Source organism: Bradyrhizobium sp. GW821-FHT13H05 (assembly GCF_058804065.1).
The window spans coordinates 57,672-109,255 of the sequence record NZ_JBXAPO010000015.1 but is presented as its reverse complement, the minus strand read 5'-3'; the positions used below and the strand labels follow the sequence as shown (position 1 = coordinate 109,255).

The following is a 51,584-nucleotide window of genomic DNA, read 5'->3' as shown; positions in this document are numbered from 1 at the left end:
GTCCTGATCGTAGCAAGGGGAGGTTGTCATGACGGCAATGAGTTTGAACACCATGCAGCGCCCGGTACCGTCGCGCTCGATGGCGCTGGCCATTGTCGGCGGGCTCGCCTGCGCGCTGGCGATCGGCAAGGCACTGCCGGTGACGATGGACGCTGTTTCCGGAGCGCTGGCGCCGCTCTGCGCCACGGCCGCCGAGAGCTCACCGCTCGACAAGGTCGAGCCGATCGGCTCCTACGCGTTGCCAAACGTGCCGGGCAAGCGCGTCACCATCGTGCGCGTCTTCTATGGACCCGGCGGATTTTCGCGGCCGCATCGTCACGCGGGATCGGTGACGGCTTACATCACCAAGGGTGAGATCCGCTCCCAGCTCGGCGGCGGACCGGTCGAGACGTTTGGCGTCGGCCAATCCTTCTTCGAGCCGCCGGGCGCGACGCATCTGGTGTCGGCGAATGCCAGCGCCACGGAGCCGGCGGAGTTGATTGCGGTGTTCGTGGCGGACGAGGGCGCGCAGCTCACGACGTATCTGGATTGATCTGTAGCCCGGGTGAGCGAAGCGACACCCGGGAACAGTTGCAGGGAGAATTCCCGGATGTCGCTTCGCTCATCCGGGCTACGTTGTCACGCGCTCGTCAGCCTCCGTACGACGCCGGATCGGGATTGTCCGACGGATGCTCGAACGACTTCTTCATCGACACCGGCATCGGCACGTGGAAGTTCAGGCCGCGTGGCGGCACCGGCTCCATGAACCATTTGTTGTAGATCTTCTCGATCTCCGGGCTCTTGTAGAGCCTTTCCGTCGCGCGATCGACCACGGTCTTGAACGCCGTGTCGTCCTTGCGCAGCATGATGCCGTAGGGCTCGGGATCGGAAAAGGCGCCGGAGCTGATGGCGTACAACGACGGCTCTTTCGAGGAGGCGATCATCGCCGCCAGCTGGATGTCGTCCATGACGAACGCCACGGCGCGATCGGTCTCGACCATCAGGAACGCTTCGGGGACGTCTTTGGCATTCATGACGGTGATGCCGAGCGAGCGGGCGGCATTGGCCTTGTTGAGCTGGGTGATGTTGGTCGTGCCGGCGACCGAGACGACGGCCTTGCCCTTGAGGTCATCGACCTGGTCGAGCTTCGAGGCTTTCTTCGATACGAAGCGGCTCGCCGTGAGGAAATGCGTGTTGGTGAACCACACCTGCTTCTGGCGGTCGGCGTTGTTGGTGGTCGAGCCGCATTCAAGATCGATGGTGCCGTTCGCCATCAGCGGAATGCGATTGGACGAGGTCACCAGGTTTTCGTTGACCGCGAGCTTGTCCAGCTTGAGCTCGGTCTTGATCTCCTCGACGATCTTCATGCAGATGTCGATGGCGTAGCCGACGGTCTTCTGCTTCTCGTCGATGTAGCTGAAGGGCACGGCACTGTCGCGCACCCCGAGCGTGATCGCACCGGTCTCCTTGATCTTCTTCAGCGTGCCGGTCAGCTCCTGCGCATGAACCGGCATGGCGAACGCGACGGCCAGAACAGCCGCCGTGGTGAGACTACGCATGTACTTCCCTTCCTTCAGTTAGCCTGTCGGAAGCAAAGCAATTCTGGGGCCAGAGAAGACCGGGTGGTGCGGGGAAGTCCGGGTGCCGAGCCGCCCGTCACGTGAGTGTCATCGGGGCACGGCTGCGCGAGCTGCCTCAATTCTCCTCGCTGCTCGATCCCTCGCGCTGGTCCGGCTTGATCACGTCCTCGGGCAGCGCATGTGCTACTGGCTGCGGGCTGCCTGCGATCTCCGGGCCGATCTCGCGGCCGCGGGCGCGGATCAGGCGCTCATAGGCCGAGACCAGCGTGACGTAGGGGCTGACCCAGATCCAGCCGTCGCGGGTGAACACCTGGACGTCGAAATGCAGGTGCATCGAGGTGCCGGCGGGATGGTCGAGATAGTTCGAGACCAGGCCGATCTTCTCGCCTTCGGTCACGATGCGGCCGTTGAGCAGGCCGTCGGCGTTCATCGCCTGCGGGTTCATATGCATGTAGCGGAAGCGGATGTGCTCGGTGCGGCTGTTGACTTGAAGCGTCGCGGCCTGGTCCTTGGCGGCGCGGATCACGATGGCGTCACGCACCGCGACAATGGCGCGCTGTTTGGGATCGCAGGGCTCGCGGCCCTCGCCTGATGGAGGGCACTCGGCCGCGCGGATGTCCTCGCCCTGGTGGCCGTAACCGCCGGCGCATTGCCAGACTTCGAAGCTGCGGGACTCGCAGAAATTGTCGCGCCAGGGATAGGCGGTCGGGCCGTCGTTCTTGTCGCGCTTGCCGTAGGATTGCGAGCGCACGAAAGCGGGCACTTTCTCCAGCGGAAAGCGGATCTGCGCATAGGCCATCACATCGGGATGGCCGCTCTTGTTGCGGTAGCCGGTGTTCGGGATGATGTCGCCGCTCGGCCGGTAGGTGAAATCGGCCGAACGCCCTAAGGGACGATCGATGATGTCGGAGGCGACGTCCATCAGCGGCCGCATGCGCTGGCCGCCGGCAACGCGCAGCGCTTTCAGGAAGCGCTCGGCAACCGGATAGGCTTCCTTGCAGGCCAGCCGCCGCGGTTTTGCGACGCTGTCCAGGCACTGGACGGTGACGACATAGGCAACGCCGAAACGGGTGAAGGCGTAGCGGACATAGCCTTCCCTGATGAATTTGCGCAGGTCCGGATAGAGGCTCGCAAGCGGCTTGACCGGCTCGCCCTTGCCACCGGCGGGATCGGCGATGTCATAGAGCAGCGCTGAGCCCGTGATCTGCACCTCGACTGGCCTTGCGTAGACGCGGCTCGGCATGCCGTCACCGGCGCCGGGCTCGAACGAGAACGTCGCGCTGTAGCCTGCGGGGCCGGCATCGAACATGTCGGCGGGATCGAAATCGGCCTGGTAACGCGACAGCGACAGGCTCGGCGGCGCGCCATTGCGCTGGGCCTCGAGATAGGCACCGGCATCGAACGGCAGCAGCACGGGCACGGAGCTGCGGGCAATGCCGGTGAAGAATTGCGAGGAGACCGCGTTGAGGCGCACCAGCGCCGGCGTCGCGCGCGGATCGTAGCGCGGCACCGAGCGACGCGGCACGAAGATGAAGTCGCCCGAGATCTGGGGCCGGCTGTTGATCTCGGCGCGGAGCTGGTCGAGCGCTGCGCGCCAATCGACGCGCAGGGCCGTGAGCGAGGGGCTGCGGAATTCGTCCGCAGCGAGCGGAGTGGCAATGAAGAGCGACAGCGACGCCAGAAGAAGCGAGACGAAGCGGAAACTCTTCCCAACCACTGTCTCGCCCCCCGGCGGCACCTGTTCTCGATCTCTCGCTTAGTCCTTGGCGCGCTCGGAGTAGGAGCCGTCCTCGGTCATCACCACGATGCGGGTGCCGACGGCGATGTGCGGCGGCACGGTGGTGCGGACGCCGTTGGAAAGCACTGCGGGCTTGTACGACGACGAGGCGGTCTGGCCCTTGGTCACCGGCTCGGTCTCGACCACTTCCAGCGTCACGCGCTGCGGCAGCGCGAGCGACACCACGTTGACGTCGTGGGTCGACAGCTTGACGGTCATTTCCGGTTGAAGATAGGCGGCGGCGTCGCCGACGACGTCCTTGGAGACCTGGACCTGATCGTAGGTCTCGGGGTTCATGAAGTGGTAGCCGTCACCATCTTCGTACAGGAAGGTGAAGTTGCGCTCTTCGATCGTGGCCTTTTCGACCTGGTCGGTGGTCTTGTAGCGCTCGGAGATCTTTACCCCGTCCGAGATTCGGCGCATTTCGATCTGGCTGACAGGGGTGCCCTTGCCGGGATGGATGTTCTCGGCGCTGACGACGACATAGAGCTTGCCGTCTTGCTCGATCACGTTGCCTTTGCGAATAGAACTGGCGATGACTCTCAAAGCTGTATTTCCTGCTTGCTTGGCCCGGCTCCGGCCAGGACGTGGTCAAATTGATGGGGGACTTGGGGCCTCAAATCAGACTTCGGCGCCCGTTTCGGGCCGCAACATACTGAGTTGCGCCCCATAGTCAATTTCCCTGTTGTTACAGTGGCTTATTTTCCGCGCGTAATTCTACGGCAACGCTCATGGCGGCCGGTGCGTTCTCCTGCAATCCGGGCTGATGGCGATGCAAGCCCGCGGCCTCATTTCTACCGACATTCCAACCGATTGCGCCACATCCGAGGCAGCGCCGGCCAGCCCGTAAGGACGGGCTGTGCGGGTCATTTAGTCCGATGCCGACAGGCTGCTCCTGCCGTAGTACCGGGCCCGGCAGCCAATGCCGGCTTCGAGGTCGGACCCGAGCAGGAGGGAGGGGGTAAATTTGTGGTGCGCGACCACAGGCGATAACGATGTCGTCTCCCGCAACAAGCGGTCGCGTCCCATCGCCTCGAGGTGGAACGGATAGAACGAAGCGGCTTGGGTGCGTAGCAGGACACCCGTGGGGCTGAGAACGAGGCAAACGCCCACGACCACGGTGAGCGCCAATGCGGTGGAGCGGTTCTCGATCAGGTGGCGCGGCGCGTATGCCGAGGCCAAGCTGGAAACCGCCAGCGAGGTCCCGAACAGCAGGAATATCAGCGCCTCGTTTTGAGCCCTCTCAACCAACCGCATCCCGGTGGCGTATTCATGCGCAAAGAATTCAAAATAGCAGCACGCGAGGCATACGGCGATGATCACCAGAGCCAGTTGCGCGGATCTTTGCCGATCGGCAGGCGGGCGGATCAGCGTGCTGATCAGCGCTACGACAAGAAGGTACGCGATCACTGCTGGTTGGCTCAAAAAATGACCGAGACAGTCGATCGAGTAGAGCAGCCCCTTCCAGAGCGAGCGCCACAAATGGCCGGAATTCGGCAGGACGGACCGCCTGGTGCTGTTTCCGGGTGCCATCACGATGATGACAAAGCCTGCGAGAACCGAACTTGCTATTGCAACGTGCTTTTTGAACTGGACACTTTGCCCGTACACCCACCTCGCGATGCCGGAGGTCGCCAGAATGAGCAGGAGCCACACGCCGCTGAATTCGTTGCACATGGCGGCGACGAAGCCACCAGCAGCCAGCCAGGCCACCCGCGCTGCCGATAGCTCCTCAAGCCGGAACAACTCGGCGAGAAACAGGATCGCGATGGCGGCCGGAGGCACATAGCAGGCCGCGCCCGGAAGCCAGTAGAGCAATTCCCGTGGGCTCGGCGCGGCCGCGATGGTAGTTGCGACGAAAGTTACGATCAGAAGGAAACGCTGAGAGACATCCGTGCCGGGCAGGCCCCTGGAGAAGGCGGCTGCGACAGCTAACAGAAAGCCCGAATAGATCGCCGCCAGGACCAAACCGTAAGCGGTCAGAACGCTCATCGAGAGCCCGGATGCGATGATTGCGGGCATCTGTATCAGCGCCAGGGCCGTCAACCGTCCGCCCAAGCTGGAATAGAGATCGAGCAGGGCTGGGACGAAGCCGCTCTCGGTGGTTGCGGTCGCAACGCAAAAATCGTCGTGTTCTGGCGCGGCAAAGGCAATGAGACCGGCGCAGACGATCAGAAAGACGACGGCGGGGATACTGAGAACAATCCACGATGAGGTCTGGCGAGACATCGCCTGCGGTGCTGCAGCGGATAAGGTCATGGGGTCACATAGCCCGACGACCAAAGGTCGCGCAATGCACAGGAAGTATTCGGCCGAGATGCAAGTCTGCGCGTGGCGGCAGTCGATGTCGGCAAGGCGCAGGCACTCAAGATTCGGCGCGCGCTTGATCGCGGCTGGACCGATGGGGGCCCGCCTGTGGTAACGCTACGGGCCGATCCGCCGCCCAGGGTTGTGGGTGCTCATCTTCGTTCGTTTGGAAAAAACGAGATAACTCAATGAATTGGCCCCAAGTGAGGAAGGCGCTAATTTGGTTGCTGGACACCAGCCTTTTGCGGGCCTGCGGGGCGGTCGGTTGATGGCTGGGGACAAGCCGATTTCGCCGTTCTGGTCGCCCGACCGGCACCTCGACCGGCGGCCATTCCTCCAGGCAAGGGGGGCCATTGCCGGGGCCCTACGGTTTTTTTTCGCCGAACAGGGGTTTGTCGAGGTTGAAACCTCTATCCTCCAGGTCTCCCCGGGCAATGAGACCCATCTGCACGCCCCCCGGACCGAGATCATCCGGCCCGACGGGAGCCGTGCCAGCCGTTACCTGCGGACTTCGCCCGAATTCGCCTGCAAGAAGCTGCTGGCGGCGGGCGAAGAGCGGATTTTCGAGTTCGCCCGAGTGTTCCGCGACCGCGAGCACGGTGACCTGCATCTGCCCGAATTCACCATGCTGGAGTGGTATCGGGCCAGCGCGCCCTATGACGCCATCATGGCCGATACTGTCGTCGTGATCGCCCGCGCAGCCCAGGCGACCGGGATCGGTACCTTCTCCTTCCGCGGCCGGACCGCCGATCCCTTCGCCGAGCCGGAGCTTTTGACGGTTGCAGGCGCCTTCGAGCGGTTCGCCGGCATTGATCTGCTGTCGACAATCTCTGATAGCGAGGGTAACCGTGCCGCGCTCGCCCAGGCGGCCGGCGGCAAGGTCCGTGTGGCCGAGGACGACACCTGGTCGGACATCTTCAGCAAGGTTCTGGTCGAGCATGTCGAGCCGCATCTGGGGCAGGGGCGTTTGACCGTTCTGTTCGAATACCCATCTCCAGAGGCGGCGCTGGCGCGGGTGAAGGCCGACGATCCCAGGGTCGCCGAGCGGTTCGAGGTCTATGCCTGTGGCGTCGAGCTCGCCAATGGGTTTGGCGAACTGACCGACGCCGAGGAGCAGCGTAAGCGCTTCACGGAATCGATGGCGGAGAAGCAGCACCGGTACGGCGAGGCCTATCCGCTGGACGAGGATTTTCTGGCTGCGGTCGCGGCCATGCCGGATGCGAGCGGTGTCGCACTCGGCTTCGACCGGCTGGTGATGCTGGCGAGCGGTGCTTCACGGATTGATCAGGTGGTGTGGACACCGCCTGCAAATGAAACGTTAAGTGAGACATGACGAAGACCACTCTTGCACGCGCCTTGCGCGAACCGGCCGAACTCGTGGCCGAGGGCCTCGTGCCCGCTACTGCGCTGCCCGCGCTGGAGCGCGTTGCTGCGCGCTACGCGGTCGCGATCACGCCGGCGCTGGTCGACCTGATCGACAATTCCGATCCCGACGATCCCATCGCGCGACAATTCGTTCCGACGGCCGCAGAGCTGGAGATGCGGCCAGGCGAAAACGCCGATCCGATCGGCGATCACCCGCATTCGCCGGTTCCCGGAATCGTGCATCGCTATCCCGATCGCGTGCTGTTCAAGCTCGTTCATGTCTGCGCGGTCTATTGCCGCTTCTGCTTCCGCCGCGAGATGGTGGGGCCCGGCAAGGAGAACGCATTTTCCGAGGCCGCCTATCGCGCGGCGATTGACTACATCCGCGCGCACAGCGAGATCTGGGAGGTGATCCTGACCGGCGGTGATCCCCTGATGTTGTCGCCGCGTCGCATGAGCGAGATCATGGCCGATCTCGCCGGCATCGACCACGTCAAGATCATCCGCCTTCACACCCGCGTGCCCGTCGCCGATCCCGCGCGGATCAGCGACGAGATGGTCGCAGCGCTGAAGGTCGAGGGTGCGACCACCTGGGTCGCCGTGCATGCCAACCATGCGCGCGAGCTATCGGGGCCGGCACGCGCCGCCTGCGCACGGCTGGTCGATGCCGGAATACCTCTGGTAAGCCAGTCCGTGCTTTTGCGCGGCGTCAATGACAATTTCGCGGCTCTGTCGGATTTGATGCGAGCTTTCGTCGAATGCCGGATCAAGCCCTATTATCTGCATCAGGGCGATCTCGCGCCGGGCACGGCGCACCTGCGCACCACGCTGGCCGAGGGGCAGGAGTTGATGCGGCAGCTGCGCGGACGGGTGTCAGGGCTGTGTCAGCCTGACTACGTCATCGACATTCCCGGCGGAGCCGGCAAGTCGCCGGTGGGACCGAATTATATGTTGGCGGTGCAAAATACCGCACCGGATGCGCGTGAAGCGGAAGGCGAAACGCGCTATCGTATCGTGGACTATTGCGGCGACGTCCATCTCTATCCGCCCGAGACCTGAGGGTGGCTGAGGCGACGGCTTGAGGAACGGAGGAATGGAATGAAGAAGATGATTGTGGCTGTGTCGCTCGTGGTCTTGCTCGGCGGCGCGGCAGTCGCGCAAACCGCCACCAAAGGATCGACCACCACTTCGGGACAGTCGGCGGGCTCTTTGCCGCCTGCGCCCGTCGGTCATCGACAGCCGCGCGTCGGCGACGTGCCGAATGAGAAGAATTTGAGCGATCCGAACGATCCCCTGAGCAAGGAAAACCAGGCGCTCGACAAGAAGATCAAGAGCATCTGCCGCGGCTGCTAGTCGTAACGGCGGGCAGGGCGCGACAGCTCGCCCCGCCCGCGTTTGCTTCGGCCTTACGCCGAGCGCTCGTGCAGCCCCGCGCGCTTGGTATTGCGCCGGACCTCGACCGCGTCCGCAAGCTGCTCGAGCACAGTGGCCGTGGTCGCCCAGTCGATGCAGCCATCAGTGATGCTCTGGCCGTAGACGAGCGGCTTGCCCGGAACGACGTCCTGGCGGCCGGCGACGAGATTGCTCTCGATCATCACGCCCATGATGCGGTTCTCACCGCCGGAAATCTGACTGGCAATGTCGGCCATGACCAGCGGCTGGTTCTCCGGCTTCTTGCTCGAATTGGCGTGGCTCGCATCCACCATCACCAGCGGTGCGACACCTGACTTCGCCAGATCGTTGCAGGCGGCCGCGACACTCGCCGCATCATAGTTCGGCTTGCTGCCGCCGCGCAGGATGATGTGGCAGTCCTCATTGCCCGAGGTCGAGGCGATCGCCGAGCGGCCGAGTTTTGTGACGGCCATGAAATGATGCGGATGTGAGGCCGACTTCACCGCGTCCGCGGCAATGCGCACGTTGCCGTCGGTGCCGTTCTTGAAGCCGACAGGGCACGACAGCCCCGAGGCCAGCTCGCGATGGATCTGGCTCTCGGTCGTGCGTGCGCCGATCGCGGCCCAGGACACGAGGTCGGCGATGTATTGCGGGGTCGTCATGTCAAGGAATTCGGCACCGGCGGGAAGGCCGAGATTGTTCACCGCCGACAGCACGTTGCGCGCCAGCCGCAGGCCCTTGTTGATGTCGAAGCTGCCGTCGAGATCGGGATCGTTGATCAGGCCCTTCCAGCCGACGGTGGTGCGCGGCTTCTCGAAATAGACCCGCATCACGATCTCGAGCTGGTCGGCGAGGTCCTCGCGCAGCTTTGCGAGGCGCTCGGCGTAGTCGAGCGCAGCCTTCGGATCGTGCACCGAGCAGGGGCCGACCACGACCAGCAGGCGGTCGTCCTGGCCGCCCAGGATGGCATGGATGGCGTTGCGCGCAGCCATCACCACACGCGTTGCGGTGAGCGTGCGCGGGACTTCCCGCATCACCTCATCAGGCGTGCTCAGCTCTTTCAGTTCGCGGATGCGAAGATCGTCAGTCGTGCTCAGCACGGCGGGCTCCTATTTGTTTCAGAACCTGCCGGCCAATAAAAAAGCCGCCAGGTTTGGCGGCTGTTCGGACGTTTGCTTCAATATTTCAAATTGAGCGCGATCCTCCTGCCGCCAGCGAGCTGTCGTAGCTAAAGTACCAATAAAAGCTGGTGGCGACGGTGATCATGGGAGGCCATATAGCGCGCGATTGGCGGGTTGTCACCCCCCAATCGGCGTGAGGGGTCACGAGGCGCCTCAACTGTTGCTGTTGCGTGCGGCCAGCGCCATGCCGATCAGGGTGGCGCCGCCGAACAGCAGGTTGATGCCGACGAGCACGCCGATCGCCCATTCCGCCGAGCTCGGCAGTCCCGTGATCACCATGAACGAGATCGCGATGTCGACGAGGCCCGAGATCAGCAGCCACGACCAGCGGCCGCTGAGCTCGCGGCGGTGCTCGAGTGCGTACATGATGGTGGCGACGCCCTCGGCGAGAAAATAGGCGCCGAGCACGATCGTCAGCGTCAGCACGGCCTGCATTGGCCGCGCCAGCAGCAGCATGCCGGCAAGCACGGCCAGCGCAGCCGAGATCAGCGACCACCAGAAGCCCGGCGTGCTGCGCGCCCAGTAGGTCACGACGAGGCCACCGATGCCGCTGATCAGGAACATCCAGCCCAGGAAGATCGCGATGGCGAGACTTGCGAGCGGCGGCAGGATCAGCGCGGCGACGCCGAGCACGGCGAGCAGGATGCCTTCGAACAGGAAGGCCTTCCAATGCGCTTTCACGGTTTGGCTCATCGCGGATTGGAGCCGGGAGAGATCCTCAGGCGATGTCATCGGCAGGCTCCAGGTCAAAGGGTGCGTGCTCTATGTAGTGCGCGCACATCGCGCTTGCCATCCCGCGGCTCAGCCGCCGCCGTGCGCCGACGAAAAACCTTCCCCGCTGGTGCGAACGCGGTTGCGGCCGAGAATGTAGATCGCGATCGTGACGATCAGAAGCGCAAGGCCGAGCAGGATCGAGACGAAGCCGATCGGGATCAGGGCCAGCGTCAGATTGCGCTCGGGATTGATCAGCCAGTGATGGATCGAGGTCAGCACGAAGGCGAGGCCGAGAAAGCCGACGCCGCCACCGGCGAGCAGCAGCGCCCACATCCGCCGCAGCTGGCTGAGCCGCTCCCGCGCAATGTCGGTGCGGGGCGCATGGTGGCGCGCGACGCGGCGGACGAGGCGAATGGCGAAGGCGATCGAGCTGAAGCCGATCAGCAGGCTCGCGGCGCCCAACCACATCCGGAGCGTCGGATCGAGGTCCGGCATCCTTTGCAAGGTCAGCAGCGGGAAGTCGAAGGCCGAATGCAGCGCGAGTGGGCCTGCGAAGATCAGGAGGCGACTGGAGAGGCGGGCCCAGTCGCGGTTGTGGCGGTTCGCGCCCAGCGCGGTGCCGGCGCGGGCGATCGTGAGGTAGGCTCCGGCGATGATGCCGAGCGCACCGTGGAACGGCACGGTCAGCACGCTGCGCAAGGCGGCCAGCGAGCGCCACATCTCGGCATGCTGGACCAAGTAGGCGAGGTTCTCATAGGCGGCGAAGCCGAGGCCGACGGCGGCGCCATAGACCACGGTGTCCATCGGATTGGCAAAAGTCCGCCGTTTGGTCGAGGAGACCAGCACGATGGCGATCACCTTCACCGCTTCCTCCGGCAGTGCGACGCCGAAGATCGAATGCATGGCGAGAGCGGCCCAGGGATTGTCCGGGGCTGCAACCATCTTGGCGAAGGGGGCGCGGGCGAGGCCCAGCAGAGAAATGCTGGCGGCACCGAGCAGGAAGGCGGTCCAGACCTGGGCCGGCGGCCCGGGGCGCTCCTCGGCCGCGATGACGAGCCACAGCATCAGCAGCGCCGGAGCGATGGCCGCAGTTCCGATGACGGTGGGGAGCGCTTCGATCAGGTACATCAGCGTCGAAAATAGGTTCCCTGGCCCGGCTTATCTACTTTTACCGATGCGACCATGTGTCATGCGCTTGCTGTCGCCTCGCTTAACAGCCGCGACAGCTTCCGTTCATCTGCGCGGTGATCGAGGTGCAGAATACGAGTGCAATCAACTGCATGACGGGACGTGCTCGCTATCGATGGCAACGATCTCGCAGCCGATGTGAGGCCGCGATTGATTAGCCGGATCAAGGGAATGCGAAGGTTTCTTCGATTCACGATGCACGTGTCCCGGCGGCAAGTCCAGAGGCGGCATTCACCGCCGTCTGGGCCCTGCGGCCGGGGCCGTCCTAGTCACGCTTCGTTGTGCGCCGGCGGTGCGTTGAGACACGCCGGGCACGGGCCTGCTCCAGCTCCCAGAAGGCGCGGATCAGGCATGAGCCGAGACAGGCTGCAATCAGCATCAGCAGGAAGGCTTGGTCGACGGGGGCGAGATGGGTCATGGCGATGACTAAGCAACGCGCATGCCACGCGTTGCGCAGGGGCTCTGCGGTCTGCGCAATCGGTCCTTACGTGAAATGACCGTTGTGGCAGCTCGAATCGGGCGCGCCGGAGATAATGGGCCGGTGCGGCCGCGTCGCGGCTCAATGGGTTGTGAGCGGCGTGCGCGGCAGCTCCGGCGCAACGTCGAAAGCGCCGAGATGGTATTCCTCGCCGGTCGCCTGATCTGGCAGCAGCGGCTGCTGCGCGAGCAGGGTGAACGCGGCCTGCGGGTACTGCTTCCAGATCGCGAGATCACCGGCGGTAATGGTGAGCCAGCCGAACGTGTACATGTAGCGTCCGGGCTCGGTGACCCGGCCGACCCTGTCCCAAGTGATCTTATCAACCGTGATCTTATCGACCGTGATCTTGTTGACTGCCATTCGGTCCCCCGATCGCAAGTCCGCAAATGAGGTCCGGCACGAGGCACAGACCTTCAAAAGCTGATCCCGCAATGGGGCCGCGATAGGGCAGCGATGCGGAGGCGAGACGGCCGGAGGACGGCCGCCGCCTGTCGCCTTAGCGTGCCGTCGTGGCCGCCTGCGCTTCCGCTTCGGACGCCAGCTCCAGCTGACGGTGCGAGGCGTGGAAGACGTCGTGGACGAGGCCGATCTTCTCCAGACCCAGAATGATCAGGCCGTTGAGATCGATCTCCCACCAGGCGTGCGAGATATAGGCGTCCCGCGGGAAGCGGTGATGGTTGTTGTGCAGACCCTCGCCGAAGGTGAGGATCGTGGTCACGAACTCGTTGGTCGAGGCGTCGTCGACCTCGAAGCGGCGGTAGCCGTAGGCGTGGCAGATCGAGCCGGTGAACTGGCTGACGAAGATCAGCAGATAAGCGCGAAGCAGGCCGGAGAACAGCACGCAGCCGATCATGGTGTGCACGCCGCCGAAGGTATAGCCGATCACGCCGGGAATGAAGACGGCCGACATCCCGTACCAGACCCAGCGCGTGCGCACGAAGAACATCGCGATCGGGTCGGCGAGGATGTCCTTGGCGTAGTACTCATTCTCGGTGGTCGCCTGATCGAACACCCAGCTGCCTTGGGCGTGCAGGAAGCCTTTCAACGCGCTGACATAGCGATTGCCGAAGCCGTCGAATTGCGGGCTGTGGGGATCGCCGACGTCATCGGCATAGAGATGGTGGCGGCGGTGGTTGGCGACCCATTTCGCGATCGAGCCCTGCACTGCCATCTGGGCGATGGCGCAGAAGAACACGCGCATGATCGGGCCGGTGCGGAAGCTGCGATGGACGAACAGGCGGTGCATGCCGGCGCCGATGCCGAACGTCGTCAGCGCGAACATCCAGGCGAACGTAAACAGCTCGACCTTGCCGACGCCTTGCGTGATGGCCCAGATGATGCCGGCGACCGCGCCGACATAGAGGATGCCGAGGAGGAGATAGCTCTCGCGCAGTTTTGCGCGGACGAGCGGACCTTCGGTGACGACGCCGGGCGGAAGCTGCGGCTTGGTGGCGGTGGTGGTGTTTTGAGCGATCTCGGCCGGGGCGAACTCAGCGATGGACATTCCGGGACTTCCAATACTCGGGGCCCGCAATGCTTGCGGACATGCTGGATCACACCCTATCGCGCAGGGGGCGCTACCTCCAGTATTTAGTTAAAGAAGAGTTAAAATCGGCCCCGCCGAGTTCAGGCCGACTGCAGCAAGGGCGAGCGGACGATCAGGCGGACGAGGTCGTCCCGCTGCTGCTTTTCGGCGAATTTGACCGCAAAGCCGTTGTCGAATTTGCGGATGACGCGCCCGACACAGGCGCCGACCGCGAGCGCGGTTCCAACCGGCGGATCGTACTCGCTGGATATGGCGACGCCGGCGGTGGAGACGTCGATGATGAAGCAGGGATGGGTGCTGCCGTCGGCGAGCGTCAGGAAGGTGTGCGAGACCTGCGGGACGAAGCGCGCATCATTGCGCAACTCCCGGACGCTGGCGTCCTTCTGCTTTTTCTCCAGCCAGGTCAGCTTTTCCGACATCCAGGCCCGCCGCGCCCGCGTCATGTCGAGTTCCATCAGGAAGCCTGCCTTCAGCGTCGCGCTGATGGTGCACTGGAATTCGCCGAAGTCCTGGAAGTAGGAGGTCACGCGCTCGCCGATCTTGCCGACGACAGGCACGTCCACGATCATCCGGAACGGCGAGACGCGCTTGGTCCGGCAGGCGAAGGTGCGCAGCTTGCCCTCGCAGTCGTACCAGCGCGGCAGCGAGTAGCTGCCGCTCACGGTGACTTCCACTGCACGCTGCCTGAGGAACTCTGCGACGGACATTGAGCGCCAATCGTGTTTCGGACTGTTTCCGTAGATTCACGGTAGCGTTCAAATTCTAAGCAAATGATACCGTCGCTCATGAGCAGGGGTAAATTTCCGGTAAATGCGCGGGGCGATCGTGGGCCGGGGAGGGCGACATAAGGTCCCCGTTATGCGGCACACAGGTTCACAACTGCGTCATTGCGGACGGTGACGCCTCTCTAACCATTCCGGCATTTGTCGATGATGCCGCTCGCTGAACGGATGTCGTCGAGCGACCAGTTGCCGAGCAGCGTGATGATCGCTTCGCGGCGGTACAGATGCCGCTCGCGCCGGGAGGTCTGCCGGTAGTCGACGCCGTCCTGGCGCGCCAGCGCGCGCGACACGATCGCGATCTGTCGCAGCTTCTGCGGCTCCAGCAGGCTCATGTCTCACCGCGTGGCGGCTGTTGGGAATCGGCGGCCTTGAAACTAGTCGCGGTGGCTTACGGAGACCTGACGGCGCGGATCTGAACGGAGGCGTTCAGAGCGAGCCGAGCAGCACCAGCAGAGCCAGTAGCCCAATCGCAATGAGGAGCTTGATCGCCGTCGCGGTCAGGCTGTCCGGCCTGATCTGAAATCCGAACGCAGGCAATGCGCGCCGCAGCGCAAGCGCTGCGAAGGCTTCGACGGTCGCGAACACGACGGCGATGCCGGCAATGGCGGACCAGGATGTGTCCGTGGGCATCCACGACGCGAGCCAGCTCGGGAACGAGGTTGTCAACGACGCCAGCAGCGCAAACCATCCGAACAGGGACGCGAAGCCTTTAATGATGTCGGGTCCGATCGTGTTGGGCTCGAGCCGGATACCGATTGCTCGAAACGCGGATTCGATGCGCTCGCCGTCAGTGAAAAAGAGGAACGCGCCGAGATAGAGAGGAACGCGCGACTGGAAGAGCAGGGCGATGATGCCGAACAGGACCGTGTAGCCGAAGGCATCGCCGAGAACGTCCATGCCGCCCTTGGCTGGTCGCTCCGGCGCGGTGGTGGGCTGCGGCTGCGGAAGCGATCTGGCGCGGGCCATGTGCTCGAGCATTCTGGCGCGGCGCTCCGGCGCATAGGGCGTCGTCCGGTGCATCCAGGGCGGCGGCGCCGGCGAGGCGACGCCGGACGGACTGTCCGAAGGGGATTTTTGCTGCGCCATGGGCCTCTGCACCGGTTCCAACAGGACATTGGTCGGTGGCGAGGGGCAGGCAGGTTCATGTGGGGACGGCAGTTTTCGCCGCGCCATCCAATAGCCCGGATGGTGGCGCTCCCTAGCGGAATCGAACCGCTCTCTCCACCGTGAAAGGGTGGCGTCCTAACCGATAGACGAAGGGAGCAAACGCAAGGCCCCGCCGCTTTTCGCGGCACGGCCGCCGGCCGCCCGAGTCGTGCCCGGCGGCTTGCGGCGGGCGAACGTATAGTGGCCTTTAGGCCGGTCGGCAAGCCGTTCGGGAACAGGTTTTTGGGGCAGTGGATAGCCCCGACCCCGGGATCATTCCGGGGGCGATTTCAACGGTTTCTTAGGTTCCCCGGGATAGCGCTGGAGAGGGAGATTTTGAGCCAATGCCACAGCCCAAGAAGCGCGCAGCCCGCAAGCTGCTGTCGCAGCACGCCTGGATCACGCTCGACGGCGGGTTCGCGGCGCGGCATTGCCTGGTCCAGGACATCTCGGCCTCAGGCGCCAAGATCACGCTGGACGAGGACGCGAGCCAGCTCCCGGGCACCATCCGCATGGCGTTCTCACGCGATGCCCGCACCGGGCGGAGCTGCCAGGTGGTCTGGCGTCGCGGCAAATCGGCCGGCATCAAGTTCGTCTGACATCGCCTGACGCGCCCCGGATGGCGTGCGGTGCCTGTCCGGGCTAGAACGGTGGCATGCGTGCTCCGTTCCTCATCCTCATCTCGCTCTTGGCCACATCCGCGACCGCGGCCGAGAGCCTGCGCATTCCCCCTGCCGAGCCGCCGCAGTCGGGCAAGACGCTGCCTTTGAAGAGTACGGCCGGGGCCGCGAAGGCGGGCTCCTGCGCCGCCTATGGCCGCGGGTTCACCATGGTCGAGGCGACCGGCACCTGCGTGAAGATCGGCGGCTCGGTCAGCGTCGAGACCTCGGTCAGGCGCTGAGCCCCATGCCGCCGGATCTGATGCGGCCCGACATCATCGTCCCCTTCGTGATGTACTGCGCGCTGCTGTGGTGGGTCGGGCGCGGCCTGAGCTGGACGGCCAAGCTTGCGACCGCGGCGGTGACGCTGGTGCTGATCATCTGCGTGCTGCTGGTCGAGCGCGGCTGGCGCTAGGGCGCCAAAACAAAAAGTGAAAAACAACCCCATGCACAGTAGCCGTCAAGTGCGGCGGCCGCGCTGAACGCCCGCGCCACAACGGCGATTCATCGCGGCGTCATCGCAGCTTACGCAGCACCAGCGGCTCACGACATCGGCGGTGCGACAAACTGCGCAAATCCGTCCCGTTTGCCGAGCTCGGCGAGCCAGCGGGTGAGGTGCGGCTGGGCGGGGCGGGTGATGCCCTCGACGCCGAGCCAGCGCCGCGCATAGGACCCGATCGCGATGTCGGCGAGCGTGAACTGATCGCCCTCGATGAAGCGGCGCGAGCTCAGCAGGCGGTCGGCGATGGCCCAGACCTCGGCGGCGGCATCGGCATCCCGTTGCACCTGGATCATGTCGCGCTCGGCGGGCGCCGTGCGCACGATGCCCCAGAACACGGGACGATCGACCGGCTGCACCGCCGACAGCGTCCAGTCGAGCCAGCGGTCGACGCTCGTGCGCAGTTTTGGCGCCTCCGGATAGATCGGCGTGCCGCGTCCATGCGCGAGGCAGAGATAGCGCATGATCGAGTTCGACTCCCACAGCACGAAGTCGCCCTCGACCAGCGTAGGGATTCGGGCATTGGGGTTCATCGCGAGATAGTCGGCCTCGCGGGTCTTGCCGAACGCCATGCCGGCGTCGATGCGCTCGTAAGGAAGGCCAAGCTCGGTGAGGCACCACAGCACCTTCTGCACGTTGACCGAATTGGCGCGGCCCCAGATCGTCAGCTTGGCATCAGGCATGTCGCTTCTCCCCGCGGCGTTTTTGGTGTCGTAGCCCGGATGGAGCGAAGCGCAATCCGGGGTCTGCTCGCTTGGTGAGACCATCCCGGATTACGCTGCGCTCCATCGGGCTACGCGTCCTCTCGCGCGGGTGATAGCGGAATTTTGCGAGAGCAGCGATGTGCGATTGCGCCGAGCCTCTCATGCAAAAAGCTCCGCCCGAGGCGGAGCTTTCATTGCAGGTTAAACCGAACGTTCAGTGGCCGAAGAACAGCCACAGCAGAAGGATCACCGGTATCGGCACGCCCAGCATCCACAACAACAGTCCTCGTCCCATTGCGTCCTCCTCCAATTGCATTGTCGGGGAGTGAACGCGCGCGGCGAGGGCTTTGTTCCTGCGTAAATGGCCTACCAATGGCCGGTATTCGGCATCGACAGCCAGGGCTCCGCCGGCGCCTTCGGCTCGCCCTTCTGCAAGAGCTCGATCGAGTGCAGATCGGGCGAGCGGACGAAGGCCATGTTGCCGTCGCGCGGCGGACGGTTGATGGTGACGCCGGCCTTCATCAGCTGCGCGCAGGTGGCGTAGATGTCGTCGACCTCATAGGCGAGATGGCCGAAGAAGCGGTCCTCGCCATATTTCTCCTCGTCCCAATTGTAGGTGAGCTCGACCAGCGGCGCGCCGCGCGTCTGCGGCTGCTTCTTCAGCGCCTCGAGATCGTCGGCCGAGCACAGGAAGACCAGCGTAAAACGCCCCTTGTCGTTCTCGATCCGCCGCACCTCCTTCAGCCCCAGCGCATCCTGGTAAAACTTCAGCGCGACATCGAGATTGCGCACGCGCAGCATGGTGTGGAGGTATCGCATGGTTGTTGCTCCCTTGTAGGTTCGGAGGGTTTTTGGTTTCGGGCGGGGGCGATGAATAGCAGCAAAATGGGATAAAGGGCAGGGGGATGAGCACGGTCACCGTAGTTCGGGAGCATTTTTTGAACGAGTCGGTTTCAATTGGTGCTAGTAGGACGTCGGATATCCCGTCAGACATTTTGGTTAGAATTGGAAAATGTCGAGCCAGGTTTTTACAAACGTATTTCGTGAGGCGCTATGGGAGTCTCACCATAAAAAATGCTTCTACTGTGGCTGCGAATTGCTTTTGCAGGACATGGAAGTTGATCATGTCCTCCCAGAGCGTTTGGCGGACGACTACGAAGCTAGGCAAAAAGCCCTCAAGCAAATAGGGCTTCCTGGAAATTTCGAAATTCGCGGATATGAGAACCTCGCTCCGTCCTGTTCTCGATGCAATTCTAAGAAAGGCGATATGATACTTTTCGACGGCAGTTTAGCGATTCTTCTCGGAAAACTTCGCAACAAGGTTCCGGATGTCGAGGCTGCGATTGCTCGTCGCAAAACAGAACGAAATTTAGAAGATATGTTGAGGCTCATCGCGCGATCAATTGATAGCGGCAAATTCAGTAAAGAAGACCTACTAAAAAGCTTGGAACACAAGCTACAATTCCCCGACGGAATACAAGGGTCATCGGGTGGAGGCCCACCGCGCTCGCCCGAGGTTGCCAAATCTTACGTGCATTTTTCGAACCCTCACCTCAGCTTTACCAGTCATGCGCGGTCCAGCATGAAGAAACGCGGATTCACTGTTGGGGATTTTTACAACTTCCTGGTCGATATTCTGCGCAGTCCAGCGGCGAATTCAGTATCCGTCGACAACAAGCCGGGTGAGTATATGATCGACACTCCCGACGGCGCCCGAATTATTTATGCTCTTCGCGGGGATAAATTGATCGTCAAGACGATATTCTATGCTTGATATCGTTTTGATTTATGTTGCGCCAGCGTTGCCGTCTGTTTTGGCCAAACCGTTACGCATTTTGCCTTGCTTGGCCTTATAAGCAAAGCTGCTAGAAACACCTCAGAATTACGGTGACAGCGCACTCGAATCCGATGGCAGCAGGAGAGAGTTGAGTGCACTTGCACCGTAATTCCAAAGTTGAAGGGGGTGGAAAGGCTAAGGTGATTGTAGGAGGGTGTCCAGAGGCCTACATTTTCCGTTGCGATGAATCATCGCGTGGCAGTTGGCGCAGACCACAGCTAAATCCTTCAGGAATATCTCGCGGCCTTCGGGGGGAGCCTTCTGTAGAGGGATCTTGTGGTGCACCTCAGCGTAACCGTCCCCTAATGGGCCATATCTCTCCTTGAAATCGAAACCGCAATTCGGTACCTCGCAAAAAAGCCTGCCGTGCTTGGCAAGCGCTTCGGCGATTTTAGCTCGACGTAGTTGGCCCTCACGCCGTCGATGTAAAACATATTTTGCGCGCTGCGAGCCCTCGAAATAGGTGGTCTGGATATCGGGCGGATAGAACGCGGGAACGGACGGCCTTTTGCCTCTAATGATAAGCCACTCTCCAGTGACGGTATCGAACTCTCTTACTGTCCATGGTTCTTCGTCGAGCTTCCGGCCTTCGACCTTTGTGGCAACTCCGGGTACGCGCGTGGTTGTGCAGATGATCGCCCGGACGGGTAGCTGTTCCTCGTAGGCGATGCGAACGTGCTGCCGCATGTTCTCTCCGCGCTTTTGTGCGGGGCCGGCATATTTTCGTGGGATTAGATGGTGGTAAACATCGCGTCCCCTAAGCTCCAGGCGATCGTGCCAAAGGCAAAGGGCGATCTTTTCGCCGGGTTCGATGAATGACCAGTTGTAGCTTTTTGGATTGGACGAGGCATGCTTCCCCGCATAATTGGCCCAATCACCAACGTAAAAGCCAGCCTCATCAAGCAGGTCGATGATGAGCCTCTTGCTGGCCGGCATTAAGTCTTCAATCACGCCCATGATTCTCGATCCGAAAAAGATGAACTATACTACTGGTTGAAATGCCTAAGAAAGTTCTCCCTCTATTTCTCCAAGGCCTTAGCCGAGGAATTCCGCCTTGGCACCTGAGACTCTATGGTGCACACGGGAAAGCTGCTATTGGCAAGAGATTCAACTCGGAATCACTCAGGGCCAATGATTTTCCGACCTTTACAACACGTGCGGACTTGGAACAGCTGCTTGCCGACGGCGCGGCCGAAGGCACAACGTTGGAGTTCAAGGACTCTCGATCCCTTCAGCGCGACGAGGGTAAAATTACCGAGCTTTGCATCAATGTTTCTGCTTTGGCCAATTCCGCAGGCGGGCAGATCATCTACGGCATTAACGAGAACAAAAAGACAAACGGGCCGATTGAGGTGGACAATGGCGTTGCGGACCCGTCGATTAGGCGTGACTGGATAAGCCAGATATTGAACGCCCGCATAAAGCCTAGGCTGCCAGAATATTCTATTGAGTCTGTCCCGCTCAGTGGAATGCAACTGGGGTTCGTGATCTCAGTTCCTCAATCGTTGGTCGGACCGCATCAGGCGCCAGACCACAGATACTACCAAAGGCTCGGACTCGAAGTCCGGGCGATGGAAGATTATCAGATCAAGGACATTATGCGCCGGGCGACAACGCCTGATCTATTCGTGACTTTATCGTTCTTGGAGGGAAATCAAGAGACGCTGCGGTTTTCAGAAAGGGAGTCGAGACCATTCAACCTGATCGCCAATATCGAGAACAGGTCACCGCAGCCAGCATTCCACGTCGTGGTGGAAATCGGGATTGATACCGATTTCAAGATCGTCGGATTGGGAGGTTTCGCTCGGTTTAACTCCAAAGAGCAGGTTGAGAAAACGCCCCTCAATTGGCTCAGATGGGAGCTGGCCACTCCGCCAGGCCAACCTGTCTTCAAAGAGCATCCGCGATCCCTCAATAATCAAGCCATGATGTTGACATGAGCGCGGATGAAATCACCAACCAAGAAATACATGATTTGACCGTGCGAGTATTGGCGCCGGGCTGCTCCCGGCAAGAAAATTGGTCTATCCTTGCTAGAGGTCCAATTTTGACTCTGAAGCCTCCACACAGCCCTCTTAGCCTCAGGCGCGAAAGCTAGCTGAAGAACGCTGTTCAAAAGGAGTTACGGTGCAGTCCAGCACTGTCACCGTAATTGCGGTTTCAACTGGAGGATTGCCTATGAAGTTTGGTTTGTTCGCTCTCGCACTCCTGGCCTTTGTTGCTGAAGCTTCGGCCCAGGACAGCAAAATGCCGCGGTCCGGTGATGCGAGTAAGTGCACGATTGCGAAGTGCAAGGAGACGCAGAAGGGGCGGGGATACACGGAAGCCCAGGCTTCCAACTGGTGCCCGAAAAACCTGCACAAGGGGTGTATCTGAGAATAGGCGCGGCGAGGCTAAAATTACGGTGACAGCGTCACCGCAATCTGGATGATCTCCGTTCGCCAGACCGTTGAGGTGCCGCGGCGGATGGTTCTGATGGCCACGCCAACATCGCAAGGTCTATCATTCTGCGAAGCTCTCCGGATGTGGCGCCGGCCTGCGGCAAGTTCATCATGGCCTGCAACACGCCGAGGAAGTGCCATGACAGACCGGCGATGTCGGAATTGGAGTTACGGTGACAGTGCACTAAATTGACGTTGCGCGGTTTTCAGCGCATATTGCGGCATGGCTCGCCTCGCCCGTGTCGTCATTCCCGGTCATCCCCATCATGTCACCCAGCGCGGCAATGGCCGGGCGCGCACGTTCTTCGAGGACGGCGACTATGCGCTCTATCGTGACCTGCTCGCGGCGAATTGCAAGGCCGCAGGCGTCGAGGTGTGGGCCTGGTGCCTGATGCCGAACCACGTCCATCTTGTCCTGGTGCCATCCGATCCCGACGGTCTGCGCCGCGCGCTGGCGCGCGTGCATCGAAGCTATGCCGGAACCGTCCAGGCGCGACGCAAGCGCACCGGCCATTTCTGGCAGGGGCGGTTTGGCGCGGTCGCCATGGACGAACATCATCTTGCGGCGGCGCTGCGCTATGTGTCGCTCAACCCCGTGCGCGCGCGTCTGGTGAAGCGGGCGCAGGATTGGCGGTGGTCGAGCACGCGGGCGCATCTGCACGGCAGGGACGACGGCGTCACCGCGCTGGCGCCCGTCCGGGATCGCTTTCCAGACTTTGCCGATCTGCTGACGACCGAGCCGGAGGCGGATCTGTTCGACGCATTGCGTTCGGCGGAGAGCATCGGCCGGCCCCTCGGCGACGACCGCTTTCTCGCCCGCATCGAGCGCCAGACCAAGCGGGTTCTGAGACCGGGCAAGCGCGGGCCCAAGCCGTCCGCACCGGAAGAAGAATGAGCTTCGGCTGATGATTTAGTGCACTGTCACCGTAATCCGACATCGAGATTGCGCACGCGCAGCATGGTGTGGAGGTATCGCATGGTTGTTGCTCCCTTGAACGGGTGGGGTTTTGCTTTGGGCCGGGATGGCGGGGAGAGGAGATGGCAGGAAACGGGAAGGAGGGGCAGGGGGCGGGTACAGATGTGCGCGCGGCATCGAACCGTTGCTCGTGATTCAACTTAAGGTGTTTTATAAGAGACAGCACGTTACGCTGCTGATAGAATCCTCGCAGTACACTTTGAATTGGAGATATTTCAATGACTGACACCCGACCTTACACGGGTAAGGGCGACGATTTGCAGGCGGCAATTATGGCTGCACACGAGAAATACAAGCAAGCCGCGCATTTGGCCGATCCGACGAAGGATATGTTCACGACCAAGGTTATGGCCTTCGGGGTAGAAACGGGCGGCTTTGTGCAATCAACAACCTTCTTTGCCATCGTGCAGGAAGCACCGCACGTTTCGACCTAGTGTTTGTCTTATCGCAATACGGTATGGGCAGGAATGGCGCCTTGCCTAAAGCGACGTTGACCTTCCCAGCGAATACCACGTGGACAACGGCCGCTAGGTTTCGAAGCTACAGAGGCTCGGCGGCTTGCTCGGCCCGAGTTCAGGCGCGGCTCCCGCATCATTGCTGCGGTGACAGTGCACTCAATCGATGCTGTCCGCCGAGGGGCACCGAAGCCGCAACGGTGGAGTCGATTGTACTGCTCGGATTGCCGCTGTGACCACGCCACCAGGGAGGCACAGGCAGATGACGAAGACTGGGGCTTCCGTTGAAAATGAGCCTGCTTGGCTCGGCCGTTTGCGCCGATCGGCCTTTGCCGTGGTGTTCTTTACCGCCGGCGCATTTCTAGGTCAGCTCACCAATTTGGCAGAGGGATTGAGCAAGCTATATGACCGCTATTTAGGTGAGCCGGAGGCATTTTCCGTCGCCGACAGATCGGCCAAAGCGATTTTTTCCGACCAACTCGCCCAACGGGCTTGGCGTCGGTTGTTCTGGGCGAACAACTTTCGCCTGCGGGTCCAGAATGTAGCGCCTCTCGCCGATATTGATGCATCGTGGAAATCCTATATCGACGCCGATGCCGACTGGAACGCGAACGTGATGAGTGCAATCGTCGGTCTATCGCGTCACTACGACGCTAAGCGAAGCGCGCGGTTCGAAGGCCCCGTACAGGAGCGATTCTCGAAGCTGGACGATGAACTCGCGGCGCTTCGAAATTCCGAGGTCGTAAGAGCACTGCGCGACGGCCGTCAACCCAACGACCTGGAGCGAGCGACAGCGAAAGAACTCTCCGAGAGGGTCAAGGCGGCTTCTGAGAGTGTCAACCTCGAACTCTACGCGCTCGTTCGTTGCATTTTGCCGCCTCGGGAAAGCTCGTCCGACGAAAGGAAGAACTTGTGCCTCTAGTAAATTGGGGGATCACAGGGACAGTGCACTCAATTGACGCGCGTGCGGAATGCGGGCCGAGCTAGTAGCGCGTTGGTGATACACGCTCGAACGAATAGGTGACTGTTGGAAGACTTTGCCCTGAAGGGGTTGATAGTCGGCAACGGAATTACGGTGACAGTGCTGGACTGCACCCCTCAAGTGAGACACGGGAATTGCGGTGAACTCAACGCCAGTGGCAGCAGGAGTGAGTTGAGTGCACCGTTGTTGGGGTCCAGGAGGGCGTGGCAAAACCAGAAAAATGTGATAGATTCGAGCAATGCCAAAGCAAAAGCAACAGACTGGAAAAACCGTCAAGGGCGGCTTCGTCGTTGGCCGTGCCGGCTTTGCGAAGATCAGCGATGTTGAAGGCATTCGGCTGAAGCCGGCCATGAAAAAGCGGGCCAGCGAAGCCGCCGCCAAGGGCCTCTCAGCGGAAGAGTATCGCCGCTCGATTTTGCGCAGCTACCGTAAGCCCTAAGTGTAATCGCATGTACGATGCGATTGACGATCCCTACACCTACGAAAATTCCACGGTTCTTGTTAACAAGCTCGACCTGCGGGACCAGGACGACCTCGACGATTTCGAAGCCGAAATTTCCAGCGCTCGATCGGCCGAGCCAATCAATTTGCTGTACGGTCGCGGTAAATCGTTTTCTGTTCAGACCATGCCGGGTTCGTCACCGGCCAAACCATACTCGACGGGAGAAGCGACCCGGGGCATCTTCAAACGCAACGTTTGAGAGGATCCTCGATGACGCGACGTCATGTCCTCGCCCTGCTGGCCACGGCCCCGTTCGGGCTTGTCGCGGCGCAGGTTGTCGCCGACACCTATCCGAGCCGCGTGGTGACCATCGTAGTGCCCTATCCCGCGGGGGGATCCGTCGACGGCGTCGCGCGTCTTCTGGCGCAAAAGCTGAACGAGGCGTTCGGGCAGAGTTTTATCGTCGAGAACCGCGCCGGTGGCGCCGGCGGCATTGTCGGGGCGAACTATGTCGCCAAGGCTGCGCCTGACGGCTACACGCTGATGCTGACCGCGTCGATCCATGTGGTGACGCCGTTCCTGCACAAGGCCGTTCCCTACGACGTGGTCACCGACTTCACGCCTGTTACGCTGGTGGCGAGCGGTCCGCTGATCGTCAGCACCAATGCGCAGTCGCCCGCCAAGACGCTCAGGGAATTCTTCGACCTGGTGCGCAAGGATCCGAACAAATACACCTTCGCGACATCGAGCTTCGGCTCGGCCGGGCACATGGCGATCGAACTGCTCAAGCGCGATGCCGGCGTCGACACCCTGGTGGTGCCCTACAAGGGCGCAAGCCCCGCGCTGACGGACCTGATGAGCGGCCAGGTGCAGTTGATCGCCGATCCGATGCTGTCCTCGCTGCCGCTGGCGAAAGCCGGAAGCATCAAGGCGCTGGCCATCACCAGCACCAAGCGTGTCGACATCGCGCCGGAGATTCCGACCGTGGCCGAGTCAGGCATGGCAGGCTTCGATTTCAGCTCCTGGTACGGCCTGTGGGGTCCGAAGGGTTTGCCCGCTGACCTGGTCACGAGGATTCAATCCGAGGTCGCCAGGATCGTGCAGCGGCCCGAGGTGAGGGAACGCTTTGCGCTGCTCGGATTCGAGCCGCTCGGCTCCACGCCGGATTATTTCGTCGGCTACATCAGGGACGAGATGGCGAAGTATGAGAAGATCATCAAGGACGCCAACATCAAGGCGGAGTGACAAGGGAGCAACAGTAACAGCACTGTTACTGCAATGACCGTCTCTCACTTCAGCGGTGCAGTCCACCCATCAGCCGGCCGGTCGTCAAAGTGCCTGTTCGCAATGCAGTTTGCCACGATACTGGCGCGCCAAATCTAGGCTGGGCTGCGATATTCTACGCCTGTACAACGCTCGACTAAGGTGGGAGTCTAGTTAACTCGCGCCATACACACTGAAAGCCATCGGGCCTCAGAGCATATTGGTGTCCCACGGTCGATGCGACTGCCCTGCTGCATCAACATCGTGGTCAGTCGAACGAGTGGTGTCGGGAATGGTCGATCCGGAACTTTTGTCGCAGCTGATCGGCGATATCTACGACGCAGCACTCGACTCCAGCTTGTGGGTGGGAGTTCTCGAGCAGGCGACGCAATTCATCGGCGGCACTGCGGCTGGAATTTACTGGAAGGACATCACCGTTCAGGGGGAGCTTCACTACGTCTACAATGTCGAACCGTCCAGCGTGGACGCGTATTTCAACAAATATATCCGCTTCGATCCGAGTTTGACGGCTCAGTTCTTTTTCAAGGTCGAGGAGATTTACAACACGACGAACGTCTTGCCTTATCATGAGTTCGTCGAGACCACTTTCTACAAGGAGTGGGTCAAGCCGAACGGGTGGGCCGATCATCTGGCTGCCACGCTCGACAAGTCAGCAACGAGCTTCGCTCAGTTCGGAGTCTTCCGAAACGAGCGCCAAGGGCTTGCCGACGACAATATGCGGCAGCGCATGCGCCTGCTGGTTCCTCACGTGCGCCGCGCGGTGTTGATCGGCAATGTCATCGACCTTCAAAAGGAAAAGGCCGGAAGTCTGTCAGATGCGCTCAACGGGCTCGACGCCGGCGTTTTTCTGTTGGACGAGCGTTGTCATATTGCATTCGCCAACATCGCCGCGCAGGCGCTGCTCGATGATGCGACGATCTTGCGAACCGTCAACAATGCGTTGATCACCGTGGACCCGCATGCGGCGCAGCTATTGCGCAACGTCGTCGCTGCCGCGAGCGGCGGCGATGGTGCTGTCGGCGCGGAGGGTGTTGCCATTCCGCTGTCCAGCAAGCTTGGCCAGAATTGGGTGGCCGATATCCTGCCGCTGACGTCGGGGGCGCGCCGCCAAGCCGGGGGCCTTCACTCTGCGGTCGCTGCCGTCTTCGTCCGAAAGGTATCAATCGCGGTGCCTTATCCGACCGAAGTGGCGGCGCGACAATTCCAGCTCACGCCGAGCGAAGTGCGGGTCCTTGATGCGGTGCTGAAAGTCAGCGGAGTAGCTGAGATAGCGGAGGCGCTTGGCATCAGCGAGGCCACCGTGAAAACTCATCTCCAGAACATCTTCGGAAAGACCGGCGTGCGCCGTCAGGCTGACTTGATCAAGCTTGTTGCGGCACACGCCCGGCCGTTTTCCGGGTAAGAGAGCACGAAACGTGCGGCTTCCACGCTGTGACAGGCGTGATCGCGCTCGCTCTATTTCTCTTCCGCCGCCGTCGCTGTTGCCGGGCCTTCGCCCATGATCAGCAGCACGGCGACTCGCGCGCCGCGCGCGTCGACCGGGCCCCAGGGGATCTGGTCCGGCAATTTATAGGTGACGGCGGCGGGATTGAGCTCGGCGGCGGAGCCGACGCTCAGCGTGGCGGCAAAGGCGAGCGGCAGCGGCAGAATGCGCAAGGCTCGGCTCAAGGCGCGGCTTGTCCTCATGACGATCTCCCCTTGACTGGCGCCGGTTGAGTTGGCGCCTTGAGGTTGCAGGGGATGCTAGCGGGTCCTGATGCCAAGGCAAGGCGCGCACCGCGCATGCGTGATCATCTGCCCGTGCCAGGACATGACACGATGCGGCTGCAACATCAAAAAGGGGGATTGCGGTGCGCGCGCGACGGCTACGTCACTTGGCTAACTCACTTGGCTAGCTCATTTGGCGTAGCCCTGGGAGCGGAGCCAGGCGATCTTGCGATCGCCGTTGATCCAGTCGTCGGCGTCTGCCTTGCTGGTAAATCCGGTGATTTCGCGCTGTTCGTGGTCGGGATAGTCCGCCAATATCTTCCAGTCGTTGTCTGAGAGGCGGACGGTTTTGAAGGTCACTTTTGCTTTAGCCATGCCGCACTATGCAGCGAATTCTCTTGAATGAGAACCCACCTTGCGGTGGGACTTTGGTCAATCCGCCTTTGGCCAGCCTGCCACGCCGATAAAGCCGGCGAAGGCGGACATGTTGATGATGGCTTCAACCCGCAGCAAGGCGGGTTCCCTGGAGAAAGACCCGGTGTCGGGGAGGTGAGCGGGGTCTTCACAGCACTAACTTCGCCTTTGGGCGCCGTCCGGCTGCCGGCTCGCCAAAGTCCCGCTCTTGCGCCGCATCCTGAAGCTTGCCAACCGGAATGGCCGGCCCTGGGAAGTTGAACCCCGCCAGAGGTGCGGCGACTAAACGCCATGGCCGCTGTCCTTGCAGAACTCCTGTTTGCTCTCATCGGAGAGCTCGTTGGCCACTGGCTGAGACGGGTTGCGGTGGCCGTTTGCGCGTGGCTCGATACGAGGATTCACGGCCGCGCCGCACGCCTTGTCGCGGGCGGCCTGCTCGGGCTTGCTGCCTTTATCCTCATTCCTGTCTTCGCCGGGCTGCTGGGTTTGTGATGCCTTCCGTGAAAGCGAACCTCATCATCGCATTGGTCGTCGGGGCGCTCATCTCGGCGGTGCTCCTCGCCCTGGAGCCGCTGACCGATTACGCTTTTCTATCGTGGGAGTGGCCTGGCGTCACCGCAGCGTATTTGTTCTGGGGAGCGCTCGGAGGCTCCGCCTTCGCTGGGATAGCCATTTCCTGGCTCGTGAATGCACTCACTTACGGTCTGGGTGCCCTAGCCATTCTTAGCGTTCTAAGGGGGCTGGCCGGGCCTGCTCGGCCTCGTCCACCAGCGTCAACGCGGCGCCATCATAGCTCAGCTTCAGCCCTCGGCCGACGATCCAGATCCATCCCTCGCGGGCGTCCCTGGTTGGCTGGGCGCTGAACTGGTCGGAGATCGATTTGACGGCGGCGTCCTGGGAGCCGGGATTGTTCAACACTGCATTGACGCGCCGGATGGGATGCCTGGCATCGACATCGTCGCTGTCAATCGTGAGCCTGGCGCCATCGACGGCGCATTCGATTGTGTAGGACTCGCGCAGCTGGCGGCAGCGGTAGCGGCGTTGCGTGATGACCTTGTTCGTCTCCTCGAACGTCATCCCGGGTGAAAAGCCGAGGATGTCGGACTTTTTCACCAGCGCCAGCGACGCGGGCTTCAAGAAGCCTGGCTGGATCGCCACGAGGGCGGCAATTGCAACAACGATCAAGCCGGCGATAACAATGGCAATCTTCATCAGCCCCTCGCGAGAAACGTCCGACCATACAACAGGTGGAGCGTCGTGAGGGGAGCCGTGCACATCGCGCTGTGCGCTCGTGCCCCCCGCTGCAGCACATCGGGGACACGAGATCGGCGTCTGCGGTTACGCCGCGATCCGCTGCTCGACCGGGGTCGTCAGGTATTTCAGCGCTCTGGCGTGATCGAGGTCGGGAACCGCGATGGCCGTGTGGCTGTACATTGCGCTGGTCCGGGTATTTGCGATCCTGTCGAGGATCTCTTTGCCCTTGATGACGTGGAGGCCCATGCCATCGTCAGCAGGGAAGATCGCCAGCACCACGTCGTAGGCCGCGATCACCGCCTTGAGCGCTTCGGCCTTGTCTTCGGCGATATCGACAAACACGCGAACATCGGCTGCGAGTTCACGCAGCTCGTCAAAATCCAGCACTGTGGGGGTACTCCAACGCAACGATACTGAAGAGAGCTTGAAGGCGTTGGGTTACTGAAGTCTGAACAGCGCGTGTCTGGCCACAGGTTTCACGATGAGGTGAATCCTTGAGGAGGATGCGCCGGTTCGTTGACGCTGGCGACGGAGCGGGCCTATGAGACACGGAACCAATCGCATCGATCCGAGCAGGAGACTTGAGGTGAGCGACAAGACCATGTTGGCCGGCCAATGCCATTGCGGCGCGGTGCGTTTCGAGGCGACGCTGAGCGACGGTTTCAACTCGATCCGCCGCTGCACCTGCTCCTACTGCCGGATGCGCGGCGCCGTCGTCGTCATGGCGGAGATGGGCGGGATCAAATTCCTGAAGGGCGAGGAGGCGCTGACGAGCTACCGCTTTCACACCGGAGCTGCGCAGCACTTCTTCTGCGCCCGCTGCGGCATCTACACCCATCATCAGCGGCGATCCGATACGACGCTCTATGCCGTCAACGTGGCGTGCCTGGACGGGGTGAGCCCGTTCGATTTCCCCGAGGTGCCCGTCATGGACGGCATCAATCATACCAACGACACCGGCAAGCCGACGCGCCGCGCCGGCACGCTGCGCTTCATCCCGGCGGACTGACGTCAGCTGCCTTGCGCCAGCGCATCGGAAGAATGCCGTTCTTCCTGAAACGGCCGAGGAAGCCGAAGCGATCGGCTTGCGGATTGGGGCCGGCCTCGATCGTGGTGCCGAGGATCTGCACGACATCGGTCTCGTCGTAAGCCGGCCAGGGCGGCAGGCCGGGCCCGTTGGGGTCCCCGCACATTGCGAAATTCACCCAATAGCTCATCATTACTTGCGACAGCGCGCGGTCAGCCTCGGCCGGCGGCAGGGTGCTGCCGATCACGCCTTGCGGGGTCAGCGTGCCGAACACGAAGGGGATGTCGGTGACGTGCGAGGCGATCGGCGTGTAAGGCGAGGTGTAGTTGAAATGGTAGCCGTAGACGGGCGTGCGACGGCTTGCGCTGTGCATCCGCAGCCATTGCCAGCACTGCTCGCCGACCACCATGTCGCCCGTGAGCGCGGCGGCGGACACCCTGGCCTGCGCGTCGGTGTCGGCGGGATAGAGGTTCAGAAAATCGGCAAGGTGCTCCTTGCCGAACATGTGCCCGGCTGCGGCGCGAAAGGTTTGCGCCGATTGCGCGGGAAGGGATTGCGACATGAAGGGGAATTCCTCCGCGCTGTTCCAGCCGGCCAGCAGGGGGATGTGCATCTGGGCAGCCTCGAGGAAGCGTCGCGCGGGCACGTCCGGGATCACGTGACAATCGATGCTCGGTGAGAACGCGGCCGTGACGTGGTCGCGCTCGAAACTCCAGGGCGCGGCTGCGTTCAGCTGCTCGGCCGGCATGGTGCGCAAGGCCGCGATCGACGCGTTGCCTTGCGAACGCGCGAAAGCGAGGCCGCGCGCGCGGGCTTCGTCGAAACCTTGGAGAGGGCCGCGCCGGCCGTCCCAGAATGCGCCGCTTTGACCGATGGCCTTGTGGAAGAGGCCATGCGCGAGCGGCGAGGCCATCAGAATGCCGACGGCCATGGCGCCGGCGGATTCGCCGAACAAGGTGACGTTATCGGGGGTGCCGCCGAAGGCGGCGATGTTGGCCTGGACCCAGCGCAGCGCTGCGAGCTGATCCTGCAGGCCGTAATTGCCTGATGGTGCCTCTGCATCGAGATCGGGATGGGCGAGAAAGCCAAGAATGCCGAGGCGGTAGTTGAAGCTGACGACGACAACGCCTCTGTCTGCCAGCAGGCGGCCATCGGTGGCGGGATTGGCCGAGGAGCCAAACTGGAATCCGCCGCCGTGAATCCACACCATCACCGGCCGCTTCTCGTCGGCCGTTGTCGCTGATGTCCAGACGTTGAGATAAAGGCAGTCCTCAGCGCGTGGCCCCGGCCGAGGATCGTTCTTAAGGGACGACAGGCACCCCGCGCCGAAGCTCTGCGCATCGCGCACGCCATGCCAGGGCGCCGGCGGCTGAGGTGCGCACCAGCGCAGCGGGCCGATCGGCGGTGCGGCGTAGGGAATGCCCTTGAACGCCAGCACGCCGCTGGCGTCGCGAGGCAGGCCGCGCACCTGGCCGGCTTGCGTGCGAACCAGCCGGCCCAGTCCGGCGGCTGTGGCGATCATCGGGCCATGCACGGTCGCATCTCCTTGATTTGAGGCGATGTGAGATCTATCGGCTTTCCGGATGGATGAATTTGCGTATAATCGCAACTGATCGCTAAAAACAGTCAATGATGAGACAGCCGCTTCGCTACCCGCTGCGTTACCCCTGGCTCGACCTGGATGTGGACGATCGCTCCGCGCCGGTCATTGCCGTGCGCGTCGATGCCGACGGGACGAAGGGCGAGGTGCCGGACCACAGCCATCGCAAGGGGCAGCTGGTGGTCTCGCTCGGCGGTGGCGTCACCTGTCGCGTTCCGAGCGGCTTGTGGATGGTGCCGCCGCATTGTGCGGTCTGGATCCCGAGCGGCATGGCGCACAGCAATCGCGCCACCGCGAATGCGCGGCTGTTCTTCGTGTACATCGAGGCGGAGCTGGTCCAATTGCCGGAGCAGTGCTGCACCATCTCGATCTCGCCCTTGCTGCGCGAATTGATCGTCGAGCTGTCCGATGGTCTGCAGCACGACGAGGCGAGGCGGGAGCGGTTGATCGGCGTGCTGCTCGGTGAGCTACCGCTTATGCCGGTGCAGCAATTACATTTGCCGCTATCGAGCGAGCCGCGTGTGATGCGCATCGCAGCAGCGCTCGCGGACAATCCGGCAGACCGTCGCACGCTGGCGGAATGGGCGGGGCACGTCGCGCTCAGCGAGAGCAGTCTTGCGCGCCTCGTGGTGAAGGAGACCGGCCTGACCTTCGGACGCTGGCGCCAGCAGCTGCATCTGATCGTCGCGATCCGGGAGCTCGCCGCGGGCGCGAGCGTGCAGCAGGTCTCGGCCGACCTCGGCTATGAATCGGTGACGGCCTTCATCACGATGTTCAGGAAGGCGCTGGGAAAGCCACCAGCCGCGTATATCAACAGTGTCGCGCGAGAGGCGGGGTCACAGCCGTCTCATTCCTGACCGTTCGCGGTGCGGAATCACCTCGTCATGTCGTGGCTGATATAGCGCGCACCCTTACGGTCAATACGGGGCAGGGGCCCCCAAAAGAGGCGGAACTCCCGTCAAACTGCGGCTTGCGTTTTCGGCCTCGATGGGTTCTAAGCCCGGTGACTTCCTGACCGATGGCATGACCACAGAGCGCGCTGCGCGGCTTTGTCGCGTGCCCGGCAAGTTTCCTCACAGCTCCCGCGCCCCCAATCCAAAGGATTTTTGACATGGCGAAGATGACCAAGACTCAATTGATCGATGCGATTGCCGAGGGCACGCAGCTCTCGAAGAACGACGTGAAGTCGGTCATCGAGTACATGGCGACGGTCGGCTACAAGGAGCTCAACGAGTCCGGCGAGTTCGTTATTCCCGGTTTCGTGAAGATGTCGGTCGTGAACAAGCCGGCGACCGAAGCCCGCATGGGCGTCAATCCCTTCACCAAGGAGCCGATGCAGTTTGCCGCAAAGCCGGCGAGCAAGTCGGTGAAGGCCTCGCCGCTGAAAGTGGCCAAGGACTCCGTCTGATCCAGACCCTCGCGCGCCATTTGCGTGCGCTCAAAGCCCCGTTCCGATGGCCTCGGAACGGGGCTTTCGTGTTTTGCGCGGCCGGCGGCGCGCAGTCCACAAAAGCGAAAACCCCGCCGGGGGGAAGCGGGGCTTTCTGATGGGGTGAAGCCTGGGGGAAGCTTCATTGATGAGACGCGCGAGCGCGAAGAAAGGTTCACGTCGGACGGCGAGATCGTTCAGCCTGACAAAGAAAAACCCCGCGCTTTCGCACGGGGCTTTCCGAACTGACGGCGATGGGATTTCAGCGCCTGGCCGTCAGCGAGTGGTTCTAACTTAAGGTTGAAAATCCAAAAAGCAACAGCGCCGCGGTGACGGAGTATGTTCGTCAGGCGGCGCTGCCATATGACTGGGCGCTGAAATCCCCAGCTCCCGTGGGTCGGCGCGGTTCCGAAAAGGTTCAAGGCGATTGCGCGGGAAAACGTGCGCGGAGGTCTGGACTTTTTGTTCTCATTTTGTTCTTATGGCTAACCTTGGAGGTGACTCATGACTGTCGACAAACAGCGCGAAGTGATCAGGCTCTGGAACGTGCTCAGGAAGGTCGAGGGCCCGGCCGCAGAGGAACTCCGCATCCAGATCCTGGAATGCTTCTCCGAAAAGGACAAGGCGAAGAAGGCGGCTTGAGGCGGCCCGGCCGTGATCGACGGCACGCGGCAACCGGCAGGCGCGATCCTGTTCCTGAGTACGCGCCTGGCCGGACCTCCGCGAACAGACGCGCGCGATGTTGGCCGCGTGGCCGATCCGAAGCTGGTCATCGTGATCGTCGTTACGTCGTCTTGAAATTCCTGTCGCCGAAGATGGCTGCCGCCGAGTACGAGACGGCGCGCGTTTTCATCGATCGTTAGGAAACGAATCTCACCGATTTTCTCGACTCCGATTCGTTCTTTGAGAACGAAATGGAGTCGGATGCGGAACAAGTCGGGTCTGCTTGAATCTCGATGCCGCACCTGTGTCAGAACGAGCCAGCGAGAGGTGTCGCGCGGTCCCACTCTCGTCTCCGCCTAGGGAACGAGCAGCGGGAGAGCGACATGGACGCGTGCTGGTTTGTCGAGACGTTCGTCGAGATCGCAGAACTGGCTTGGTCCAATCGGCATCCGCGGGTTCGCACAGGCAGGCCGTCGGTGCCGCAGGTGCCACTGCCGCAATCGAAATCCCTCGAGCCGATGTGACTGCGCATTGGTACGCGCGATCGACACCAGTTGTTAGGAGTTGCTCCGCGCCGATTTCTTCGATTCCGATTCGTTCTTCGGGAACGAAATGGAGTCGAAGCTGGAACAAAGCCGGTCGGCAGATCGTCCGCCGGTGCGGCCCAGGTTTTCGCAGCGCTCGCCACGCTGACGCGTGCGCAAATTGCTAACGAAAGCTTGTGCGGAAGCCGATAACCCTATTCGGTTAGGTTAAAAGCCCAATCGCGTTGCGCTTGGCGCTGCTTGGAGTAGGTGTTCTTGCAAGGACAAGAACGACTTTGCCAAGAAGCAGCTTTTGCCATGACACCTTTTTCAGAACCGTCTTTTTACCAGGGCGACCGCCACACCTACCGGCGCGTTGCTATCGTCGGCACGCTTTTCTGCCTCGCTTTCGTGGTGATCAGCTTCTCGCTGCGGCCGCAGCTCGAGGACACCCGCGTCGCGGTCAAGGCCGACCGGCTGGTGCGCACGGCGGGCCAGGCGCCGCACGCCAACTAGCGCTCGTCGCCGTAGATGTGATCGTCGGCAGTCGCGCGCCGGCACGAGGCGCCGCTGCTTGCGAGCGCGACGAAGCCGGCATAGCCGGACAGGTTGAGCAGAACTTCGAGCCAGACGGGCATCTCGGGTCTCACTTGCACGAAGACGACCTTAACGTGTGCGCGAAACGCTTGTTCCCGGCTCGCGAATAAATACCCGCTCACAGCGGAGTGGTGGGATCGAGCCGTCGGCCGAGGGTCGCGACGGTTTTGCTCGACGGCGCCTGCTTGAGGAACTCGGCGATCGCCCGCGCCAGCTCGCCGTCGCTCATCGGAGCCGAAGGCGGGCGCAGCGTACCGACTCCGAAATTGCGGACGATCTCGTCGTAGTGCTCATCGCCCGATCTGGGAACAAGCCGGCGGATGCGGGCCAGCAAAGCGGATATCGGCAATCGGTGGTCCTCCCAGTGTCTCCATTCCGTTGGCAGCAATTGATGTCTGCTGCCATTTGCTTTCTTGAAACGGAAAACCCCGCCAGCATCGCGGAGGATACTGACGGGGCTTTCGTGCTGTCGCCTCTACCGGATAGCGGAGGCTCTGCACTCCCAGCTTCAATACGGACAGTGCACTTTCGTTCCGCCTCCAGCGAGATTTTTTGACGGCTTTCGGTTCCGCATCCCGCGCAACCATCGCAGGCGGGGGGCGTTGTCTCAGCAGATGTGAAGGAGGAGAGTATGAAGAAGACATTGGCAGTTCTGGCCACCGTCGCAGCCGTCGGCGTGACCGCGGTTGCGGCACCTGCGCCCGCCGAGGCGCGCGGTCGCGGCATCGGCCCGGGCCTCGCATTTGGCCTCGCCGCCGGCGCGATCACCGCGGGCGCTGTCGCCGCGTCCCATCCGTACGGCTATGGTCCGGGCTACGGCTATTACGGCGGCCCCGCCTATTATGACTACGGCCCTGGCCCTTATGCCTATTACGGTGGCGGGCCGTACTACCGGCACCACCACTATTACCGTCACTGGTAACGGCTGAACAAATGAAAAGCCCGGAGCGATGCTCCGGGCTTTTTTCATGTGCATCGATCAGAACTGACTTATGGCCAGAGCGAGGGCCGTTCCGCCTTGCGGGCGTTGTCGAGCGTCGAGACGAAATACTCTTCGCGCTCGCGCTTGAATTTTTCCTGCGTGGCACGGAAGGCGGCGACACGGGCGGCGATCTCTTCGCGTTCGCGGATCTTGCGCTGTTCGTCTTCGGTCATGTCAAATCCCCTCTACACCTGAGTATGTGTGCACTACTGAACTCAAGCACTGCCGCCGCATCACCCTGAGTCGCGTTCAACACATGCATTGGCGCTTCTGATTGGGGCGTCAATGGGGAGGAGGCATTGCAGGATTGTGATAAGCGAAGGGCGGAAAAAATTGCCGCCCATGTTTTTCTTTTCGTTTTGCTTTTCGTCGTCTTGGCGGTGGATAAGAACGTCAACAATCTTGTCGCTTGCATGCAACCCAGCTAGCCCCAGACGCAAATCGCAAGAACAAATCAGGCGGCCAAAGATGGCGAAGATCGATCGGGACTCGTTGAGCATCGAAGAGCTGGCCGAGCTGCGCGAGCGCGCCAACGCAAAGCTGCTGGAGAAGGTTGCTGCGCGGCAGGCGGAGCTCGAGGCCGAGCTCGAAAGACTCTCCCAATATGGCAAGCCGGCGAAGAAGGCCGCGCTCGCGCCGAAGCCGCGCAAGGGAGGCGACAAGGGAGACGATAAGGGCCGTGACAGGGACGACGCGGACAAGCACGACGTCGCGACGGCGGCCTGACGCGCGCCTACCTGCAGTAAGGCAGGTCGCGGGCGTCACGAGGTGACGGCAACATCCACCGCGGGCATGCTATAGAGCCGTGCTCGGACAAGGGATGGCTTGCCCATGATTGCATCGGATCTTCGCAGCGGTGTTGAACGTCTCGGTGACATGATCGCCGAAGCCAGGACCATCGTGCCGTTCACCGGCGCCGGCATCTCGACCGAGTGCGGCATCCCCGATTTCCGCTCGCCCGGCGGAATTTGGACGCGCTACCGCCCGATCGAATTCGGCGAATTCGTCGCCAGCCAGGACGCGCGCGACGAATCCTGGCGCCGTCGCTTCGCGATGGAGGAGGTTTTTGCGGCGGCCAAGCCCGGCCGCGGCCATCGCGCGCTTGCCTCGCTCTACCGCGCCGGCAAGGTTCCCGCCATCATCACCCAGAACATCGACAATCTGCACCAGGCCTCGGGCTTCGCTGCGGAGCACGTGATTGAACTTCACGGAAATACCACTTATGCGCGCTGCATCGGATGTGGGCAGGCCTATCAGCTCGACTGGGTGAAGCGCCGTTTTGACGAAGAGGGCGCCGCACCCAACTGCACCATGTGCGATGAGCCGGTAAAGACCGCCACGATTTCGTTCGGCCAGATGATGCCCGAGGATGAAATGCAGCGCGCAAGTGAGCTGTCGCGAGCCTGCGACCTCTTCATCGCGATCGGTTCCTCGCTCGTCGTATGGCCAGCGGCGGGCTTTCCGATGATGGCGAAGAACGCCGGTGCACGTTTGGTGATCATCAATCGCGAGCCGACAGAGCAGGACGAGATCGCCGACCTCGTCATCCGCCACGACATCGGCGAAACGCTCGGACCCTTTGTCGCCAATTGAGGCGTTAATTTGATTCGCGGCTGTGCAAGCTGTTCATAGGTTCCGGCGAATCTCTTTTTTATCTATGCGTCGCAACCGGGAGTGTTATCTTTTGAGTCGAAAGATTCGCGTCGCGTCGAATTGAGAACATTCTCTTAAGACGCGTGATTCGAGCGCCGCCAATGTGGCGGGTTGCATGGCATGTGTGGGGTCCGGGGTTATGGGGTCGTCGGACGGATTTGAGTCCAAGAAGCTTGGAGTTCCCGGGCAGGGCACTTCGCCAGGGCGTTTGACGCCGGGCGAGCATGGCAGCTCCGGCCGCGACAGCGCGCTGAGCCCCTTCACCGGACTGGGCGAGGCGAGCGCGAACCTCGTCGAAGTCCATGGCGTCATCAAATGGTTCGACGCTTCCAAGGGCTACGGCTTCATCGTTCCCGACAATGGGTGGCCCGATGTGCTCCTGCACGTTACCGTGCTTAGGCGCGACGGCTTCCAGACCGCTTACGAGGGCGCACGCATCGTCGTCGAGTGCATCCAGCGCGCCAAGGGCTACCAGGCCTTCCGCGTGGTCTCGATGGACGAGTCGACCGCGATCCATCCGGCCCAGATGTTGCCGCCGCGCACCCATGTCACGGTCACCCCGACCAGCGGGCTCGAGCGGGCGCAGGTCAAATGGTTCAACCGGCTGCGCGGCTTCGGCTTCCTGACCTGCGGTGAGGGCACGCCCGACATCTTCGTGCACATGGAGACGCTGCGCCGCTTTGGCATGACCGAGTTGCGCCCCGGCCAATATGTGCTGGTTCGCTTTGGGCCCGGTTCCAAGGGCATGATGGCCGCCGAGATCCATCCCGAGACCGGATCGCCGGGCCTGCAGTCGCACTAGAGCTTTTCCCGTTCCGATGGAATCGGAACGGGACTCTAGATTCTAGTTTCGACGCGTTTTCTTGACGCGAACCCGTATCCACTTCGCTCGAAAACGCTCTAGCGTACGCCAATTCCCGCAATCGTGAGCAGAGGCGCGCTGGCCAGCCAGCGCGCCTCTGGCTTTTCCGGGAGGCCCCGCGTAAGCACTGATCCAGTCTCACACGCCGCCGAGTGTCGTTTCATGCGTTTTGCCAAGGAATTTACGAAGGGTTTTGCCGGCTGGCTCGCCGCGATTCTCGTCATCGCCGGTTTCGCGGTCACGAGCGCACCGATCGACGCCGCCAGTTTCCATCCACTCAAGATCGTCACGGCGAACGGCGTGCGGGCGTTCTCGGTGGAGATGGCGACAACCGAGCAGGAGAAGCAGACCGGGCTGATGTACCGCAAGGAGCTGGCCGACGGCAAAGGCATGCTGTTCGACTTCAAGTCCGAGCAGGACGTGTCGATGTGGATGAAGAACACCTATGTCTCGCTCGACATGATCTTCATCCGCGCGGACGGCAGCATCCTGCGGATCGCCGAAAAGACCGAGCCGCTGTCGACCAGCATTATCTCGTCCGAGGGGCCTGCGCGGGCGGTCCTGGAGGTGGTGGCGGGGACGGCGCAGAAATACGGCATCCGTCCGGGTGATCGCGTCGAACATCCGCTGTTCGCCGGCAAATAGGGCGGCCCGGCCAGGCGCATTGCCAGCCTTGCTGGCGCGCCTGGAAGCGTGTATCGACGGGGCTCACCGGACATTCGGGGTATAGCGCAGCCTGGTAGCGCGGCAGTTTTGGGTACTGCAGGTCGTTGGTTCGAATCCAGCTGCCCCGACCAGTCCCGGGCTTGAACCTCCTTCAACTCACCGGACATTTCGACCCGCGGATTCTCCCTCCGTCGCCGCTGGGCGTCAGGGCGGCCGCGCATTGCCGCGACATGTTGTCCGCCACGCAACCTCCGCGTCAGCCTCGCGTGCACTATCTCTGCGCGTGCAATGGGGGAATGACGGACATGTTGAAAGCTCTCTGCGGTGTGGCGATTTTCGCCCTGTCCACGACGATGGCATCTGCGGCTGATCGCGCGCTACAGGCGCCTCCAGTGGCTCGAGTTACCTTCGATTGGACCGGCTGTTATATCGGCGGTCATCTCGGCGGCGTCGCGAGCGACGATCGCACGATCAACAGTGCCGGCGGCACGCTCGATTTCGGCGCGGCCGGCTTCGTCGGCGGCGGACAGGTCGGCTGCGACCATCAATTCGCATCCAATTGGGTCGCGGGCGTCGAAGGCCGCGCTGCATGGTCGAGCCTCTCGAGCCACCATGGCAGCAATGTGATATTTCCCGCGCTCGGCAACCTCGTCGTGCCGGCGCGGTTCGGCCTCAAGAATGATTTCCTGGCCTCGGTCACCGCACGGTTCGGCTACGCCTATGGCTCAGGCTGGTTGTTCTACGCGCGCGGCGGTGTCGCCTGGACGCACGAGAAGGTCGATGATGCGTATGTCAGTCCGGCCGCCGGTTTCGCGATCGATCCCAGCGCGTCGGTGATGCGGACCGGTTGGACGTTGGGTGCCGGCGTGGAATGGGCATTCGCGACGGATTGGTCGGCCAACGTCGAATACAATTACCACGACTTCGGCACGAAGGGCCCGATCCAGCTGATCAGTCCGGCCGACACCATCACGGTAGCCCACCTCAAGGACACGATCCATGCCGCGACGGTCGGTGTGAACTACCACTACTGATAGAAACGTTGTTGCTGGCCTCGGGCGCGGAAATCGATGGCAATCGAATTTTCCGCGCCGCCAGCGCCTGATTCGTCTGCCCGCCGCGTTGAAGGGGAGAATAAGGCGCGCAACCGTTGCTGCGCCCGGGGCTCCCTCAGGCGAGGTTTTCATGTCGATCAGTGCGATTGCATCAACCAATGCGGTGGCGACGACGTCAGCCTCGACCGCCACGTCGTCGTCATCAGCGACATCATCGTCAGCAGCGACATCGGCGTCAGAGACGTCCTCGACCTCGGCGACATCATCCTCACAATCGGCGGGCGGAAGCTCGGGCTCGGGCGGCGGTGGTTCGGCCAAGACTGTCGTCAGCGAGGTCTCCATCACCATCGACGGCATCACCACCACCACGATCACCTATTCCGACGGCACGACCGAGGTCGAGACCTCGGCAAGCGCGCAAAACAGCCAAGGCAATCAGACGGGACAGACCTACAACGCGCAAGGCTCGCTCGGCACGAATGCCCAGGGTGCATCCAGCGCCGGCGTCTAACCGGGCTTGATGGCCGGAGTGGGCACATGGCCTATTGCGTCGTGAGACACCCGGCCTGAAACAGGCGGGAAGCCTTGCGAAGCCCTGGCGTTCATTCTCCGCGCCACGCGACTTCTGCGTGATTTTTCAAGGCATTGGGGTGGGCCTGCCGTGCAGATTTCTTCAAGTTGCATCGAACCTTTGGCTGTCGCCATAGACATACGGGTATTGGGGATTTCAGCGCCCAATATCTAAACGGACGCCGCCAAGCGATGATATTCCGCTTGCGCGGCGTTGCGCTTTTCAGGCTTTACGTTTTTCAGATCCGGCCAATCAGCTCGATGCGTGCCAGCCGGGCGGAAACGGCACGAACGGCCAGACCACATGGTTGTCGTTGGCGGGCTTCGGCGGCTCCTGAACCGACGTCCTGATGAGTGGAGCAGGCGGCGTCGATCGCACCGCCAAGCGCAAACATGCACATTGCAAATTCATTTGTGGTTGCCCCAGCCAGTAAGTCTTTTTCAAAATTCCAGTTATCAAATTCGACGTCAGTTCAAAAATTTCCGCGCATCCAAAACGGCGCGCTCATTCTCAAATCGTGCACGCACTCTAGAAAATCCAGCGTGGTCTTTCAACTGGTCTCGCCACTAACCCAGGCAAGTAAGGTTGATCGGTTAGGTTAAGGGTGAGCGGTTGTTGCGGTCGCCTCGGTGATTGTTATCAGATCGGCGCCGGCTTGCGATGGGCTGCCTGAAATCCGTGCTCACACAAGGTCACAGTTCGTTGCTACGCTCATATCCTGCGAGTTCTGCGTCATGTCTTTCGAGCGCAACTTCAAAACCGCTGGTCCGAAGTCAAACTGGACCGAGATCTGGCACCTCTGGACCGTGATCGTACCGCGCCGCTCGATCAACGGGCAGCTCGTGGTCGGCAAGGTCTGGCGTCGGCACGACGGCCGCGACTGGATCTACAAGAAATTCACGGAGTACGACAGCGAAGCGGCGGCCTAGAGGGCCGCCCGCACTCCGTCGAGATCTATCTCAGTGCCGCTCGCCGGCCGCCGATCCAGGTGCTTGCACGCGCGGCAGCGGAATTTTGAAGTGACGCTTCGCGTAGGCGACGATTTCGTTGTCGGAAGGATGGTCGGCTGCTTCCACGGCAGCAATCCGCTTGGCGAGCTCGGGCGCGTGCGCATGGATGTGACTGCCGAGTTCGGTCTTCGCGCTCGCCGGGCCGATGATCAGGACTTCGCCGGCATCGGCGAGGGCTTTGGTGACCTCGGCGTAGAACGCCTTGTCAGCCGCTGCGTTGCCGCTGCCGATCGCATTGGCCTTGTGATGAAGATGGCGCGTTGCGAGCTGCGGATGCAGCGTGATCTCGTCGGAGCCGCTCAAGCCGAGATGAAATATCCTGGCCTGCGAGTGGTCGATCCATACCACAGCGTGAAAATGGGAGGGCATGTGCTTTGGCCTTGTCCGGGAGGAGGTCGCCGACGCCGGTGTGGCGAGGCGAATAGCGGCGACCCTAGGTCGGCCGCCGCCGGATGTGGTTGACCCACGTCAATCCGATCCTGGTCGAATCGCAAGCGGCATCGGAACCCTCGGAAGAGCGGACGCCGTCGGCTCAAGCGGCCTTTGCAGGTGCGCTGGCTGCCGGCTTGGCCGGCGGCGGCTTCAGCGGCTTGTCCTGCCGCTTCGACCACGAGATGTAATAGGCCACCGTCGTCATGATCGCGATGCCGGCGATGCTGACGAACAGCTGCGCGAACAGCGAGCCCGAGCTCATCGACAGCTCGAAATGGCCGACAAAGGACAGGAACACGCCGACGCAGAACACGGCGAGCGATTGCTGGCCGCAGACGATCACCGGATCGAAGATCTTCCACTCCAGGCCGGGCCAATCCTTCGGCACGAAGCGGATCACCAGGAGCACGATCACGACGAAATGGATGAAGCGGTAGGGCGCCAGATTGGTCTTGTCGTTGGGGTTGAAGGCCGAGAACAGCCATTCCGGGAGCATGCCGGCGAGGGCCGGGAAGCGGCCGGCCATGGTCATGACCAGTGCGAACAGGAGATAGCCGAGGCAGAGATAGAGCGTGATCGGCGCGTTGATCACCGTCATCGAGCGCCGCGCGCCGCCCATCGCACACCAGGCGCCGAACACGAACAGCACCTGCCAGCAATAGGGGTTGAAGTACCACTGGCCGGCCGGATAGGCGTTCAGATTCCAGCCGAAATGGCGTGCGGAGAGCCACAGCACGATGGACAGCACCATCGTCAAATCGGGCTTGCGCAGCATGAACCACAGCACCGGCGGAAACAGTCCCATCAGCACGATATAGAGCGGCAGCACGTCGAGATTGAGCGGCTTGAAGCGCAGGAACAGGCCCTGGCGCAGCGTCTCGGTGGCGTTGTCGACGAGGCCGGCGACGTTGAACTCGTTGATCATCTCGGAATCGCCGAAGCGCAGTGCCAGATAGCTGATCGAGGCGATGTAGATCACGAACAGGATGATGTGGGCGACGTAGAGCTGCCAGACCCGCTTGGTGAGACGGGTGGCGCCGACGATGAAGCCGCGGTCCAGCATCATCCGCGCATAGACGAAGGAGGCGGTGTAGCCGGAGATGAAGACGAACAGGTCGGCCGCATCGGAAAAGCCGTAGTTGCGGGTCGTGATCCAGTTCACGACGTTGTCCGGGATGTGATCGAGGAAGATCGCCCAGTTGGCGATGCCGCGAAACAGGTCGAGCCTGAGGTCGCGGCCTTTCTCGGGGAGCGTGGCGTTGATGTTCAGGAAGGCCATGCGACGGAAGCTCTCGAAGGGGACAGATACGCTGAAGTCGGCGAGGCGGTGCCGCCAGGCGGGACCCCGGGGCAGAGGGCGGGTACGCAATTGTCACGGTGCAGCATAATGACTATACCCATCGGTGAGGGTACCCCGGGGGCCGGAATCACCGATCAGTTCCCGAAAGGTGTCTCTATACTATGCCCATGGTTTCCACCAACTGCTACCGTGACGCATCGAAATCGAACGATCAAGACGAAGAGGCCCGGACCACCAATGACCGCACGCATTTTCAAGCCCGCCAAGAACGCGATGCAATCCGGCCGGTCCAAGACCAAGGAATGGCAGCTCGATTATGAGCCGGAGCAGCCGCGTTCGGTCGAGCCGCTGATGGGCTGGACCTCGTCCGGGGACATGAAGCAGCAGATCACGCTGCGCTTCCACACCAAGGAAGAAGCCGTCGCCTATTGCGAGCGCAAGGGCATCGCCTACCAGGTGATCGAGCCCCAGGATTCGATCCGCCGCCCGGTCGCGTATGCGGATAATTTCTCGTTCCGGCGCGGCGAGCCCTGGACGCATTGAGGGGCGGGCGGACGAGCCCCTTCCCAAGACTTGGTGAAACCGTCATGCCCGGGCCTGTCCCGGGCATCCGCGTTTTGGCGGCAGATGAAGAACGTGGATGGCCGGAACGTCGCGAGCGGAAGCGACGCCATCCTTCGGACGGCTATGCCCGGCCATGACGATGCGGGCAGTTCGCCTCCCAGCCCCTTGGCACGAATTCCGCCTCATGCTTCGCTGCCTGCCATAACGGGATCATGACGAGGTGGGGGATGGCCGGGCGTGACCAGCTCGACGGCGTCGATCTGAAGATACTCTCCGAGCTGCAACAGGACGGGCGTATCCGCAACAACGAGCTGGCGCTGCGCGTCGGCGTGTCCGCGCCCAACTGCCTGCGGCGGCTGAAATCGCTGTTCAGCCGCGGCGTGATCCGGGCGGTGAGGGCCGTCATCGACGAGCGGCGGCTCGGCTATGAGGTGGTGTCGTTCGTCTCGATCCAGCTCGGCAGCCAGGCCCAGCCGGTGCTGGAGGCATTCGAGAGCTCGATCGCGGCGATCCCGCGCATCCAGCAGTGCTGGCGGATCTCGGGGGACACCGACTATCTCCTGAAATGCGTGGCGCCGAGCGTCGAGAGCATGCGCCAGCAACTGCTGCACTTCGCCGCGATGCCAAACGTGAAGAACGTCCGCAGCTTCCCGGTGCTGGGCGTCGCAAAGGACGAGCCGCTGCCGTTGCAGGAGTTGGCTGCCGCGCCGGCAGGATAGGCTGCTCGGCAGATCTTCGATCATCGAAATTCCGAAGCGTCGGGCCTGTTCCCCCCAAACACGTCGATTCGGATAATGTCATAAAAGCTTAGTAACTCACCTAACTGTGACATGTGATTTGCGAAGCCCTGCAATGCGCGGGACCGTGATTGCCGGTCACGGCGCGCTGCCTAGATGCGAGATGTGAACCTCAGCCTGCGTCGCACGCTGAGGGTGCTTTTGTGGGACCCTAAGCAGGAAAAGACATCATGACATCGACCTCGAAGACGATCGCAACGTCTGCTGCGACGCTGTTTGCGTCTGCGTTTCTTGTTCTGTCGGCGCCGGCTGCGAAGGCCGACGATTACTGCATCACCAACGGCGCCCAGGCGGCACATGGCTGCGGCTATCCGACGATGGAAGCCTGCCGTCAGGCAGCCGGCGGCATCGGCGGCTCGTGCTCGCAGGCCGGCGGCGCGAAGACCAGCAACGATGCGCTCGCGTTCCAGCCGAAGCAGGCGAAGCAGCCCAAGGCTCGCCAGGGCGCGCAGAACTAACGCCTGACATCGGGACCTGATCCGGGAGATTGCGGCCTCCGAGAGTGATCTCGGAGGCCGTCAATTTATGACAAGCAGGTAACGGCGCTCTTCAGCGATACCTGCCGCGAAACTCGCGGGGACTGGCGCCGGTCCAGGTGCGGAAGGCGCGCGAAAAACTCTTCTCGTTACGGAAGCCGGCGATCTCCGCGATCCGCTTGATCGGGGTGCGGCCGCGCATCAGCTCCTGTTTTGCCAGTTCGAACTTTGCCTCTTCCTTGAGATCGCGCAGCGAGGTTGCTTCCTCGCGCAGACGCCGGTGCATGGTGCGGGTGGAGAGCGCCAGCTCGCTTGCGACATCTTCCGCGCCGAGACTGCGGCCGCGCGCATTGCGCAGCACGCGGCGAACCCGCTCGACCAGCAGCCGGTCGCGCCGATAGGGCAGCACGGTCAGGCGCAGTGCGCCCTTGAGCATGTTGTCGAGATCGGCGGCGCTGCGCGTGAGCGGCAGCGAGAGGTAGTGCTTGTCGAAGACGATGCTGGCGTGGTCCGCGTCGAAACGTACGTTCCGGCAAAAGATGGTGGGATAGACCGAGACGTGGCCGGGCTCGGAATGGGGGAATTCAGCCGCGCGAAGTGCGATCCTGGAATCGACCGCCCAGCAGGAGAAGCCGAGAGCGTAGCGGAGCAGGGTGACCAGGCAGAATTCGCGGAAAGGCCCGAGGTCACGCAGCTCCCGGATGGAGACCACCGCGGTCTCCTCGCCAATTTCGAGATCGAGCAGCACGTCCTCGGTGAGCAGGCGGTGATGCCGGCACCAGCGCTTGAGCGCGACCTCGAGCGTTGGCGCCGTGATCGAGGCGCGGCACAGCATGCCGTAGGTGCCGAAGGGCAGCCGGCGCGAGAACCAGCCCAGCGCCTCGTCGTCGAGCTCGCGCATGGCATGGCCCGCCAGCGCCTCGAACTGCGCCGCCGTAACCCGCCCGTCCGGAGAGTTGACAAGGTCTGGCGCTACCTGACCCCGGCTCAGCGCCTCCGCGGGGTCGCGGCCGTAGCGCGCATAGGCGGCCACCACGCCGCGGACGAAGGCGGCGGGGGTCACGGCGCGGCGCGGGAGCGCGGTTGCGGTCTGAAATGGCATCGGGTTCCCTCACGGAAATCCTCGCCAAGTTTGGCGGAAAATGCAACCTTTTCGACCGCAGAAGGGCCCTGATGCCGCTAGGTTCGGTGCCAAATTACGGAGGAATCGCCTTGAATATCCCGAGCATCGATTTCGATCTGGGCGAAGACATCGGCATGCTGCGCGACACGCTCCGCGCATTCGTGGAGGCGGAGATCACCCCGCGCGCGGCCGAGATCGAGAAGGCCAATCTGTTCCCGGCGGACCTCTGGAAGCGCCTTGGCGACCTCGGCCTGCTCGGCATGACCGCGCCGGAGCAATATGGCGGCTCCAACATGGGCTATCTCGCCCACATCGTCGCCATGGAGGAGGTTTCGCGTGGCTCGGCGGCCGTCGGCCTGTCCTACGGCGCGCACTCCAACCTCTGCGTCAACCAGATCCGCCGTAACGGCAATGAGGCGCAGCGGCAGCGCTACCTGCCAAAGCTGATCTCCGGCGACTATGTCGGCGCGCTCGCGATGTCCGAGCCCGGCGCCGGCTCCGACGTTGTCTCGATGAAGCTGCGTGCGGACAAGCGCGGCGACCGCTATGTGCTGAACGGCTCGAAGATGTGGATCACCAATGGCGGCGACGCCGATGTGCTGGTGGTCTACGCCAAGACCGATCCCGAGGCCGGCCCGCGCGGCATGACCGCCTTCCTGATCGAGAAGGGTTTCAAGGGTTTCACCCACGGCCAGCATCTCGACAAGCTCGGCATGCGCGGCTCCAACACCTACCCGCTGTTCTTCGACGAGTGCGAGGTGCCCGAGGAGAACGTGCTCGGCAAGGTGGGCGAGGGCGTCAAGGTGCTGATGTCCGGCCTCGACTATGAGCGCACGGTGCTGTCGGGCGGCCCGCTCGGCATCATGGCGGCCTGCATGGACGCGGTGGTGCCTTACATGCACGAACGCAAGCAATTCGGCCAGCCGATCGGCGACTTCCAGCTGATGCAGGGCAAGCTCGCCGATATGTATGCGACTTGGCAGTCGGCCCGTGCCTATGTCTACGCGGTGGGACGCGCCTGCGACCGCGCCGACCACGCGCGCAGCTTACGCAAGGATGCAGCCGCTGCGATCCTCTATTCCGCGGAGAAGGCGACGTGGATGGCGGGCGAGGCGATCCAGGCGCTGGGCGGCGTCGGCTATACATCCGAATTTCCGGTCGGACGTTTGTGGCGCGACGCAAAACTCTACGAGATTGGCGCGGGCACCTCGGAGGTTCGCCGCATGCTGATCGGCCGCGAGCTGATGGCGGAAACCGCTTAAGCCTCCACGCAATTGGAATTCCCGCGAAACTGGTCCAACCTGTCCGCGGCCTCTCACCACGTCACCAGAAACGCGGGACTTACATGCCGCTCCATTCCAGCATCGATCCGTCTTCATCCGACTTTGCGCGCAATTCCGAGGCGATGCGCGGTCTCGTCGCCGATTTGCGCGAAAAGCTCGCCCAGGTCGCCGGCGGCGGCGGCGAAGTCTCGCGCAACCGCCACACCTCGCGCGGCAAGATGCTGGCGCGCGAACGCGTCGACCTCCTGGTCGATCCCGGCACCTCGTTCCTGGAGCTGTCGCCGCTCGCGGCCTACGGCCTCTATGGCGGCGACGTGCATTCGGCCAGCGTCGTCACGGGGGTGGGGCGCATCGCGGGCCGCGAATGCGTTGTTGTCGCCAACGACGCCACCATCAAGGGCGGCACCTATTACCCGATGACCGTGAAGAAGCATCTGCGTGCGCAGGACGTGGCGCGGCAGAACAATCTTCCCTGCGTCTACATGGTCGATTCCGGCGGCGCCTTCCTGCCGCTCCAGGACGAGATATTTCCGGACGAGCGCCATTTCGGCCGCATCTTCTACAACCAGGCGCAGATGTCTTCACAGGGCATTCCGCAGATTGCGATCGTGATGGGCTCCTGCACCGCCGGCGGCGCCTATGTGCCGGCGATGTCGGACGAGAGCATCATCGTGCGCAATCAAGGCACCATCTTCCTCGGCGGCCCGCCGCTGGTGAAGGCGGCCACCGGCGAGGTCGTGAGCGCGGAGGAGCTCGGCGGCGCCGACGTGCATTCGCGCCAGTCGGGCGTGACCGATCACTACGCCCAGAATGACGCCCATGCGATCGGCATCGCCCGGCGCATCGTCGGCACGCTGAAACCGTCGACGCGGCCGAACCTCAACATGCATCCGCCGCGCGATCCGCTGTTCGCTGGGGAGGAGATCTACGGCGTGGTGCCGGTCGACGGCAGAAAGCCGTTCGACGTGCGCGACATCATCGCGCGCGTCGTCGACGGCTCGGAGTTCGACGAGTTCAAGAAGCTGTACGGGACGACGCTGGTGTGCGGCTTCGCTCACATCTGGGGCTATCCGGTCGGCATCATCGCCAACAACGGCATTTTGTTCAGCGAGAGCTCGCTGAAGGGGGCGCATTTCATCGAGCTGTGCTGCCAGCGCGGCATTCCGCTGGTGTTCCTGCAGAACATCACCGGCTTCATGGTCGGCAAGAAGTACGAGGCCGGCGGCATCGCGCGCGATGGCGCCAAGCTGGTCACGGCGGTTGCGACCGCCTCGGTGCCGAAGTTCACCGTGGTGATCGGCGGCTCCTACGGCGCCGGCAATTACGGCATGTGCGGCCGCGCCTACTCGCCGCGCTTCCTCTGGATGTGGCCGAATGCGCGCATCTCGGTGATGGGGGGCGAGCAGGCCTCGATGGTGCTGAGCCAGGTCCGGCGCGACAATATCGAGGCCAAGGGCGATAGCTGGTCGAAGGAGGAGGAAGACAAATTCCGCAAGCCGATCCGCGACCAGTATGAGAGCCAGGGGCATCCGTACTACGCCACGGCGCGCCTGTGGGACGACGGTGTGATCGATCCGGCAGACACAAGGCTCGTGCTCGGGCTTGGCCTCTCGGCGGCGTCGAATGCGCCGATCGAGCCGACGAAATTCGGCCTGTTCAGGATGTGATGCGATGGACCGCTCAAAGCTCTACCGCCGTTTTCGCACCCTCCTGATCGCCAACCGCGGCGAGATCGCCTGCCGCGTCATCCGCACCGCGCGCGCAATGGGCCTGCGCACGGTCGCGGTCTATTCCGAGGCCGACCGCGACGCGATGCATGTCGCGCTCGCCGACGAGGCCGTGCTGCTCGGGCCCGCACGCGCCCGCGACAGCTATCTCAATGTCGAGCGGCTGATCGAGGCCGCGCGCAAGACCGGCGCGGAGGCCGTGCATCCCGGCTACGGCTTCCTGTCCGAGAATGCTGAATTCGCGCAGGCCTGTTACGACGCTGGCCTCGTCTTCGTCGGACCGACCGCCGGAATGATGACGGCGATGGGCTCGAAATCCGGCTCCAAGGCCCTGATGGAAAAGGCCGGCGTGCCGCTGGTGCCTGGCTATCACGGCGATGCGCAGGACGATGCCACGTTGGCAAAGGCGGCCGAGAAGGTCGGCTTCCCCATCCTGGTGAAGGCCTCCGCCGGCGGCGGTGGTCGCGGCATGCGGATCGTGCGCTCCGCCGACGAGCTTGGGCCCGCCGTCATCAGCGCCAAGCGCGAGGCCAAGGCCGCGTTCGGCGACGACCGCATGCTGATCGAGAAATATGTCGACAACCCCCGCCATATCGAGGTGCAGATCATTGGCGACAGCCACGGCAATCTGCTCTCGCTGTTCGAACGCGAATGCACGCTGCAGCGGCGGCACCAGAAGGTGATCGAAGAGGCTCCGTCGCCGACGCTCAATCCGGCCCAGCGCGAGACGGTCTGCGCCGCCGCACGAAAGGCGGCGGGCGCGGTGAATTATGTCGGCGCCGGCACCATCGAGTTCGTCTCCGACGGCAAGGACGTGTTCTTCATCGAGATGAACACGCGCCTCCAGGTCGAGCATCCCGTGACCGAATTGATCACCGGGATCGATCTCGTCGAGTGGCAGCTGCGGGTCGCCTTCGGCGAGGCGCTGCCGCTAAAGCAGGATGAGATCCGCCTCAACGGCCATGCCGTCGAGGCGCGTGTCTATGCCGAGAACCCGACCAAGAACTTCATGCCGTCGGTCGGAAAGATCTCGACCTGGCGGCTACCTGCGGAGACTGGCGGCTTGCGCATCGATGCCGGCTATCGCGAGGGCGATAGCGTCTCGCCGTACTACGACGCCATGCTCGCAAAAATGATCGCGTGGGCGCCGACGCGGGATGTGGCGATCGATCGGTTGAACCGTGGGCTCGAAGACTCCGATGTCCGCGGCATCGTCACCAACATCCCGTTCCTGTCGGCGCTGATCACGCATCAAAAAGTGCGGGCCAATGCGATCGACACGGGCTTCATCGAGCGGGAGCTGGCGGTGCTGACGTCGGCCGCCGCAGCGCCGGGTGAGCTTGAGCTCTGCGCCGCGGTCGCGGCGGTCATCAACGGCGAGCGGCAGGCCGCACAGGGGGAGACGAATTCGCCCTGGCAGACCTTCGGCTGGATGCCGGTCGGCCGCCGCCAGCGCGGTTTCGCGTTCCGCGTCGGGCATGGGCCCGAGCAGAAAGTCACCCTGAACTATGGCAGCGGGCCGTCCACGCTGGTGATTGGCGAGCGCGAGCTGGCGTTCACGATCGCAGCGAAGGACGGCGGCTTCGATCTGACGCTCGACGGCGTCAAATCGTCCGTCGCGGCCGTGGTCGACGGCCACGAGCTGTATTTGCGCACGCGCAACGGCCGCTTCGATTTGCATTGGGTCGATCCTTTCGGCGGCGAGACCGAGGAGCAGACCGGCGCGGACAAGATCGCGGCACCGCTGCCGGGCACGGTCGTCGCCGTGCTGGCCGACGAGGGCGCCAGGCTCGAGAAGGGCGCGCCGATCCTCACGCTGGAAGTGATGAAGATGGAGCAGACGCTGCGGGCGCCCTATGCGGGCGTACTGAAGTCGATCAAATGCAAGGTCGGCGACATCGTCCAGGAAGGCGTCGAGCTCGCCGTGGTCGAGGCTTCGGGAGAATGAGATGAGCGATCCCGTCCGCATCATCGAGATGGGGCCGCGCGACGGCCTCCAGAACGAGAAGACGCCTGTGAGCGTCGAGGCGCGTATTGCCTTCATCGAGGCGCTGGTCGGAGCCGGGCTTGATACGGTCGAGGTCGGGGCCTTCGTCTCACCCAAGGCGATCCCGCAGATGGCAAGCTCCGATGCCGTGCTGCGTGGCGTGAGCC

Annotated in this window: 65 protein-coding genes and 2 tRNA genes (2 of these 67 cut by a window edge); 40 read left to right on the top strand and 27 right to left on the bottom strand. The window is 62.5% G+C overall.

The features are described 5' to 3' along the window. Together AC1RR3_RS31675 and AC1RR3_RS31670 are read left to right on the top strand one after the other, a co-directional pair. Nucleotides 1–7, top strand: partial view of a carboxymuconolactone decarboxylase family protein gene (locus AC1RR3_RS31675; protein WP_492828054.1) — the final stretch only. It extends 473 nt beyond the left edge of the window; the window shows 7 of its 480 coding nt (coding positions 474–480); its start codon lies beyond the left edge, outside the window; it ends in the stop codon at nt 5–7. Nucleotides 8–28: 21 nt separating this feature from the next. After that, on the top strand, nt 29–532 hold the full coding sequence (locus AC1RR3_RS31670; protein ID WP_492828052.1) for a cupin domain-containing protein: 504 nt from the start codon (nt 29–31) through the stop codon (nt 530–532). A gap of 97 nt (nt 533–629) precedes the next feature. Here the strand turns inward: AC1RR3_RS31670 and AC1RR3_RS31665 are convergent, their stop codons facing one another. The 4 genes from AC1RR3_RS31665 to AC1RR3_RS31650 all read right to left on the bottom strand — a co-directional run bounded on the left by AC1RR3_RS31665 (nt 630) and on the right by AC1RR3_RS31650 (nt 5,595). Further along, on the bottom strand, nt 630–1,538 hold the full coding sequence (locus AC1RR3_RS31665; RefSeq protein WP_492828050.1) for an amino acid ABC transporter substrate-binding protein: 909 nt from the start codon (nt 1,536–1,538) through the stop codon (nt 630–632). A 136-nt stretch (nt 1,539–1,674) separates the two neighbouring features. Continuing rightward, entirely contained in the window at nt 1,675–3,297 is a 1,623-nt protein-coding gene (locus AC1RR3_RS31660; protein WP_492828048.1) for a M23 family metallopeptidase, read from the bottom strand. 18 nt (nt 3,298–3,315) lie between these two features. After that, a complete protein-coding gene (gene efp, locus AC1RR3_RS31655) occupies nt 3,316–3,882 on the bottom strand; it encodes an elongation factor P (RefSeq protein WP_015686372.1) in 567 nt (188 codons plus the stop codon). Nucleotides 3,883–4,206: 324 nt separating this feature from the next. Further along, on the bottom strand, nt 4,207–5,595 hold the full coding sequence (locus AC1RR3_RS31650; RefSeq protein ID WP_492828046.1) for a DUF6056 family protein: 1,389 nt from the start codon (nt 5,593–5,595) through the stop codon (nt 4,207–4,209). 316 nt (nt 5,596–5,911) lie between these two features. Here AC1RR3_RS31650 and epmA point away from each other — a divergent pair, with 316 nt between their 5' ends. Genes epmA through AC1RR3_RS31635 form a run of 3 tightly spaced genes read left to right on the top strand, consistent with a single transcriptional unit; the run spans nt 5,912 to nt 8,361 of the window. Next, nucleotides 5,912–6,976, top strand: a complete 1,065-nt coding sequence (epmA, locus tag AC1RR3_RS31645) for an EF-P lysine aminoacylase EpmA (protein ID WP_492828044.1) — start codon at nt 5,912–5,914, stop codon at nt 6,974–6,976. Then, nucleotides 6,973–8,067, top strand: a complete 1,095-nt coding sequence (locus AC1RR3_RS31640; protein ID WP_492828042.1) for a lysine-2,3-aminomutase-like protein — start codon at nt 6,973–6,975, stop codon at nt 8,065–8,067. The genes epmA and AC1RR3_RS31640 overlap by 4 nt, the downstream gene beginning before the upstream one ends. Before the next feature lie 39 nt (nt 8,068–8,106). Then, nucleotides 8,107–8,361, top strand: a complete 255-nt coding sequence (locus tag AC1RR3_RS31635; protein ID WP_492828040.1) for a hypothetical protein — start codon at nt 8,107–8,109, stop codon at nt 8,359–8,361. A 53-nt stretch (nt 8,362–8,414) separates the two neighbouring features. Here the strand turns inward: AC1RR3_RS31635 and AC1RR3_RS31630 are convergent, their stop codons facing one another. The 9 genes from AC1RR3_RS31630 to AC1RR3_RS31590 form a co-directional block, all read right to left on the bottom strand. Beyond that, nucleotides 8,415–9,500 carry a 3-deoxy-7-phosphoheptulonate synthase gene (locus AC1RR3_RS31630; protein WP_492828038.1) on the bottom strand — a complete coding sequence of 362 codons (1,086 nt, stop codon included), beginning with the start codon at nt 9,498–9,500 and terminating at the stop codon, nt 8,415–8,417. A 234-nt stretch (nt 9,501–9,734) separates the two neighbouring features. Continuing rightward, complete coding sequence (locus tag AC1RR3_RS31625; RefSeq protein WP_492828036.1) at nt 9,735–10,313, bottom strand: HdeD family acid-resistance protein; 579 nt, start codon at nt 10,311–10,313, stop codon at nt 9,735–9,737. Nucleotides 10,314–10,382: 69 nt separating this feature from the next. Continuing rightward, complete coding sequence (locus tag AC1RR3_RS31620; RefSeq protein ID WP_492828034.1) at nt 10,383–11,423, bottom strand: PrsW family glutamic-type intramembrane protease; 1,041 nt, start codon at nt 11,421–11,423, stop codon at nt 10,383–10,385. Between the two features lie 619 nt (nt 11,424–12,042). Beyond that, nucleotides 12,043–12,321, bottom strand: a complete 279-nt coding sequence (locus tag AC1RR3_RS31615) for a hypothetical protein (RefSeq protein ID WP_492828032.1) — start codon at nt 12,319–12,321, stop codon at nt 12,043–12,045. Between the two features lie 136 nt (nt 12,322–12,457). Further along, nucleotides 12,458–13,465 (bottom strand): acyl-CoA desaturase, encoded by a 1,008-nt coding sequence (locus AC1RR3_RS31610; RefSeq protein ID WP_492828030.1) that lies wholly within the window; start codon nt 13,463–13,465, stop codon nt 12,458–12,460. Nucleotides 13,466–13,587: 122 nt separating this feature from the next. Then, nucleotides 13,588–14,214: a PilZ domain-containing protein gene (locus tag AC1RR3_RS31605; protein ID WP_492828028.1), complete on the bottom strand. Its 627-nt coding sequence runs from the start codon at nt 14,212–14,214 to the stop codon at nt 13,588–13,590. 200 nt (nt 14,215–14,414) lie between these two features. Then, nucleotides 14,415–14,621: a hypothetical protein gene (locus AC1RR3_RS31600; RefSeq protein ID WP_492828026.1), complete on the bottom strand. Its 207-nt coding sequence runs from the start codon at nt 14,619–14,621 to the stop codon at nt 14,415–14,417. Nucleotides 14,622–14,715: 94 nt separating this feature from the next. Then, nucleotides 14,716–15,462 (bottom strand): hypothetical protein, encoded by a 747-nt coding sequence (locus tag AC1RR3_RS31595; RefSeq protein WP_492828024.1) that lies wholly within the window; start codon nt 15,460–15,462, stop codon nt 14,716–14,718. A gap of 16 nt (nt 15,463–15,478) precedes the next feature. Continuing rightward, nucleotides 15,479–15,553, bottom strand: a tRNA-Glu gene (locus AC1RR3_RS31590). A gap of 226 nt (nt 15,554–15,779) precedes the next feature. Between AC1RR3_RS31590 and AC1RR3_RS31585 the strand changes: the two genes are divergently transcribed. From AC1RR3_RS31585 to AC1RR3_RS31575, 3 genes are read left to right on the top strand one after another with little or no spacing between them, the layout of a single operon-like run. Then, nucleotides 15,780–16,034: a PilZ domain-containing protein gene (locus AC1RR3_RS31585; protein WP_492828022.1), complete on the top strand. Its 255-nt coding sequence runs from the start codon at nt 15,780–15,782 to the stop codon at nt 16,032–16,034. Between the two features lie 56 nt (nt 16,035–16,090). Continuing rightward, entirely contained in the window at nt 16,091–16,336 is a 246-nt protein-coding gene (locus tag AC1RR3_RS31580) for a hypothetical protein (RefSeq protein WP_492828020.1), read from the top strand. 5 nt (nt 16,337–16,341) lie between these two features. Continuing rightward, on the top strand, nt 16,342–16,509 hold the full coding sequence (locus tag AC1RR3_RS31575) for a hypothetical protein (protein ID WP_492828019.1): 168 nt from the start codon (nt 16,342–16,344) through the stop codon (nt 16,507–16,509). 128 nt (nt 16,510–16,637) lie between these two features. Here AC1RR3_RS31575 and AC1RR3_RS31570 read toward each other — a convergent pair whose 3' ends face one another. Beyond that, nucleotides 16,638–17,276 carry a glutathione S-transferase family protein gene (locus AC1RR3_RS31570; RefSeq protein WP_492828017.1) on the bottom strand — a complete coding sequence of 213 codons (639 nt, stop codon included), beginning with the start codon at nt 17,274–17,276 and terminating at the stop codon, nt 16,638–16,640. Between the two features lie 387 nt (nt 17,277–17,663). After that, nucleotides 17,664–18,116, bottom strand: a complete 453-nt coding sequence (locus AC1RR3_RS31565) for a VOC family protein (protein WP_492828015.1) — start codon at nt 18,114–18,116, stop codon at nt 17,664–17,666. A gap of 193 nt (nt 18,117–18,309) precedes the next feature. Here AC1RR3_RS31565 and AC1RR3_RS31560 point away from each other — a divergent pair, with 193 nt between their 5' ends. Beyond that, nucleotides 18,310–19,071, top strand: a complete 762-nt coding sequence (locus AC1RR3_RS31560) for a hypothetical protein (RefSeq protein ID WP_492828013.1) — start codon at nt 18,310–18,312, stop codon at nt 19,069–19,071. A gap of 198 nt (nt 19,072–19,269) precedes the next feature. On the opposite strand, the gene AC1RR3_RS31555 is transcribed toward AC1RR3_RS31560, so the two are convergent. Then, complete coding sequence (locus tag AC1RR3_RS31555) at nt 19,270–20,091, bottom strand: HNH endonuclease (RefSeq protein WP_492828011.1); 822 nt, start codon at nt 20,089–20,091, stop codon at nt 19,270–19,272. A gap of 206 nt (nt 20,092–20,297) precedes the next feature. Here AC1RR3_RS31555 and AC1RR3_RS31550 point away from each other — a divergent pair, with 206 nt between their 5' ends. The 8 genes from AC1RR3_RS31550 (at nt 20,298) to AC1RR3_RS31515 (ending at nt 27,116) form a co-directional block, all read left to right on the top strand. Further along, nucleotides 20,298–21,074: an AlbA family DNA-binding domain-containing protein gene (locus tag AC1RR3_RS31550; protein ID WP_492828009.1), complete on the top strand. Its 777-nt coding sequence runs from the start codon at nt 20,298–20,300 to the stop codon at nt 21,072–21,074. Between the two features lie 724 nt (nt 21,075–21,798). Next, nucleotides 21,799–22,470 (top strand): transposase, encoded by a 672-nt coding sequence (locus tag AC1RR3_RS31545; protein WP_492828007.1) that lies wholly within the window; start codon nt 21,799–21,801, stop codon nt 22,468–22,470. A 299-nt stretch (nt 22,471–22,769) separates the two neighbouring features. After that, nucleotides 22,770–22,985, top strand: a complete 216-nt coding sequence (locus AC1RR3_RS31540) for a hypothetical protein (RefSeq protein ID WP_492828006.1) — start codon at nt 22,770–22,772, stop codon at nt 22,983–22,985. A gap of 283 nt (nt 22,986–23,268) precedes the next feature. Further along, nucleotides 23,269–23,928 carry a hypothetical protein gene (locus tag AC1RR3_RS31535; RefSeq protein ID WP_492828005.1) on the top strand — a complete coding sequence of 220 codons (660 nt, stop codon included), beginning with the start codon at nt 23,269–23,271 and terminating at the stop codon, nt 23,926–23,928. Between the two features lie 298 nt (nt 23,929–24,226). Continuing rightward, nucleotides 24,227–24,427, top strand: coding sequence for a hypothetical protein (locus AC1RR3_RS31530; RefSeq protein WP_492828004.1), 201 nt, complete (start codon nt 24,227–24,229; stop codon nt 24,425–24,427). A gap of 10 nt (nt 24,428–24,437) precedes the next feature. Further along, a complete protein-coding gene (locus tag AC1RR3_RS31525) occupies nt 24,438–24,689 on the top strand; it encodes a hypothetical protein (protein WP_492828002.1) in 252 nt (83 codons plus the stop codon). Between the two features lie 11 nt (nt 24,690–24,700). After that, nucleotides 24,701–25,675, top strand: a complete 975-nt coding sequence (locus AC1RR3_RS31520) for a Bug family tripartite tricarboxylate transporter substrate binding protein (protein WP_492828000.1) — start codon at nt 24,701–24,703, stop codon at nt 25,673–25,675. A gap of 310 nt (nt 25,676–25,985) precedes the next feature. Continuing rightward, nucleotides 25,986–27,116, top strand: a complete 1,131-nt coding sequence (locus AC1RR3_RS31515) for a helix-turn-helix transcriptional regulator (RefSeq protein ID WP_492827998.1) — start codon at nt 25,986–25,988, stop codon at nt 27,114–27,116. A gap of 53 nt (nt 27,117–27,169) precedes the next feature. Here AC1RR3_RS31515 and AC1RR3_RS31510 read toward each other — a convergent pair whose 3' ends face one another. Continuing rightward, entirely contained in the window at nt 27,170–27,400 is a 231-nt protein-coding gene (locus AC1RR3_RS31510; protein WP_492827996.1) for a hypothetical protein, read from the bottom strand. Between the two features lie 210 nt (nt 27,401–27,610). Continuing rightward, nucleotides 27,611–27,796 (bottom strand): hypothetical protein, encoded by a 186-nt coding sequence (locus AC1RR3_RS31505; RefSeq protein ID WP_492827994.1) that lies wholly within the window; start codon nt 27,794–27,796, stop codon nt 27,611–27,613. A 330-nt stretch (nt 27,797–28,126) separates the two neighbouring features. Between AC1RR3_RS31505 and AC1RR3_RS31500 the strand changes: the two genes are divergently transcribed. Continuing rightward, complete coding sequence (locus AC1RR3_RS31500; protein ID WP_492827992.1) at nt 28,127–28,327, top strand: hypothetical protein; 201 nt, start codon at nt 28,127–28,129, stop codon at nt 28,325–28,327. Nucleotides 28,328–28,558: 231 nt separating this feature from the next. Here AC1RR3_RS31500 and AC1RR3_RS31495 read toward each other — a convergent pair whose 3' ends face one another. Both AC1RR3_RS31495 and AC1RR3_RS31490 read right to left on the bottom strand, forming a co-directional pair. Then, nucleotides 28,559–29,047, bottom strand: coding sequence for a hypothetical protein (locus AC1RR3_RS31495; protein ID WP_492827990.1), 489 nt, complete (start codon nt 29,045–29,047; stop codon nt 28,559–28,561). Nucleotides 29,048–29,173: 126 nt separating this feature from the next. Further along, a complete protein-coding gene (locus tag AC1RR3_RS31490; RefSeq protein WP_492827989.1) occupies nt 29,174–29,476 on the bottom strand; it encodes a hypothetical protein in 303 nt (100 codons plus the stop codon). A gap of 214 nt (nt 29,477–29,690) precedes the next feature. On the opposite strand from AC1RR3_RS31490, the gene AC1RR3_RS31485 reads away from it, so the two are divergent. After that, nucleotides 29,691–30,098, top strand: a complete 408-nt coding sequence (locus AC1RR3_RS31485) for a GFA family protein (protein ID WP_492828187.1) — start codon at nt 29,691–29,693, stop codon at nt 30,096–30,098. On the opposite strand, the gene AC1RR3_RS31480 is transcribed toward AC1RR3_RS31485, so the two are convergent. After that, nucleotides 30,082–31,638 carry a carboxylesterase/lipase family protein gene (locus tag AC1RR3_RS31480; protein WP_492827987.1) on the bottom strand — a complete coding sequence of 519 codons (1,557 nt, stop codon included), beginning with the start codon at nt 31,636–31,638 and terminating at the stop codon, nt 30,082–30,084. The genes AC1RR3_RS31485 and AC1RR3_RS31480 overlap by 17 nt on opposite strands. A 110-nt stretch (nt 31,639–31,748) precedes the next feature. Between AC1RR3_RS31480 and AC1RR3_RS31475 the strand changes: the two genes are divergently transcribed. From AC1RR3_RS31475 to AC1RR3_RS31455, 5 genes are all read left to right on the top strand, one after another. Further along, nucleotides 31,749–32,573, top strand: a complete 825-nt coding sequence (locus AC1RR3_RS31475; protein WP_492827985.1) for an AraC family transcriptional regulator — start codon at nt 31,749–31,751, stop codon at nt 32,571–32,573. Nucleotides 32,574–32,827: 254 nt separating this feature from the next. After that, entirely contained in the window at nt 32,828–33,124 is a 297-nt protein-coding gene (locus tag AC1RR3_RS31470; RefSeq protein WP_007591377.1) for an HU family DNA-binding protein, read from the top strand. A 525-nt stretch (nt 33,125–33,649) separates the two neighbouring features. After that, entirely contained in the window at nt 33,650–33,787 is a 138-nt protein-coding gene (locus AC1RR3_RS31465; RefSeq protein WP_492827982.1) for a hypothetical protein, read from the top strand. Nucleotides 33,788–33,799: 12 nt separating this feature from the next. Next, nucleotides 33,800–33,943, top strand: a complete 144-nt coding sequence (locus tag AC1RR3_RS31460) for a hypothetical protein (protein ID WP_492827980.1) — start codon at nt 33,800–33,802, stop codon at nt 33,941–33,943. Between the two features lie 707 nt (nt 33,944–34,650). Beyond that, nucleotides 34,651–34,848 carry a hypothetical protein gene (locus AC1RR3_RS31455; protein WP_092182310.1) on the top strand — a complete coding sequence of 66 codons (198 nt, stop codon included), beginning with the start codon at nt 34,651–34,653 and terminating at the stop codon, nt 34,846–34,848. Here the strand turns inward: AC1RR3_RS31455 and AC1RR3_RS31450 are convergent. After that, nucleotides 34,845–34,970 carry a hypothetical protein gene (locus AC1RR3_RS31450; protein ID WP_492827978.1) on the bottom strand — a complete coding sequence of 42 codons (126 nt, stop codon included), beginning with the start codon at nt 34,968–34,970 and terminating at the stop codon, nt 34,845–34,847. The genes AC1RR3_RS31455 and AC1RR3_RS31450 overlap by 4 nt on opposite strands. 77 nt (nt 34,971–35,047) lie before the next feature. Then, complete coding sequence (locus AC1RR3_RS31445) at nt 35,048–35,278, bottom strand: hypothetical protein (protein WP_492827976.1); 231 nt, start codon at nt 35,276–35,278, stop codon at nt 35,048–35,050. A gap of 282 nt (nt 35,279–35,560) precedes the next feature. Here AC1RR3_RS31445 and AC1RR3_RS31440 point away from each other — a divergent pair, with 282 nt between their 5' ends. Next, nucleotides 35,561–35,851, top strand: a complete 291-nt coding sequence (locus tag AC1RR3_RS31440; RefSeq protein WP_492827974.1) for a hypothetical protein — start codon at nt 35,561–35,563, stop codon at nt 35,849–35,851. Nucleotides 35,852–35,919: 68 nt separating this feature from the next. On the opposite strand, the gene AC1RR3_RS31435 is transcribed toward AC1RR3_RS31440, so the two are convergent. Further along, nucleotides 35,920–36,084, bottom strand: coding sequence for a hypothetical protein (locus AC1RR3_RS31435; protein WP_018457755.1), 165 nt, complete (start codon nt 36,082–36,084; stop codon nt 35,920–35,922). Between the two features lie 295 nt (nt 36,085–36,379). Here AC1RR3_RS31435 and AC1RR3_RS31430 point away from each other — a divergent pair, with 295 nt between their 5' ends. The 8 genes from AC1RR3_RS31430 (at nt 36,380) to AC1RR3_RS31395 (ending at nt 41,647) form a co-directional block, all read left to right on the top strand. Then, nucleotides 36,380–36,637 carry a hypothetical protein gene (locus tag AC1RR3_RS31430; protein ID WP_492827972.1) on the top strand — a complete coding sequence of 86 codons (258 nt, stop codon included), beginning with the start codon at nt 36,380–36,382 and terminating at the stop codon, nt 36,635–36,637. Nucleotides 36,638–36,742: 105 nt separating this feature from the next. Next, entirely contained in the window at nt 36,743–37,504 is a 762-nt protein-coding gene (locus tag AC1RR3_RS31425; RefSeq protein WP_492827971.1) for an SIR2 family NAD-dependent protein deacylase, read from the top strand. A gap of 199 nt (nt 37,505–37,703) precedes the next feature. Next, a complete protein-coding gene (locus AC1RR3_RS31420; protein ID WP_492827969.1) occupies nt 37,704–38,366 on the top strand; it encodes a cold-shock protein in 663 nt (220 codons plus the stop codon). Between the two features lie 222 nt (nt 38,367–38,588). Beyond that, nucleotides 38,589–39,071 carry a DUF192 domain-containing protein gene (locus AC1RR3_RS31415; protein ID WP_492827967.1) on the top strand — a complete coding sequence of 161 codons (483 nt, stop codon included), beginning with the start codon at nt 38,589–38,591 and terminating at the stop codon, nt 39,069–39,071. A gap of 75 nt (nt 39,072–39,146) precedes the next feature. Continuing rightward, nucleotides 39,147–39,223, top strand: a tRNA-Pro gene (locus AC1RR3_RS31410). 165 nt (nt 39,224–39,388) lie between these two features. Beyond that, nucleotides 39,389–40,126: an outer membrane protein gene (locus AC1RR3_RS31405; RefSeq protein ID WP_492827965.1), complete on the top strand. Its 738-nt coding sequence runs from the start codon at nt 39,389–39,391 to the stop codon at nt 40,124–40,126. A gap of 151 nt (nt 40,127–40,277) precedes the next feature. Further along, on the top strand, nt 40,278–40,658 hold the full coding sequence (locus AC1RR3_RS31400) for a hypothetical protein (protein ID WP_492827963.1): 381 nt from the start codon (nt 40,278–40,280) through the stop codon (nt 40,656–40,658). A gap of 794 nt (nt 40,659–41,452) precedes the next feature. After that, on the top strand, nt 41,453–41,647 hold the full coding sequence (locus tag AC1RR3_RS31395) for a hypothetical protein (RefSeq protein WP_492827961.1): 195 nt from the start codon (nt 41,453–41,455) through the stop codon (nt 41,645–41,647). 30 nt (nt 41,648–41,677) lie between these two features. Here the strand turns inward: AC1RR3_RS31395 and AC1RR3_RS31390 are convergent, their stop codons facing one another. Next, complete coding sequence (locus tag AC1RR3_RS31390) at nt 41,678–42,097, bottom strand: translational machinery protein (protein ID WP_492827959.1); 420 nt, start codon at nt 42,095–42,097, stop codon at nt 41,678–41,680. Between the two features lie 163 nt (nt 42,098–42,260). Beyond that, on the bottom strand, nt 42,261–43,439 hold the full coding sequence (locus AC1RR3_RS31385; protein ID WP_492827957.1) for an OpgC domain-containing protein: 1,179 nt from the start codon (nt 43,437–43,439) through the stop codon (nt 42,261–42,263). A 258-nt stretch (nt 43,440–43,697) separates the two neighbouring features. Here AC1RR3_RS31385 and AC1RR3_RS31380 point away from each other — a divergent pair, with 258 nt between their 5' ends. The 3 genes from AC1RR3_RS31380 to AC1RR3_RS31370 all read left to right on the top strand — a co-directional run bounded on the left by AC1RR3_RS31380 (nt 43,698) and on the right by AC1RR3_RS31370 (nt 45,279). After that, nucleotides 43,698–44,003 carry an ETC complex I subunit gene (locus tag AC1RR3_RS31380; RefSeq protein ID WP_283079339.1) on the top strand — a complete coding sequence of 102 codons (306 nt, stop codon included), beginning with the start codon at nt 43,698–43,700 and terminating at the stop codon, nt 44,001–44,003. Between the two features lie 248 nt (nt 44,004–44,251). Beyond that, nucleotides 44,252–44,743 (top strand): Lrp/AsnC family transcriptional regulator, encoded by a 492-nt coding sequence (locus AC1RR3_RS31375; protein WP_492827955.1) that lies wholly within the window; start codon nt 44,252–44,254, stop codon nt 44,741–44,743. A 248-nt stretch (nt 44,744–44,991) separates the two neighbouring features. Continuing rightward, on the top strand, nt 44,992–45,279 hold the full coding sequence (locus AC1RR3_RS31370) for a DUF3551 domain-containing protein (protein ID WP_492827953.1): 288 nt from the start codon (nt 44,992–44,994) through the stop codon (nt 45,277–45,279). A gap of 91 nt (nt 45,280–45,370) precedes the next feature. Here AC1RR3_RS31370 and AC1RR3_RS31365 read toward each other — a convergent pair whose 3' ends face one another. Continuing rightward, nucleotides 45,371–46,399 (bottom strand): AraC family transcriptional regulator, encoded by a 1,029-nt coding sequence (locus tag AC1RR3_RS31365; RefSeq protein ID WP_492827952.1) that lies wholly within the window; start codon nt 46,397–46,399, stop codon nt 45,371–45,373. Between the two features lie 71 nt (nt 46,400–46,470). Between AC1RR3_RS31365 and AC1RR3_RS31360 the strand changes: the two genes are divergently transcribed. The 4 genes from AC1RR3_RS31360 to AC1RR3_RS31345 all read left to right on the top strand — a co-directional run. Then, nucleotides 46,471–47,682 (top strand): isovaleryl-CoA dehydrogenase, encoded by a 1,212-nt coding sequence (locus AC1RR3_RS31360; protein ID WP_492827950.1) that lies wholly within the window; start codon nt 46,471–46,473, stop codon nt 47,680–47,682. A gap of 83 nt (nt 47,683–47,765) precedes the next feature. Then, on the top strand, nt 47,766–49,370 hold the full coding sequence (locus AC1RR3_RS31355; protein ID WP_492827948.1) for a carboxyl transferase domain-containing protein: 1,605 nt from the start codon (nt 47,766–47,768) through the stop codon (nt 49,368–49,370). A 4-nt stretch (nt 49,371–49,374) separates the two neighbouring features. Beyond that, a complete protein-coding gene (locus AC1RR3_RS31350) occupies nt 49,375–51,378 on the top strand; it encodes an acetyl/propionyl/methylcrotonyl-CoA carboxylase subunit alpha (RefSeq protein WP_492827946.1) in 2,004 nt (667 codons plus the stop codon). 1 nt (nt 51,379) lies between these two features. Further along, on the top strand, nt 51,380–51,584 hold the 5' portion of the coding sequence (locus tag AC1RR3_RS31345; protein ID WP_492827944.1) for a hydroxymethylglutaryl-CoA lyase. 707 nt of this gene lie beyond the right edge of the window; the window shows 205 of its 912 coding nt (coding positions 1–205); its start codon is at nt 51,380–51,382; its stop codon lies off the right edge, out of view.

Excerpts from the sequence above, each read along its gene's own strand:
- AC1RR3_RS31380 (WP_283079339.1), top strand. The coding sequence starts at position 43,698 with ATGACCGCACGCATTTTCAAGCCCGCCAAGAACGCGATGCAATCCGGC.
- AC1RR3_RS31440 (WP_492827974.1), top strand. The coding sequence starts at position 35,561 with ATGAAGAAGACATTGGCAGTTCTGGCCACCGTCGCAGCCGTCGGCGTG.
- AC1RR3_RS31390 (WP_492827959.1), bottom strand. The coding sequence starts at position 42,097 with ATGCCCTCCCATTTTCACGCTGTGGTATGGATCGACCACTCGCAGGCC.
- AC1RR3_RS31600 (WP_492828026.1), bottom strand. The coding sequence starts at position 14,621 with ATGAGCCTGCTGGAGCCGCAGAAGCTGCGACAGATCGCGATCGTGTCG.
- AC1RR3_RS31615 (WP_492828032.1), bottom strand. The coding sequence starts at position 12,321 with ATGGCAGTCAACAAGATCACGGTCGATAAGATCACGGTTGATAAGATC.
- AC1RR3_RS31535 (WP_492828005.1), top strand. The coding sequence starts at position 23,269 with ATGACGAAGACTGGGGCTTCCGTTGAAAATGAGCCTGCTTGGCTCGGC.
- AC1RR3_RS31430 (WP_492827972.1), top strand. The coding sequence starts at position 36,380 with ATGGCGAAGATCGATCGGGACTCGTTGAGCATCGAAGAGCTGGCCGAG.
- AC1RR3_RS31470 (WP_007591377.1), top strand. The coding sequence starts at position 32,828 with ATGGCGAAGATGACCAAGACTCAATTGATCGATGCGATTGCCGAGGGC.
- AC1RR3_RS31520 (WP_492828000.1), top strand. The coding sequence starts at position 24,701 with ATGACGCGACGTCATGTCCTCGCCCTGCTGGCCACGGCCCCGTTCGGG.
- AC1RR3_RS31420 (WP_492827969.1), top strand. The coding sequence starts at position 37,704 with ATGGGGTCGTCGGACGGATTTGAGTCCAAGAAGCTTGGAGTTCCCGGG.
- AC1RR3_RS31435 (WP_018457755.1), bottom strand. The coding sequence starts at position 36,084 with ATGACCGAAGACGAACAGCGCAAGATCCGCGAACGCGAAGAGATCGCC.
- AC1RR3_RS31580 (WP_492828020.1), top strand. The coding sequence starts at position 16,091 with ATGCGTGCTCCGTTCCTCATCCTCATCTCGCTCTTGGCCACATCCGCG.
- AC1RR3_RS31370 (WP_492827953.1), top strand. The coding sequence starts at position 44,992 with ATGACATCGACCTCGAAGACGATCGCAACGTCTGCTGCGACGCTGTTT.
- AC1RR3_RS31640 (WP_492828042.1), top strand. The coding sequence starts at position 6,973 with ATGACGAAGACCACTCTTGCACGCGCCTTGCGCGAACCGGCCGAACTC.
- AC1RR3_RS31670 (WP_492828052.1), top strand. The coding sequence starts at position 29 with ATGACGGCAATGAGTTTGAACACCATGCAGCGCCCGGTACCGTCGCGC.
- AC1RR3_RS31560 (WP_492828013.1), top strand. The coding sequence starts at position 18,310 with ATGTCGAGCCAGGTTTTTACAAACGTATTTCGTGAGGCGCTATGGGAG.
- AC1RR3_RS31525 (WP_492828002.1), top strand. The coding sequence starts at position 24,438 with ATGTACGATGCGATTGACGATCCCTACACCTACGAAAATTCCACGGTT.
- AC1RR3_RS31495 (WP_492827990.1), bottom strand. The coding sequence starts at position 29,047 with ATGAAGATTGCCATTGTTATCGCCGGCTTGATCGTTGTTGCAATTGCC.
- AC1RR3_RS31400 (WP_492827963.1), top strand. The coding sequence starts at position 40,278 with ATGTCGATCAGTGCGATTGCATCAACCAATGCGGTGGCGACGACGTCA.
- AC1RR3_RS31605 (WP_492828028.1), bottom strand. The coding sequence starts at position 14,214 with ATGTCCGTCGCAGAGTTCCTCAGGCAGCGTGCAGTGGAAGTCACCGTG.
- AC1RR3_RS31585 (WP_492828022.1), top strand. The coding sequence starts at position 15,780 with ATGCCACAGCCCAAGAAGCGCGCAGCCCGCAAGCTGCTGTCGCAGCAC.
- AC1RR3_RS31360 (WP_492827950.1), top strand. The coding sequence starts at position 46,471 with ATGCCGCTAGGTTCGGTGCCAAATTACGGAGGAATCGCCTTGAATATC.
- AC1RR3_RS31565 (WP_492828015.1), bottom strand. The coding sequence starts at position 18,116 with ATGCGATACCTCCACACCATGCTGCGCGTGCGCAATCTCGATGTCGCG.
- AC1RR3_RS31540 (WP_492828006.1), top strand. The coding sequence starts at position 22,770 with ATGACTGACACCCGACCTTACACGGGTAAGGGCGACGATTTGCAGGCG.
- AC1RR3_RS31545 (WP_492828007.1), top strand. The coding sequence starts at position 21,799 with ATGGCTCGCCTCGCCCGTGTCGTCATTCCCGGTCATCCCCATCATGTC.
- AC1RR3_RS31450 (WP_492827978.1), bottom strand. The coding sequence starts at position 34,970 with ATGCCCGTCTGGCTCGAAGTTCTGCTCAACCTGTCCGGCTATGCCGGC.
- AC1RR3_RS31510 (WP_492827996.1), bottom strand. The coding sequence starts at position 27,400 with ATGAGGACAAGCCGCGCCTTGAGCCGAGCCTTGCGCATTCTGCCGCTG.
- AC1RR3_RS31355 (WP_492827948.1), top strand. The coding sequence starts at position 47,766 with ATGCCGCTCCATTCCAGCATCGATCCGTCTTCATCCGACTTTGCGCGC.
- AC1RR3_RS31570 (WP_492828017.1), bottom strand. The coding sequence starts at position 17,276 with ATGCCTGATGCCAAGCTGACGATCTGGGGCCGCGCCAATTCGGTCAAC.
- AC1RR3_RS31350 (WP_492827946.1), top strand. The coding sequence starts at position 49,375 with ATGGACCGCTCAAAGCTCTACCGCCGTTTTCGCACCCTCCTGATCGCC.
- AC1RR3_RS31475 (WP_492827985.1), top strand. The coding sequence starts at position 31,749 with ATGAGACAGCCGCTTCGCTACCCGCTGCGTTACCCCTGGCTCGACCTG.
- AC1RR3_RS31620 (WP_492828034.1), bottom strand. The coding sequence starts at position 11,423 with ATGTACCTGATCGAAGCGCTCCCCACCGTCATCGGAACTGCGGCCATC.
- AC1RR3_RS31425 (WP_492827971.1), top strand. The coding sequence starts at position 36,743 with ATGATTGCATCGGATCTTCGCAGCGGTGTTGAACGTCTCGGTGACATG.
- AC1RR3_RS31595 (WP_492828024.1), bottom strand. The coding sequence starts at position 15,462 with ATGGCGCGGCGAAAACTGCCGTCCCCACATGAACCTGCCTGCCCCTCG.
- AC1RR3_RS31635 (WP_492828040.1), top strand. The coding sequence starts at position 8,107 with ATGAAGAAGATGATTGTGGCTGTGTCGCTCGTGGTCTTGCTCGGCGGC.
- AC1RR3_RS31485 (WP_492828187.1), top strand. The coding sequence starts at position 29,691 with ATGTTGGCCGGCCAATGCCATTGCGGCGCGGTGCGTTTCGAGGCGACG.
- AC1RR3_RS31455 (WP_092182310.1), top strand. The coding sequence starts at position 34,651 with ATGACACCTTTTTCAGAACCGTCTTTTTACCAGGGCGACCGCCACACC.
- epmA (WP_492828044.1), top strand. The coding sequence starts at position 5,912 with ATGGCTGGGGACAAGCCGATTTCGCCGTTCTGGTCGCCCGACCGGCAC.
- AC1RR3_RS31375 (WP_492827955.1), top strand. The coding sequence starts at position 44,252 with ATGGCCGGGCGTGACCAGCTCGACGGCGTCGATCTGAAGATACTCTCC.
- AC1RR3_RS31385 (WP_492827957.1), bottom strand. The coding sequence starts at position 43,439 with ATGGCCTTCCTGAACATCAACGCCACGCTCCCCGAGAAAGGCCGCGAC.
- AC1RR3_RS31625 (WP_492828036.1), bottom strand. The coding sequence starts at position 10,313 with ATGACATCGCCTGAGGATCTCTCCCGGCTCCAATCCGCGATGAGCCAA.
- AC1RR3_RS31665 (WP_492828050.1), bottom strand. The coding sequence starts at position 1,538 with ATGCGTAGTCTCACCACGGCGGCTGTTCTGGCCGTCGCGTTCGCCATG.
- AC1RR3_RS31555 (WP_492828011.1), bottom strand. The coding sequence starts at position 20,091 with ATGGGCGTGATTGAAGACTTAATGCCGGCCAGCAAGAGGCTCATCATC.
- AC1RR3_RS31365 (WP_492827952.1), bottom strand. The coding sequence starts at position 46,399 with ATGCCATTTCAGACCGCAACCGCGCTCCCGCGCCGCGCCGTGACCCCC.
- AC1RR3_RS31415 (WP_492827967.1), top strand. The coding sequence starts at position 38,589 with ATGCGTTTTGCCAAGGAATTTACGAAGGGTTTTGCCGGCTGGCTCGCC.
- AC1RR3_RS31465 (WP_492827982.1), top strand. The coding sequence starts at position 33,650 with ATGACTGTCGACAAACAGCGCGAAGTGATCAGGCTCTGGAACGTGCTC.
- AC1RR3_RS31480 (WP_492827987.1), bottom strand. The coding sequence starts at position 31,638 with ATGATCGCCACAGCCGCCGGACTGGGCCGGCTGGTTCGCACGCAAGCC.
- AC1RR3_RS31505 (WP_492827994.1), bottom strand. The coding sequence starts at position 27,796 with ATGGCTAAAGCAAAAGTGACCTTCAAAACCGTCCGCCTCTCAGACAAC.
- AC1RR3_RS31515 (WP_492827998.1), top strand. The coding sequence starts at position 25,986 with ATGGTCGATCCGGAACTTTTGTCGCAGCTGATCGGCGATATCTACGAC.
- AC1RR3_RS31405 (WP_492827965.1), top strand. The coding sequence starts at position 39,389 with ATGACGGACATGTTGAAAGCTCTCTGCGGTGTGGCGATTTTCGCCCTG.
- AC1RR3_RS31395 (WP_492827961.1), top strand. The coding sequence starts at position 41,453 with ATGTCTTTCGAGCGCAACTTCAAAACCGCTGGTCCGAAGTCAAACTGG.
- AC1RR3_RS31610 (WP_492828030.1), bottom strand. The coding sequence starts at position 13,465 with ATGTCCATCGCTGAGTTCGCCCCGGCCGAGATCGCTCAAAACACCACC.
- AC1RR3_RS31500 (WP_492827992.1), top strand. The coding sequence starts at position 28,127 with ATGGCCGCTGTCCTTGCAGAACTCCTGTTTGCTCTCATCGGAGAGCTC.
- AC1RR3_RS31650 (WP_492828046.1), bottom strand. The coding sequence starts at position 5,595 with ATGACCTTATCCGCTGCAGCACCGCAGGCGATGTCTCGCCAGACCTCA.
- AC1RR3_RS31575 (WP_492828019.1), top strand. The coding sequence starts at position 16,342 with ATGCCGCCGGATCTGATGCGGCCCGACATCATCGTCCCCTTCGTGATG.
- AC1RR3_RS31530 (WP_492828004.1), top strand. The coding sequence starts at position 24,227 with ATGCCAAAGCAAAAGCAACAGACTGGAAAAACCGTCAAGGGCGGCTTC.